The organism is Marinomonas colpomeniae, from assembly GCF_014803385.1.
Lineage (GTDB): Bacteria > Pseudomonadota > Gammaproteobacteria > Pseudomonadales > Marinomonadaceae > Marinomonas > Marinomonas colpomeniae.
In genome coordinates this window covers 690,824-731,695 of sequence record NZ_JACYFC010000002.1, presented here as the reverse complement: position 1 = coordinate 731,695, position 40,872 = coordinate 690,824, and the positions used below count along the sequence as shown (strand labels likewise).

36 protein-coding genes (1 of these 36 running past the window's edge) are annotated in these 40,872 nt (G+C 37.9%); 6 read left to right on the top strand and 30 right to left on the bottom strand.

The features are described from left to right. From IF202_RS17465 to IF202_RS08530, 21 genes are all read right to left on the bottom strand, one after another. Nucleotides 1-986: N-acetylneuraminate synthase family protein (locus IF202_RS17465; RefSeq protein ID WP_235963376.1), on the bottom strand; the 986-nt coding region annotated here is incomplete at its 3' end. A 409-nt stretch (nt 987-1,395) separates the two neighbouring features. Continuing rightward, a complete protein-coding gene (locus IF202_RS08625) occupies nt 1,396-2,238 on the bottom strand; it encodes a phytanoyl-CoA dioxygenase family protein (protein ID WP_191594464.1) in 843 nt (280 codons plus the stop codon). Between the two features lie 416 nt (nt 2,239-2,654). Continuing rightward, entirely contained in the window at nt 2,655-3,443 is a 789-nt protein-coding gene (locus IF202_RS08620) for a hypothetical protein (RefSeq protein WP_191594463.1), read from the bottom strand. Nucleotides 3,444-3,682: 239 nt separating this feature from the next. After that, nucleotides 3,683-4,495, bottom strand: coding sequence for a class I SAM-dependent methyltransferase (locus tag IF202_RS08615; protein WP_191594462.1), 813 nt, complete (start codon nt 4,493-4,495; stop codon nt 3,683-3,685). Between the two features lie 254 nt (nt 4,496-4,749). Further along, nucleotides 4,750-6,414, bottom strand: coding sequence for an ABC transporter ATP-binding protein (locus tag IF202_RS17690; RefSeq protein WP_191594461.1), 1,665 nt, complete (start codon nt 6,412-6,414; stop codon nt 4,750-4,752). Between the two features lie 82 nt (nt 6,415-6,496). Then, nucleotides 6,497-8,068: a phosphotransferase gene (locus tag IF202_RS17685; protein WP_191594460.1), complete on the bottom strand. Its 1,572-nt coding sequence runs from the start codon at nt 8,066-8,068 to the stop codon at nt 6,497-6,499. A gap of 71 nt (nt 8,069-8,139) precedes the next feature. Continuing rightward, nucleotides 8,140-8,487 (bottom strand): cupin domain-containing protein, encoded by a 348-nt coding sequence (locus IF202_RS08600; protein WP_191594459.1) that lies wholly within the window; start codon nt 8,485-8,487, stop codon nt 8,140-8,142. A gap of 9 nt (nt 8,488-8,496) precedes the next feature. After that, on the bottom strand, nt 8,497-9,642 hold the full coding sequence (locus IF202_RS08595; protein ID WP_191594458.1) for a hypothetical protein: 1,146 nt from the start codon (nt 9,640-9,642) through the stop codon (nt 8,497-8,499). Then, complete coding sequence (locus tag IF202_RS08590; protein ID WP_191594457.1) at nt 9,639-10,163, bottom strand: HAD hydrolase family protein; 525 nt, start codon at nt 10,161-10,163, stop codon at nt 9,639-9,641. Before IF202_RS08590 ends, IF202_RS08595 begins: the two co-directional genes overlap by 4 nt. Before the next feature lie 82 nt (nt 10,164-10,245). Beyond that, complete coding sequence (locus IF202_RS08585; protein ID WP_235963374.1) at nt 10,246-11,718, bottom strand: phosphomannomutase; 1,473 nt, start codon at nt 11,716-11,718, stop codon at nt 10,246-10,248. A gap of 3 nt (nt 11,719-11,721) precedes the next feature. Further along, the gene (locus IF202_RS08580; RefSeq protein WP_235963372.1) at nt 11,722-13,119 is read right to left on the bottom strand and encodes a mannose-1-phosphate guanylyltransferase/mannose-6-phosphate isomerase; all 1,398 of its coding nucleotides are present in this window, start codon (nt 13,117-13,119) and stop codon (nt 11,722-11,724) included. Between the two features lie 34 nt (nt 13,120-13,153). Next, complete coding sequence (locus IF202_RS08575; RefSeq protein ID WP_191594455.1) at nt 13,154-14,332, bottom strand: nucleotide sugar dehydrogenase; 1,179 nt, start codon at nt 14,330-14,332, stop codon at nt 13,154-13,156. Then, complete coding sequence (locus IF202_RS08570; protein WP_191594454.1) at nt 14,325-14,672, bottom strand: MarR family EPS-associated transcriptional regulator; 348 nt, start codon at nt 14,670-14,672, stop codon at nt 14,325-14,327. The genes IF202_RS08575 and IF202_RS08570 overlap by 8 nt, the downstream gene beginning before the upstream one ends. Nucleotides 14,673-14,821: 149 nt before the next feature. Continuing rightward, nucleotides 14,822-15,760: a Wzz/FepE/Etk N-terminal domain-containing protein gene (locus IF202_RS08565; protein WP_191594453.1), complete on the bottom strand. Its 939-nt coding sequence runs from the start codon at nt 15,758-15,760 to the stop codon at nt 14,822-14,824. A gap of 626 nt (nt 15,761-16,386) precedes the next feature. Beyond that, the gene (locus IF202_RS08560; RefSeq protein WP_191594452.1) at nt 16,387-16,707 is read right to left on the bottom strand and encodes a cupin domain-containing protein; all 321 of its coding nucleotides are present in this window, start codon (nt 16,705-16,707) and stop codon (nt 16,387-16,389) included. Nucleotides 16,708-17,034: 327 nt separating this feature from the next. After that, on the bottom strand, nt 17,035-17,763 hold the full coding sequence (locus IF202_RS08555; RefSeq protein ID WP_191594451.1) for a glutamine amidotransferase-related protein: 729 nt from the start codon (nt 17,761-17,763) through the stop codon (nt 17,035-17,037). A 40-nt stretch (nt 17,764-17,803) separates the two neighbouring features. Beyond that, nucleotides 17,804-18,613: an ABC transporter permease subunit gene (locus IF202_RS08550; protein ID WP_206705428.1), complete on the bottom strand. Its 810-nt coding sequence runs from the start codon at nt 18,611-18,613 to the stop codon at nt 17,804-17,806. Further along, nucleotides 18,610-19,521, bottom strand: a complete 912-nt coding sequence (locus tag IF202_RS08545) for an ABC transporter permease subunit (RefSeq protein ID WP_235963415.1) — start codon at nt 19,519-19,521, stop codon at nt 18,610-18,612. Before IF202_RS08545 ends, IF202_RS08550 begins: the two co-directional genes overlap by 4 nt. A 32-nt stretch (nt 19,522-19,553) precedes the next feature. Next, complete coding sequence (locus IF202_RS08540; RefSeq protein ID WP_191594449.1) at nt 19,554-20,708, bottom strand: ABC transporter ATP-binding protein; 1,155 nt, start codon at nt 20,706-20,708, stop codon at nt 19,554-19,556. A 132-nt stretch (nt 20,709-20,840) separates the two neighbouring features. Beyond that, entirely contained in the window at nt 20,841-21,950 is a 1,110-nt protein-coding gene (locus IF202_RS08535) for a polyamine ABC transporter substrate-binding protein (RefSeq protein WP_235963370.1), read from the bottom strand. 145 nt (nt 21,951-22,095) lie between these two features. Further along, nucleotides 22,096-23,430, bottom strand: a complete 1,335-nt coding sequence (locus tag IF202_RS08530) for a glutamine synthetase family protein (protein ID WP_235963368.1) — start codon at nt 23,428-23,430, stop codon at nt 22,096-22,098. Between the two features lie 214 nt (nt 23,431-23,644). Here IF202_RS08530 and IF202_RS08525 point away from each other — a divergent pair, with 214 nt between their 5' ends. Together IF202_RS08525 and IF202_RS08520 are read left to right on the top strand one after the other, a co-directional pair. Next, nucleotides 23,645-24,355, top strand: a complete 711-nt coding sequence (locus IF202_RS08525) for a GntR family transcriptional regulator (protein WP_191594448.1) — start codon at nt 23,645-23,647, stop codon at nt 24,353-24,355. 171 nt (nt 24,356-24,526) lie between these two features. Beyond that, nucleotides 24,527-25,345, top strand: coding sequence for a response regulator transcription factor (locus tag IF202_RS08520; RefSeq protein WP_191594447.1), 819 nt, complete (start codon nt 24,527-24,529; stop codon nt 25,343-25,345). A 126-nt stretch (nt 25,346-25,471) separates the two neighbouring features. Here IF202_RS08520 and IF202_RS08515 read toward each other — a convergent pair whose 3' ends face one another. The 3 genes from IF202_RS08515 to IF202_RS08505 all read right to left on the bottom strand — a co-directional run bounded on the left by IF202_RS08515 (nt 25,472) and on the right by IF202_RS08505 (nt 29,461). Then, on the bottom strand, nt 25,472-26,767 hold the full coding sequence (locus IF202_RS08515; protein WP_206705427.1) for an NAD(P)/FAD-dependent oxidoreductase: 1,296 nt from the start codon (nt 26,765-26,767) through the stop codon (nt 25,472-25,474). A gap of 191 nt (nt 26,768-26,958) precedes the next feature. Further along, the gene (locus IF202_RS08510; protein WP_191594446.1) at nt 26,959-28,446 is read right to left on the bottom strand and encodes an aldehyde dehydrogenase; all 1,488 of its coding nucleotides are present in this window, start codon (nt 28,444-28,446) and stop codon (nt 26,959-26,961) included. Between the two features lie 121 nt (nt 28,447-28,567). Further along, the gene (locus tag IF202_RS08505) at nt 28,568-29,461 is read right to left on the bottom strand and encodes a LysR family transcriptional regulator (RefSeq protein ID WP_191594445.1); all 894 of its coding nucleotides are present in this window, start codon (nt 29,459-29,461) and stop codon (nt 28,568-28,570) included. A 105-nt stretch (nt 29,462-29,566) separates the two neighbouring features. On the opposite strand from IF202_RS08505, the gene aguB reads away from it, so the two are divergent. Both aguB and aguA read left to right on the top strand, forming a co-directional pair. After that, entirely contained in the window at nt 29,567-30,451 is an 885-nt protein-coding gene (aguB, locus tag IF202_RS08500; RefSeq protein WP_191594444.1) for an N-carbamoylputrescine amidase, read from the top strand. Between the two features lie 121 nt (nt 30,452-30,572). Continuing rightward, entirely contained in the window at nt 30,573-31,664 is a 1,092-nt protein-coding gene (gene aguA / locus IF202_RS08495; RefSeq protein WP_191594443.1) for an agmatine deiminase, read from the top strand. Nucleotides 31,665-31,666: 2 nt separating this feature from the next. On the opposite strand, the gene glmS is transcribed toward aguA, so the two are convergent. The 3 genes from glmS to IF202_RS08480 form a co-directional block, all read right to left on the bottom strand. After that, on the bottom strand, nt 31,667-33,493 hold the full coding sequence (gene glmS, locus IF202_RS08490) for a glutamine--fructose-6-phosphate transaminase (isomerizing) (RefSeq protein ID WP_191594442.1): 1,827 nt from the start codon (nt 33,491-33,493) through the stop codon (nt 31,667-31,669). A 108-nt stretch (nt 33,494-33,601) separates the two neighbouring features. After that, nucleotides 33,602-34,963 carry a bifunctional UDP-N-acetylglucosamine diphosphorylase/glucosamine-1-phosphate N-acetyltransferase GlmU gene (gene glmU, locus IF202_RS08485; RefSeq protein WP_191594441.1) on the bottom strand — a complete coding sequence of 454 codons (1,362 nt, stop codon included), beginning with the start codon at nt 34,961-34,963 and terminating at the stop codon, nt 33,602-33,604. A 185-nt stretch (nt 34,964-35,148) separates the two neighbouring features. Further along, nucleotides 35,149-36,066 carry a LysR family transcriptional regulator gene (locus IF202_RS08480; RefSeq protein ID WP_191594440.1) on the bottom strand — a complete coding sequence of 306 codons (918 nt, stop codon included), beginning with the start codon at nt 36,064-36,066 and terminating at the stop codon, nt 35,149-35,151. A 191-nt stretch (nt 36,067-36,257) separates the two neighbouring features. On the opposite strand from IF202_RS08480, the gene IF202_RS08475 reads away from it, so the two are divergent. Continuing rightward, nucleotides 36,258-36,851: an FMN-dependent NADH-azoreductase gene (locus tag IF202_RS08475; RefSeq protein WP_191594439.1), complete on the top strand. Its 594-nt coding sequence runs from the start codon at nt 36,258-36,260 to the stop codon at nt 36,849-36,851. 97 nt (nt 36,852-36,948) lie between these two features. On the opposite strand, the gene IF202_RS08470 is transcribed toward IF202_RS08475, so the two are convergent. Further along, the gene (locus IF202_RS08470) at nt 36,949-39,111 is read right to left on the bottom strand and encodes a Tex family protein (RefSeq protein ID WP_191594438.1); all 2,163 of its coding nucleotides are present in this window, start codon (nt 39,109-39,111) and stop codon (nt 36,949-36,951) included. Between the two features lie 320 nt (nt 39,112-39,431). On the opposite strand from IF202_RS08470, the gene IF202_RS08465 reads away from it, so the two are divergent. After that, on the top strand, nt 39,432-39,830 hold the full coding sequence (locus IF202_RS08465) for an H-NS histone family protein (protein WP_191594437.1): 399 nt from the start codon (nt 39,432-39,434) through the stop codon (nt 39,828-39,830). Nucleotides 39,831-39,941: 111 nt separating this feature from the next. Here the strand turns inward: IF202_RS08465 and trmB are convergent, their stop codons facing one another. Beyond that, on the bottom strand, nt 39,942-40,649 hold the full coding sequence (trmB, locus tag IF202_RS08460; protein WP_191594436.1) for a tRNA (guanosine(46)-N7)-methyltransferase TrmB: 708 nt from the start codon (nt 40,647-40,649) through the stop codon (nt 39,942-39,944). A 98-nt stretch (nt 40,650-40,747) separates the two neighbouring features. Beyond that, nucleotides 40,748-40,872, bottom strand: partial view of a DUF423 domain-containing protein gene (locus tag IF202_RS08455; RefSeq protein WP_191594435.1) — the end only. The gene runs 292 nt beyond the window's last position; only the last 125 of its 417 coding nucleotides appear in the window; its start codon lies off the right edge, out of view; it ends in the stop codon at nt 40,748-40,750.

Sequence of the window (40,872 nt, the reverse complement as noted above, 5' to 3'; positions counted from 1 at the left end):
CATGCACCTAATGTTACTGCAGCTATAGTTACAGCCCATCCTCGCTCATGACCTGAATAACCAACCAAACCGTTTGTTTTCGCTTTTAGGGTTGGTAAATATTTTAAATTTACATCTTTAAATGGTGTAGGGTACGTTGAGTTACAATGTAATAGAATAAACGCTGCCTTTTTCCTTTGTAAGAAATCAATTGTTGAATTTATTTCATCTTCTGTAGACATTCCTGTAGAGCAAATCATAGGTTTACCAGTTGCGGCTACAGCTTCTAGTAATTGGTAGTTAGTAAAATCTGCTGACGCAACTTTATACGCAGTTAGTCCATAATTTTCTAGTTTAATGAGTGATTCAAGATCCCAAGGAGTACATAAAGGAGTAACTCCCTTAGTTCTACAGTAGTCAAAAATTTCGAAAAGCTCTTCATCCTTTAATTGGAATTTGGCTAATAAATCAAGTGTATATTCAGCCCCTAGATCTTCACCTGAAGAACGATTTTTTCCATATAAAGATGACATGGTCCGCATCTGGAACTTCACACAATCAACATTTGAGCTAACCGCCAAATCTACTAATTTCTTAGCTGTTTTAATACAACCTTGATGATTATTACCAATCTCAGCAATCAAATAAGAAGGGTCTTCAGTAGAAACCCTTCTCCCATTAATTTCAAGAAACTGAGTACCGTCTGAAGCAACAGCTATTAAATGTCCGCTCTTATCAATTAAGGGGATCGCGGTCTTAGTTTTCCCTAACAAATTTTCTACAAAGGAATTTTCACAATCCATTGATGCAGACAAGCAGTTTCGGTTACTAATAGTCAAGATAGGAGAGTCTAAATCAATATCTCCCTGCCTGACAACTGCTCGACGCAAATCACCATCTACAAAGCATCCACATAGCTTATTATGCTGATCGACTAGAAAAAGTATTTTAGTCTTACTCTTTTCTAATTTTATTAAAGCATCTTTTATAGTTGAAGATACCGACAATATATAAGAGTCTATTTTCCTGTGTAATATCACTTAACACCTACTTTTTAATTTTTTGTTTATCAAAAAAATAATGTCATTTAAAATATAGCATGACGTTAAAATGATCATCAGTCATTATGATTAAATCAACAGTCAACACAGTAAAATAAAAAACTATAATTTCGAAAAATCACTTTAGAAACTGAAACACTAATAAAATTTAAATCAACCTACATAATAAAAAATATACAACCTAAAACTCAGGCATTAAAAAAACCATTTCACCTTGTAATAAATGATAAAAAAATTATATGTAATAACAAAATCAAAAAACTAGTTTAAAGAAACTTTAACGCCTTATTTCCTTAATTAAAAGCAACATCATTTTTCTGAAATACGCATCAAACAGGTCTAGTTAATTTTAGTTTCACCGAGTTTTTGCCTTTGTTTTTATATCAGTACCTAAAACTCTACTATAATCGTCTTTAAAAAGTTTAGCTAAATTAAAACAAGACCCAACAAACCACATTTTACTAAAGGGCTTGGCCTTACCATACCTGAAAGCTCCTCCAATCGGATGTGAATGCCCACGCATAACCATTCTTTCACCGTCTGGACCAACTATACCGCCACGATGAAAACCGTCTGAATCGAAGATAATAAGATCTCCAGCCTCACCTTCAATCGTGACCGGATTAATAATTTCACTTTCAGGTATATCATTAGGTAGTTTCTCCAGAGACGTTCCCGTCGCTAAAGCATAGTTCGCTCGATAATGTCCTTCATTGTGAGTACCTGGGGAGTATTCAAAGGCACCATCGTTTTTAGTAACATCTTTTAGATATATAAAAAATTTTAATGATTGAACTCGATCAAAGTGCCATGGAAGAATCGGTACTTCGCAAGGTTTTTCATGAGTTAAAAATATGTCATCGTTTAATTTAAATTCAAATGGTGAGTAATACGAAGTGAGTATATCATTCATAAAAGACGAACCAAAAACGCCTTTAGTAACAGGAAAATCGCTATCTTTCAGGTTTTCTCTTTTAACCCTTATAACCATTCCATCTTCGTTGGTCGGGTGTTTATGCTTAACCCCTCCTCCAGATATATCAGAGCCTGAAATATCAATAAATTCGCGCTGCAACCCTTCCAGCTCTTCGCTATTTAAGTATGAAGGCACTATCGCTATACCGTATTTTTTAAGTTTCAAAAGAATATTCTTTACATCTACATCTACATCTACATCTACAATTAACGTATCAAACATTTTAGCCTCCATTGAAATCATTTAAATTATATAATGTCCTAATAATATCAATATATTAATTGAATAAATATGAAATAAATTGAAAAACTAGCCCAACTTAGAGCTTAACAATAGTCCTCACAAAAAGAGCGCTAATCAGCTTACGCCTCATCAGTCTTATCGCGGATATTTCGTATATACGCAATCTAGCAATGCAATCAATACCTTCCAAATACCATATAAGCATCAGTTGAATTAAGCTCAAAAGCAGTCCGGAAAAGTTCTGATATACTATTGACTTAAGGTGAGATATTTGGGGAATGCATTAAAAGGATGTTATTTATCATATAATACTACCTACTGTTAAACAGTTAAAAAGAATTCAATCAAAATCGTCCATTTCAGAACTATTAACACCTATAGTGATATGAATAAAATCACTTGAAATATAACATTATTTTTCTTACTATTTTACTAATCAGATTATTATCCACATCTAATCTATCAACAGAATCTCTTAGTAAAGAAAAACCATCTCCTTTTTTCATAAGCTCTTTCACGGGGATTTTATTAGCGTCTAAATGTTGCTTTGTAGCATAAGGAGGACGAACAGAGTAATCATAAATATTATCGTATAACCTTGAAAAAATCAGAGCATTATTGTAATTTGAAATAAACCACAGATCATCAAAAGCATATTCCCGCTCTTTAAGCCTTTGTGGGGCATAAAAAAAACTAGGATCTAGATTTTTGAAAATAATAGGTTTTGTGAATAGCAAATCAAATCTTAAAAAAACAACCCAATCATATTTGATTCCAGTCATTTCACTATATTCTTTCATCAACTCGACACTTTTTTTTGAACTATACCAGCGGCTTTTTGTGCGAGCAGCCAATATTTTTAGATACTCATAAGGCTTTTCCTGAGTATCTAAAATAGGCTTGTAAGAGTCTATATGTTTTAAGTTATAGTTTTCAAGACCTCCTTCTGAAAAATCAATTTGTGGTTCGAAAATTTTAACCTTAGGTGCATAAAGCTTTGTTAATAACTCTTCAAAGTCTGTCGACCAAGAATGCATAAATACATCAACATCATTCCCCTTAAATATATAATCAAAATAATTATTTCGAGAAATTTCTGGGTCATTCCACCCTCCGAGACCATCCCTTCCACTTTTTCCGCCTACATGGCCAAAAAAACATACAGCAATTTTGGTAGCACTCATTATTGATATTACCTCACAGATCATTTTTCATTAAAAACTAGACCATTATTTAAAATAGTCAATTATGCCCCCAATTCCGTAATAACAGCAGAGTTTTCTTGGTATGAAAAACAGAATAAACCATCTCCTACTTATCTCGAAAAAAATATTACAACCTTTCAATTAACGTTTTTTTAACTAGTTTAGTCATTACACTTTTCAGGAAAAGTATAAGTGTTTAATTAATTGTATCTTTTTACTTATTTTACTACTTCATGGTAAAGACTTTGTTTTTCTCTATTTGGCATAGTATCAAACTTGCTCATTCTATTATTTTTAGAGCAGTTAAAAGTGCTTGGATTACATTTCCTGAAGCCTGATTTTTCAAGAAATTGATTTAGTTTTCGATGAGTCCATGTTGAGATATGACCTCCTGACAACAACCTATCTTTTGGCACATGAGACACTACCCAAGAACCAAAATCTTCAGTAGATAATAAATTGGCTTGATTTAAAACCTGCTCTCTAGCTATTATCGGTGGCCCTCTATAAAAATCTTTTTGCTTACCATTCAACTCACTTTCTAAATAAGGAACAGTTTGATAGTTAGCAAACCAATGCAGCGCTAAATTTTCTACATTTGAGTCAACGCCAGCCTCTTCCCATTCAGGTCTTCCTTTGAACCCAATTTCGTTAAAAATTGACATATCATTTTCTAAAATAGCTTGATGGAACAACTCAAAATTTGGAGCGACAATACGGAAAATACCGCCGGGTTTTAAAACTCTATACACTTCAAAAAAAAGATGTGTAGCGACTTCATCGGTAACATGTTCAATAAAATGACTAGTATATACGGCATCTAAAGAGCCATCTTTAAAAGGAAGTACTGTAGTTTCATCTAAAAACTCTCCATCCAAGGAATCAATTCCTTGCCAAAACCATTCACACCAATTAGCACCGCTGCCTAAATTAATTCCTTCAACATGAAGATTAACGCTTTTAATTTTTCCATAACGATTTATTTTTTTATACATATGATAAATTTTTTTTACCAGAGGGATAGCTTTCATTATAAAAACTCCATATATATTATTATATTTTCAGAGGGCAAATAAAAATCGGAATGTAAATTTACTTTACTCGTCATTAGAGCCAACTAATTTATTAAAAGGCTGACTGCGATTGATTTTTCACTCAATATAACACTATTAGCTTAGCTGTACACCAATAGAAAATACTGCTCTCTACCAGTGATACTTTATATTTTTTAGAAACTAAAGGTGTTTTTTAAATACTAGAACTGATTTTTTATCATCATCCATTTTTATAGAGTGATTTTTTCTTCACATTTATCTATTGTAGAAAGTCGATGAGCAATCACAATTAAAGTTTTATTTTTAGAAATTTCATATATTTCATCCATTATCAAGCTTTCAGTCCCATAATCTAAACCACTAGTTGCTTCGTCTAATACCAATATCTCTGGATCACTATAAATAGCTCGCGCAATACCTATTCTCTGTTTTTGCCCACCACTTAGCTTAACACCACCATCACCAACCATAGTTTCTAAACCGCTCTCAGTTTCAAGGAAATCATATATATTAGAAAGTTTCAAAACTTCGATTATTCTTTCCCGATTATACTCTCTGCCAAAAGCAATATTCTCAGCAACAGTAGCATCATACAAATAAATTTCCTGTGGTATATAACCAAATTTATTTCTCCATGACTTCATATTACTTTCATTAATTATGGTACCGTCCACAATTAAATTACCCTGTTCAGGTATAAGAAGCCCCATAAGAATATCTGCGAAAGTACTTTTACCAGCACCACTTTTCCCTACTATTGCTATTTTAGAGCCTTTATTGATCGCTACATTTAATTTAGAAAACAAAAAATCTTCAGTCCCTTTATATCTAAATGAGACATCAATCAATTTCAATTCATCATCAAAAACTACAGTTTCATTAACAAAAAGTTTTTCTGTTTTAATAGAAAAACACTCACTAATTTGATCAATTGTATTTTTAAAATATTGAAAATTATTATAAGAACTTATTATTCTATTTAAAGAAGGTAACGCCCTATAAAAAGCTGCAGCATATACCCCCAGCGTAGCTATAAGATTATTAGTTGATGTAAAGTTAACTAAATAGTAAGTAATCAAAACTATACTAATAAGACCTAAAGTTTCTAAGATAAATCTTGGGGATTCATTTATTAATTGAAATAATGAATTAACTTGATATAAGCCATTACTATTCTTTTCAAATCCTTCTATACCTACTCCCTCAGCCCCAACCAACTTAATAAACTTAAAACCATTCAAGGTCTCATCGACACACCGATGTAACCCCCTACCATATTTTTCTCTTTTAGCAGAAATAATAGTTACTTTCTCTTTGACTAAAAATGTGACTATAATAAACATCAATCCAAAAATTAATCCAAGACCAAGAGCCAACTTCCAATCTATATATATAATTAGGCTAACAAGAAATAACAACACAAATAATTCTGCTACCATATCTATCATTGATTTAATAATAACCTGGACATGCAATGATTCTTGAAGTAATGTTTTTTTAAAATCACTTGAGTTTCTAAATACAAAATCAGAATAATCCAAATAAGTATAATGATTAAAAAGCTTAAACATTACAATGTGACGAATTTTATTGAACAACCTTAGAGAAAGATAATTCGAAGACACATTTAAAATAAGTCGAAATACATAAAAACTCACAATAACTATTGATAAGTATGAAATAAAAACCTGATACGTTTCAATATTTAAGAACTCGACCACATAAGTAACATATTTGTTTTCTGGTATTTTCTGGCTCATTGCGGTTGAAATATAAGGAATAATAAGTGAAAGCCCAATAAATTCAACCAACGCGACCAATAAATTAAGAAAAAAAATAAAAACTGTTATTTTTTTATGCCCAATTATATCAAATAACTTTATTATTTCTCTCACAAAAAAACCTTAAATTTTTTCAATGTATCTATCAGAATAAATACATTGCATTAAAAAAATAACATATAACTACACTTTATTTTCAATCATCATCTACTAGATCGAATAACATACTTTTCCCTAAATAAAAAAGTAACATACTATAAGGATAATGATGGAGCGAAGCTATATTGAGATAAATAAGCGCGGTCATAAGCCTTACTTTTTTATAATCATAGCCTTTTTCTTCAATCCACATTTTGAAATAAACTTCACAATCAACAAGACTTTGTTTTCTTAAAAAGTCAAAGTGAATAGTATTTAATTTATGATCAACTTCAAAAAAATTTTTATTTATAAGTTCATGAGAAATTAACATTCCATGATTTAACTTCCCAAAATCATAATAAATATCACCATAATCCATATTACCGCCGAAATCCTGCCTCCAATCGAGTAATGTGAAAGGCGTTTTACCATCATCATTAATAAGTATATTCTCAAAGTGCAAATCACCATGGAACCGTACAGGAACTGATTTTTCAACGTAACTCCAATCTACTTTATCAAGGAGATACGATATTCTAGGTATTTTCTTGCCATTTATTATCTCCTCGCTATCGATTTGTTCAAAGTTTATAAAATACTGCTTTACTCTTTTATAAGTCTTTTCTTTATAAAAATCATGACAAACAGACTCAAAATTAACCTCTTCAATTTCATCTAATTTAGCAGGTTCCCAAAAAGACTCCATCCAATCAAGAAAATATTTAAAAGTAGCTACAGAAGGTTTTTTTGAAAATGTTTCTCCTTCAACTTTTTTATACATATACATATTTTTTGTAGAGTCATAGAGTTCAGGAATATAATTCTTAATACTAGCTGCCCTTAACACTCTATTTTTTATAAAACTTTCATCTATTGAAAATTTTATAACCCTATCGTTCAAAAACCATATTGCTTCATCTTCTTTTTCAAGAATATTGACATCTAAATCGGAACTAAAGTAGTCCCGTGTTTTGTTTAATGCAGAAATATTTCCAGTATCAAACCAAGTGAATTTTATTGGTTCAATACCTTCATTTATTAAAGTTCTAAGTCCGAAGCTCTCTCCTATCTCTATAGAGCCTTGATTAACTCCTGCTCTCATAGCTTGCCAAAAGAATTCATAATCATGAATACCCGCTAAGCCGATATAAGCCTTAACATCACCTTCAGCACCTTTTGGACAAATTTCCACAACATTTCTTTTATCGATACGTATACTTCTATATTGTGCATTGTCATCTGTATGTGCATATCCCATCCAGTTATGCTCTGGTGGCTTAATATCTTCAAGGACTAGAGTATCATTCGATATAAAAATGAACGGCAGCTGTAAATAGGCTTCACATTTAAGGAGGGTATAACCCAGACCAGATCCGTCCCCCTCATATATATCAACATCCACGAAAATAAACTTCCTATTAGGATAAGCTAGTGTTAAATAACTTCTAACTGTATCGGCCTTGTATCCTAAAGGTATAACAAACTCTACATTTTCTGGAAATTTTTCTATTAAATATGATATTGCAGGTTTATGAGCTATCGATATTAATGCTTTGTTTATATTTTTTGACAGTCCTTTCAACCTACTCCCTAAGCCCGCCGTTGGAATTACAACTCTATATTTCACCTAACCCCCGAAAACATCAACATTATATTAAAAATGATATATATAGATATAAAACCGTAGTTAAATATACCCTATACTCTTTTGTACCTATCCTGTAATCGTACTACATCTTCAAGTTCTGGAGTTGACGCTTCAAGATAAACACTATCTTCAAGAGCCTCCATTCTATGTATCTTAAAAGGATACAGTGTCATTGAATCATTAGGCTTCATTATAACTTCCTCTAATTCTTCTTCCTTATCACCAATATAAACCTTTAAACACCCTGTCAAAAGATATACAGTTTCTGTTTTTACTTCATGGTACTGTAAACTACAAGCATGACCTTTATGCATAGTTAATCTTTTAAACATATAGTTTTGATTTTTTTCTAAAAGTTCTTCTTTGCCCCAAGGCTTTTCTATTACAACAACGTCCATTGAACACCTCTATATCATTCTAAATGACTGAATATATCTCATCATAGATTGCTTAATCAAAGTTTTTAAATAATTTTCTAAATTGATATTTTTACTCAACAAATCAATAGATACATTTTCTCTCATGGTTTTTATTTTAGAATTTGAGAATATATAATGACCACAGATAATTGCTTTATCTATATCTGAAGCACTACTATTTTCTAACATCCATTTTTTCCATTTATTCGAAGCGATTGCAATCTCTACAAACAAGTCAAATTCCTTTTTATAACCAAATGCATTCAAAACATATAACAACCCTTTCGTTTCAACAACACCAAACTCAGGAGCCACATTTGAAGCATGAATACCAATAACTGGCCTTAAAGACAAAGCTTCATTACTTAGATAATCAGTATTATGCTCTTTGAGCATCACACCATATTTATTACATATACCAATTGTCTTCTTTATATGATCTAGTGATAAATTACTCCTTGTAGAAATATCATCCTTGAATATACCTACATTTTTATATTCCATTACTTTTGTACCCGTTTGAGCAACGACAAAAGTTGGTTTTATAATTTTGTTTTTTTCACAAAATTTTTGAGTTTCATTAAGAAAGTATTCAAACTGCTCAAGATCTTGACCATACCCGTTTTGCTCTTCTGTCCCTAATTCGAACTGTATTTCTTTCCCATTTCTTTTAGAAAATTCATATGTATGCCCATATAACTCAAATAATCTGCTAAGAATTTTATCCACAGTCAAATTTTCGTCTTGCACTGGAATACTTGGATCTAAATGTAAAAAATCAAAGTCAGCAAGAATATCACTTTCAAAAGATTTTTTAGCTGATGCCATTGAATCTGATACATTTAGATTATTGCTGCTTTCAACAATACTTTGATATGGTCCACCATGGTCTCTGGCTAAAAAAACCTTATCAGCCCCCCAACTCCTCACATAAGATGAGAACTCTTCTGTTGTGAAGTTTTCTACATAGCCACCGCCAAAATCTGATGAGTCAATCTGCCTTCTACTAGCAATCAAAACTTGAGGGATATCATACTGTTTAGATAACTCTATAGTGGCATCTATACAGTTTTTACTCATTGGCCCACTACATAATAATGTTGATTTTTTTTGTTTTACAAATTCCCTTATCATACAGTCCACTCTCCACTTAGCTTAATTTGGTTGTCAGGCAATTCATTTGGATTATATGGCCTGAAAAATTTCTCGAGAATATGTAAGCTTGCTTCTGCAACAGCCCTATCCCCTCCTTTTCTCTTAGTGACATAATCAGCAACTTTTTTCACGTATTCATCTCCATTTTTTGGGGCAATACTATAGAGAACCTCTTTAAATACATAATGATCAAAAATCCCATCCCCCATATAAATCACTTCTTCAGGGTTCCAACGCTCCTTTATCCAGTCTATCCTCTTAATAGTACTAACTAGATCTAAGCTTTGCCTCATATCATCAACAATTCTTTTTTTTGATATATCAAACCCTCTATGGTCACCAGTAACAAAATGAATATCCAAATGAGGACTAAGAAGAGATAAGGCATCACTATCATCAGCCCCAAACACTTTCATAACTTTTCCATCTAAAGAGTAATGAAACTGACCATCTGTCATAACACCATCAACATCCAATATAAAGACTCTCGGTTTTACCATAATTTCATTACCTTTTTATAATCATCCTCAAAAAAACATAAAATTAATCAAAAATATCATGTGGTTTATGTTCTATAAAAAACTAAAAGCTCCCTATATGAGATAGAACAACATCAACCATTTCAGAAGCTAATAATTTTCTTTTTGCTTCTACATAACACCTTAATTCCGGTGCATTTCCTGAAAATCTTAGATGAACGATATCACCACTATTTAATGTCATACGAAGACCATCAGTTTCATCTATAGATACAACCTCCAGCGCTTCGCCTTCTCTTGCAATTACAACTAATAACTCAGTTTGCTTAACTTTATTGTCTCTTAACTCAATAATAATCTGTCGGCTTATTTCGGTTGGAATATTTTGAATACGGCCACTGGCCGTATATCTTTTTAAATATTCGGTTGTGAATTGACTAATTGGACGCTTTTTTTGATGTGACATGGCCAATACAATAAGCGCCGGTAAAATAGAATCTCGCGTTGGTAATGCATGTAAGGTTTGGCTGTTTATTTCAAAACCCGAACCAACTAAAAATCCACCATTTGCTTCATAACCAACAATTTTTGCATCAGGCGTTTCTGACAATAATTTATCCATACCTGCAATGACATACGGCGAGCCAATTTTTGTTCGAAGTGTCTTGCACTCTTTATCTTGTAATTCAAGAATAGTGTTCACATTAACTGGCGCTGCCACATGCGTCGCTTCTAAATAATCTGCACACACAACACCCAAAACATCTCCACGTAACCACTCTCCCTTTTCATCTGCCACTAAAGGGCGATCACCATCCCCATCAGTAGAGATAATCGCATCTAGTTTATATGCAGCAACCCAATCTAATCCCTTTTGTATATCTTCTTCCGACACCGCTTCTGTATCTATTGGCACAAACGTTTCAGTCCGCTCTAACGAGACGACATCTGCCCCGAAATGAGCTAATAACTCTTTGATTACATCACGTGCTACACTCGAATGTTCATACACACCAATGCGCTTTCCTTGTAACATACTCTCAGGAAAAAGGGAGGTATAACGCTTTTTAAATAATTCAATCGCTGAAAAACTTACAGAGGGAAGTTGAACGAGCTTGTCCAAAAAATTATAAGGAATAGAGACCTCGCCATTCATAATAGCAACTTCATTCGCTTTACTTATTTCGCCATCAGGTCGATAAAATTTAATACCATTACGATCAAAAGGGATATGGCTCCCAGTAATCATAACTGTTGGTATACTATTTTGCATACCATAAAATGCCAATGCAGGTGTCGGTAGCGCTCCACAATAAGTCGCTTTAGCCCCATGAGACTCAATGGCAAATAGAACCGATTTTGCTATCTCTGGGCTACTTGGACGTAAATCAATACCAACGGCAACGTGGGTTGTATTCGGGCAAACTTCTTGCAGAAACGACGTCACAAACGCAAAACAAAGCTCTGGCGTTAAATCCACCACCAAACCACGAACACCGCTGGTGCCGAAAGCAACACCAAACTCATCGCTCAATGCTTTAACGCTTACCATTTCAACGCAGGGTGTTTTTATCATGAGTTAGCGCCCATATCGATCACTAAAACGAACGATATCGTCTTCGCCTAGGTAGCTACCAGATTGTACTTCTACTAGCTCTAATTGAATTTTCCCTGGATTTTCTAAAGCGTGAACTACACCTACAGGGATATAAGTAGATTCGTTCTCGGTTAACAATATTTCTCGATCACCATTTTGCACTTTTGCAGTACCTGAAACCACCACCCAATGCTCTGCGCGGTGATGATGCATTTGCACACTGAGCTTTTCACCTGGTTTGACCATGATACGCTTCACCTGATGACGATCACCTAAGTCAACAGTTTGATAGGTTCCCCAAGGCCGATGAACAGTAGTATGATACATATGCTCTTCACGACCTTCTGCTTGAATACGCTTTACGATTTTTTTCACGTTTTGCGCATTTTCTTTATCCATAACGAGAATGGCATCTGCCGTTTCAACTATCACAAGATTACTCACTCCAACAGCAGCAACCAAACGAGTTTCAGAACGGATGAAACAGTTTGAAGAACCTTCTGACATAACATCACCTAGCAAGACATTATTATCCTCGTCTTTATCGGCATAATCATATAACGCATCCCAGGCACCAATATCACTCCAATCACCAGCATAAGGTACAACCTTTGCGTTCAGTGTTGACTCCATGACAGCGTAATCGATTGACTCAGATGGGCAGTTAGAAAACGACTCGGCATCAACACGAATAAAATCCATATCCTGTGTACGCTGCTCATAAGCAAGGCTGACAGCGTTAGAAATATCAGCACGATGCGTAGCAAGTTCTTTAAGATAGGTTTTTGCATTAAATAGGAACATGCCACTATTCCACAAATAATCACCAGATTCTAAATAAGTTTGCGCGGTGTTCACATCTGGCTTCTCAACAAACTCAATAACAGAAAAATCTTCACCACCACGAATATAACCATAACCAGTTTCAGGACGAGTTGGTTCGATGCCAAAAGTAACTAAAGCATTACCTTTAGCAAGCTCAACAGCTTTTTCAATAGCTAATTCAAACGCGTTAATATCACGAATTACGTGATCAGCAGGCAGAACCAATAACAACACGTCATCTTGCTGTTTACATTGAGCTTCTAGTGCCGCCAGAGCGATCGCTGGCGCTGTGTTACGGCCGTTTGGTTCAAGCACAATACTGGCGTTCTTTAAACCAATCTCTTGCAGCTGTTGAGCAATTAAAAAACGATGGTCTTCATTACAAACAATAATGGGAGCGCTTACATCTAAAGCACTAGTTCTGTTCGCTGTTTGTTGCAATAAACTGTATTGAGCATCTGTCAATGGAAGACACTGTTTAGGGAAGTGCTCACGAGATAATGGCCATAGACGACTGCCTACACCACCAGACAATATAACGGGAATAATTTTCAAAACAGATCCTTTCATTTCAAAATAAAGTCAAATATTAATCTTTACCAAACAAATCACGCGTATAGACCTTAGTCGCCACATCATCCAAATCACCTGTTATACGATTCGCTATAATTACGTCAGAAACCTGTTTAAACGCCTCTAGGTTATGATAGACACGCGAATGGAAAAATTCATTTTCATTCAATTCAGGCTCATAAATCACAACCTCAATTCCCTTCGATTTTATCCTCTTCATTATCCCCTGAATGGCTGAGGACCTAAAATTATCACTACCGGCTTTCATCATTAAACGATAAATACCAACAACAGTAGGGTTACGCTTAATAACAGAGTCTGCAATAAAGTCTTTACGTGTTGCGTTGGAATCTACAATCGCTCTAATTAAGTTATTTGGTACATCTTGATAATTTGCTAGCAACTGCTTGGTATCTTTTGGAAGACAGTAACCACCATAGCCAAAGCTTGGATTGTTATAATGATTACCAATTCGAGGATCTAATCCAACACCTTCAATAACTTGCCTCGAGCTAAGCCCATGAGACTCACAATAGGAGTCTAATTCATTAAAGTAAGCAACACGCATCGCCAAATAAGTATTTGAAAAGAGTTTAACGGCCTCAGCTTCTGTCGAATCAGTAAATAAAACTTGAATATCTTGTTTTATTGCACCTTGACGCAATAAGCCAGCAAAAATACGAGCACGGCTCGAATCTTCCCCTACAATTATACGAGATGGATATAAGTTATCATGAAGAGCTTTACCTTCACGTAAAAACTCTGGAGAGAATAAGATATTTGAGGTTTGAAACTTTTCGTTTACGCTTTTTGTATAACCAACAGGAACCGTTGATTTAATTACCATAGCCGCGTTTGGATTAATCTCAAGAACATCTTTTATAACACTTTCAACAGATGCTGTATTAAAATTATTGGTATCTGGGTCGTAATCTGTAGGTGTTGCAATAATCACAAAATCTGTATTTTTGTAGGCGAAACTTTTATCTAACGTCGCAGTAAAATCGAGTGATTTATTAATCAAATAGTTTTTAATTTCTTCGTCTTGAATAGTCGATATTTTGTTGTTCAACATCTGGATTTTTTCAGGGATTATATCTATCGCAATAACTTCATTATGTTGCGCCAGTAACATTGCATTAGATAGGCCAACATACCCAGTCCCTGCGATAGCAATTTTATAGCGTTTATTCATGGTCATTTATCTCTTGCGTATTGATAAATGCTTCTTGGCGTAGAAGTTCAATTTCTTCTGTCAGAACCTCATGTTCCTTTATTTTTTTCAAAAGAAAACGATGAGTTAATGAAGCCTTTTCTTCTATTCCCTTTGGAGTCAAAAGATATAAATAACGGGCTTTATTAGGATTTTTTTTAAAGTTGCCAGCTTTCACTAAACCTTTTTCTATAAGTGCTTTCAAACAGAAATTAGCTTTACCCAAACTAATATCTAGGCGTTTTGCTAATTCACGCTGACTGACATCTGGATCTTGCTCAAGCACTTTTAAAATTCTGTAACGATACTCGTCTGTTAACATTTGCCCATCCTAATATCCACAAACTGATATATCCTTAACTAAACCAAATCTACGTTCAATGACTGAACAATCTTAAAACAGAAATATGAATTACGCAAATAGCATCACATACAGTAAGTTACTTCCAATAACTTCATCTATAAATTTTACTAAAAGACACTATCGTTCTTTTTAGTGAAAAAGAACGATAGTGTCACAATAAAAACGCCCAAAATCATACCTAAAAACATTGAAAGCATTATAATAAGTGTTCGTTTCTGATTTACTGGCTCTGCCATATCAGGCCTAAATGGTGGGGAAATTACACTTAAAGAAAATTCGTTTTGAACCTCTGCAAACATAAGATTATCTGCCTGCTCACCCATTAAGCTGTAATAGACCTCTTTCATTCTAACATCAGGTGTTTTGGCTATTTTCCCTTGGAGGTAAGCTATGTTTGCCTGAATATTAGAAACTGCTTTTTGCTTAATCTCTAAATTCAACATTATTATTAACCTATCAAGCCATTGTTTCGCCATAATAGGGGACACATTAACTATTGATAAGGTAACAATGTCACTGCCTCTTTTTCCTACGACAGTCAATTGGTCTTTAAATTTGCCATACAAAATATTGCTAGAAGGAACCGAAGAGAATTGGCCATTGCTAAGCCATTGCTTAGATTTAACATCATATAAAGCAGGATCTATTTCCAAGTGCTGTTCAGATTCATTCCATTTTTTCCCAGCCATTAAAGGAACAGCTAAATCATAGCTCTGGATAAAATTATCTATGAAAGGCCTAGATTGTAAAATTGCTAATGGAAGCTCTTTTTGATCATAACTTTTTGCAGGCCTACTTATATCAGCCAAAGCCCCTGAATAAACCAAGGATCTTGCGCCAGTCATAATAACTGTAGCTTCAGATTTATATACTGGCATAGGGGCTGGCTTTAACAAAACATACAACAAACCGCTAATTGTAAAAAGTAATGTAGTTATTACAATCACCCATTTCCCTTTCCAAAGCACTTGCAACAATCCTAAAAGATCAATTTCGCCGTCGTATCGTTTACTTGCCATTTGCGGCGTATTATTTTTAGTCATCATATAACAGTCAAAATGAGTCAAAGAGATCACGCTCAAGCGAGTCCTTTCAGCCCTTTTTTCTTTCCTTATTTGTATTCATTTAATAAAATTTATGCCAATTATCCATTTCATTAGAACAAAGATCATATATACATCTTAATTCTTCTATTGCCTGGCTGTTTACAAAAAACATCACTGAAATCAGTCGCCTAACAATGCCTGTGTTGAGAAGCTCTTAATTGATTATAATACACCAAGATAGTCTTCTGCGAGTAAACCACAAAGTGCTTTTTCAAACATATAAAAAACGTTAAAACCACCACCCCTAGGCTTTAGCCTTTTACGAAAACCAAAGCGAGAATATTATTAGTGTTAATTTGATTGAATAAGGATATATCTGAAGGATTGAGGCAGTGTAGCCAGATACTACACAAGGATGCAGATTAGAACACATCATACTACCAGGCTAGTACCACAACTCATTTATGACAAAGTCTATTAATTTAGAAGTAAGTTCACCTTGCCATAATGCCAAGATGAACTGAGGTCGAATGATGATATTTTCATTTACAGTGCTGCTTCGCCATCATTAATACGATATTTATAATTGACTTTGGATTTATTCGCATTGTAATAGATTAAAATACTTATAAGAAATCTTTACGCACTGGAGTGAAGTTATCGATTAGCACGCCTTTTTCAATACAAACACAGCCATGCATGATGTTTGGCACTTTGTAGATAGTATCGCCTTCAACAACCGTTTGCGTTTCGTCACCAACCGTAAATTCAAACTTGCCAGACTTAACATAAGTCAATTGCTCATGCGGATGCTTGTGCATCGCAGCCAATGTACCTGTTTCAAAATGCACTTCGACTGTCATAATATTGTCCGAATAAGACATCACTTTACGAGAAAGGCCACCACCTAAATCTTCTAACTCAACATCACGATTGAAAGTAAACATAAACTACCCTTTATATTCCTGTTTTTGATGCCTCACTATAAAGTCATACAAATGCCACAGCAACTTTCTTTTTGTATTTCTCTGTTCGTAGAGGTCTTCAAAACTATGGCTTTAGAGGGTGATGATTTTTAGAATATTATATTTTGACTATTATCTGGCAGACATGAAAAGGCACTCTAAATAGAGACATCCAATTTATGTGTAGTTAATGCAGACATTGATCGCGATTCATGTTTTTTTAAACAACAGGACGCAAGGAATTCGAAAGGAAAGGAATAGATTACTGGCGAGGCATAATACGACAGTAACCTATTCTAAAATCATAAGTTACACTTTCCTAGCTTGATGAGCTGATTCCATGAAATCAGCAATCCAAGCTATTACTTCAGGTGAATCAAGCTTTTCTTGTGCAACCGTTTCATAACCCTCTTCTGCTACCTCTAAAGAGAAGCTGACATCTTTTAATGTGTCCAGCAATACAGTTTCATAGGCTTTATCGAACTCAGGGTGGCCCTGAAAGGTTACAACATGCTGATCGTAAACTAGACCAGCATTTTCACAGAAATCGGAGTGAGCGAACACCCTAGCGCGAGCAGGCTTGATAACAACTTGGTCCTGATGCATAACACAAATAGAAAATGACGTGAGGTTCTCAGGAAAAGAAGAAATGCCTTTAATAGTGTCGTACTTATGAACACCAACACCCCAACCACCGTCATACTTATCAACTTTACCGCCTAACGCATCGGCAATAATTTGGTGACCAAAGCAGATTCCAACTAATGGCTGCTTTTTCGCATCTATCTCGCGAATCAACTCATTAAGCTGTAACATCCAAGGCAAGCCTTCATAAACGTTAGATCGAGACCCTGTAATTAACCAAGCGTCGCAAACATCTGCGTTTGCAGGGAATATACCGTCTCGAACATCAAACGTTTCAAACTCAAACGAGGCATTTTCCTCTTTAAGTTGCGCGATAAACATTTCAGCATACGAACCAAAACGCGGTAGCAAATCATCTGGTGTCGTTCCAGTCGCCAAAAGCCCTATTTTCATTAAAATCACCTTTTCAATCTGAGACTGACTTTTTAAATTTTTAAGACGTGTATTTATTCTGTTTACGCATAATAACAATGGCAGCAACCACTGCGACAGCAACCACTAAAATCATTAGAGTGGCTAACGCATTTATCTCTGGCGTAACACCTAAACGAACCTTGGAAAAAATAACCATAGGTAAAGTGCTGTTGCCCGGTCCAGAAACAAAACTGGCAATAACCAAGTCATCAAGTGACAGGGTAAAAGACAGTAACCAACCAGAAATTAGTGCTGGTGCAATCAATGGCAAAGTAATTAAGAAAAACAAAGTCGAAGGTTTAGCCCCTAAGTCCATTGCTGCTTCTTCTAACGTTTCATCCAACGAGGCCAATCGTGATTGCACCACTACAGCAACATAAGCCAAACAGAAGGTTGTGTGGGCAATAATAATGGTTCCCTCACCTCGTCCCGCAGGCCAGCCGAACATAGATTCCATTGCAACAAATAACAAAAGCAATGACAAACCGGTAATAACATCGGGCATAACTAATGGCGCTGTTACCCAGCCAGACAAAAGCGTTTTCCCACGAAATCTCCCCATACGGCTTAATACAAAGCCCGCCATGGTGCCTAAAATAACCGCCAACGTGGCACTTATTGCAGCGACTTTAAAGCTCAGTAACGCCGCATTAATAATTTGCTCATTCTGAAATAGAGAAACATACCATTTGATAGACCATCCGCTCCACACAGTCACCAGCTTAGATTCATTAAAGCTATAGATGATAAGCGAAATAATCGGAGCATAAAGAAAGATAAAGCCAAATAAAGCAGAACCACTCAGCCAAAAAGATTGACGTTTTATCATGCTTCCTCCTGCTTGTTACGACTACGCATAAACATAATAGGTCCAACCAATACGATTAACATAAGAATCGCCACCGCTGATGCCATAGGCCAATCACGGTTTAAGAAGAATTCATCCCAAAGCACGCGACCAATCATTAATGTATCTGATCCACCAAGCAAAGCAGGAATAACAAACTCTCCCACAGCAGGAATAAACACCAACAAACAACCGGCAATAATACCTGGCATAGCTAAAGGTAAAGTCACTAAGAAGAAGGATTGATACGGCTTAGCTCCCAAGTCTTCAGCCGCTTCTAGCAAGGTTAAGTCCATTTTTTCTAATGTGGTATAAAGCGGCAAAATCATAAAAGGTAAATAGGTATAAACGATACCGATGTACACGGCAAAATCAGTTTGCAGCATAACCAGAGGTTCATCAATTATCCCCATTCCCATTAAAAACTCATTGATTACGCCGTTCTTTTTCAGGAATCCCATCCACGCATAAACCCGCAATAAGAAAGAAGTCCAAAATGGCAAAATAACAAGAGCAAGCAATATGTTGCGCATATTCGCAGAGCTTCTAGCTATCATATAGGCAATTGGGAAGCCCAATAGCAAAGCAAAGAAGGTCGATATGGACGCGATGCGGATTGAGCTTAAATAAGCATCCAGGTAAAAACGACTCTCGAACAAGAAAAGATAATTACCCAGCGTGATTTTAAACGTCGCATAGGCTTCATCAGGGTTCCATTCTAGTAACGAAGAATATGGCGGAATAGCAATAGCCGTTTCAGCCAAGGAAATTTTAAAAACAACTAGGAATGGAATAAAAAAGAATACCCCTAACCACAAAGTAGGCACTAGAATGACCAGCGCTCTCCCCCAGTTAATGTTCTTTATACTTTGTAGCCATCGTACTAACATCGTACGATTTTCAGTAGAGGAAGTGAGGTTACTCATGACGTCAGTACCACACTGCTGCCCGCATCCCAAGATAGGAATACAGGTTCATCCCAGGTTAATCTATCACTGATATCACGGGTCGCATTTTGCATAGTAACACGCACTTCTTTACCGCTCTTCAATGCTATTTTATAAATAGATTGACTGCCCATATAGGCATAATCCGTAATAATACCATCGGTTGTATTAGCGTCCGCGTCAGGCTTTTCACGGCTAATACGAATTTTTTCAGGTCGAACGGCCACAGAGACTACTTGGCTTGGTGCGCAGCTAATAGCATGATTAACTTTTAAAAGGCCATCAATTTCAGCAGATTGAATCGTGGTACAGTCTCGCTCTTCACCTATTACCGTGCCTTCAAAAAGATTAACATTACCAATAAATTCGGCCACAAAACGGCTATTAGGGTATTCATAAACTTGATGAGGTTCAGCAATTTGAGTAATACCACCTTGATCCATAACACCGATTCGAGTCGCCAATGTCATAGCTTCTTCTTGGTCGTGCGTCACAACCACAAAGGTAATGCCTAATTCGTCTTGAAGGTTAATCAATTCGAACTGTGTTTCCTCTCGTAATTTTTTATCTAATGCACCTAATGGCTCATCAAGTAACAATAATTTAGGACGTTTTACTAAAGCCCTAGCCAAAGCAACTCGCTGACGCTGACCGCCCGATAGCATGTGTGGCTTGCGTTTGCTCAAATGACCTAATTGAACCATGTCTAGTATTTCGGCAACACGCAGTGCGACTTCTTTGGATTTAACGCCTTCACGACGTAAACCAAATGCGACATTGGCTTCTACGGTTAAATGTGGAAACAACGCATAGGATTGAAACATCATATTGACAGGTCGGTCCCATGGCTGAATATCAGTCATGTCGACACCATCAATTAAAATTCGTCCAGAAGTAGGTTTTTCAAAGCCTGCTAACATACGTAGCAAGGTGCTTTTCCCTGAGCCGGAACCGCCCAATAAACAGAATAATTCGTTCTGGTAAATATCCAGTGATACTGAGTTAACGGCAGTAAAATCACCAAATTTTTTCGTTATTTGATCAATTTGTACAAAAGGCTTAGCGCCTGCTTCTCGCCAAGATGGCACAATAATCGACTTTTCTTGATTAAATTCTGAGGACGAGGACATATTCTACCTTTTTACTGTAAACGCTAGACTAGAGAGCCGATTCACTAAAAAATTCAAACTCTTACTCATTGGGTAATAAAATATAAACAGATTCACTGGAGGTAAATACCTCCAGTGAAAAGCAGCTAATTTCTAACGTGCACGTCCTGTTTTGATGTTTGTCCAAGCTCGAGTCAATGAGCGATCAAACTTAGGGCTATGAGCCACTTGAACATAAAGCTTATCTTTAACCGCTTGCGTTGGGTAAATGCCTTCATTTTCAGCTACTTCAGGATCCAACAAAGGCTCCGCTGCTGTATTTGGTACTGCGTAATAAACATAATTAGACAAGTCTGCAGCAACGTTAGCACGCAAAATATAATCAATATATTTCAATGCCGCTTCAGGATGCTGAGCACCTTTAGGGATGGCCATTAGATCAAACCAGATCTGAGTACCTTCTTTTGGCACAACATATTCTATGTTTACACCTTGATCTGCCTCTGCAGCACGATCTTGAGCTTGTAAAATATCGCCGTTATAACCTAGCGCCACACAAATTTCACCATTGGCTAAATCAGAAATATATTGGCTTGAATGGAAATATTTAAAATGAGGCTGAACAGCGGCTAATACAGATGTACTCGCTTTTAATGCTGCTAGATCTTCAGAGTTAGGATCTTCACCCATGTAATTATTCACAATTCCCATCACTTCTGTAGGGGAATCCAATATAGCGATACCACAATCAGCAAGCTTCGCTGCAATCTCAGGCTTAAATAACATGTCTAAAGAATCAATTTTAATATCGCCAAGACGCTCTTTGATCATATCAACGTTATAGCCAATACCAGTTGTTCCCCAAGCATAAGGAATGTTGTGTTTATTACCTGGGTCATTCTGAATCACTTGACCTGCTAGCTGCTGATCAAGGTTTCCATAGTTAGATAATTTACTTTTATCAATTTCTTCATAAACGCCCGCTTTGATTTGACGCTCAATGAAGGAGTTTGAAGGGAAAACCAAATCATAACCTGATGAACCTGCCATTAACTTAGCTTCCAACGCCTCGTTACTGTCATAAACATCATAATTCACTTTAATGCCTGTTTCTTTTTCAAAGTTTTCAACAGCATCTGGAGCAACATAGTCAGACCAGTTATAAATATTAAGCACTTTGTCTTCAGCGATAACACTGCCAGAAACCAATGTAGCGCACATGAGAGATAACAACTTCTTATTCATTTTAGTGTTTACTTTCATTTTCGGTTTTCCTATTTAGTCGTTTCTTTTGTATACGATATTTGTAATCAACTCACTCTCTAAGGAGTAATTTTTTAACGCTTTATTATTCTCTATTTTTTACGTTTCCGGTATGACGAGCATAACCGAATCGACGTAAAAACCTTTATAGATAAGCCTCGTACTCCACATTGGAAATACGGCTTTGAATCCGTTCTTGCTCTTGCTCTTTCGCTGCACTAAAGACACGAACAAAAGCTTCACCGAAGTACTCATGCATGAAGCTGCTGTCTTTAAATACTTGCGTTGCGTGCTCCCAACGATTTGGAAGTATCGGGAAGTTTTCACTGACCGAGTAAGCGTCTCCTTCTATTGCAGCGATAGGATCTAATTTACGAATAATCCCATCCAATGCAGCACCTAGCACAGTAGCCAATACTAAGTATGGATTTGCATCCGCTCCAGCAACACGATGCTCAATACGACGAGCAACGGTTGGACTTTCAGGAATCCGTACAGCAACCGTGCGATTTTCATAACCCCAGCTTGCAAAAGTCGGTGCATGTGCACCATTTTCAAAGCGACGATACGAGTTAAGATGCGGTGCAAAAACCAACATACTGTCAGCCATGTTATCCAGTAATCCTGCTACGGCATGTTTTAACAAAGGTGTTCCATCATCGCCACCATTATCAAAGACATTTACTCCATTTTCGTCTAATAAGCTAAAGTGCACATGAAAACCATTACCACTCTTCTGAGCATAAGGCTTGGCCATAAATGTGGTGCCATATTCATAATTTCGAGCAACGCCTTTAACCAAACGTTTGAACATATTAGCGTGGTCAGCAGCCAATAAAGCATCATCAACATGCTTCATATTAATTTCAAACTGACCGGGACCTAACTCTGAAATAATAGTGTCTGCTGGTATTCCTTGAACTTCACACGCGGCACGTACATCCGCAAAGAAATTAGATAAACCATCCATTTCTTCAATAGAATAACAATCTGTATCAGTCAAACGACGGCCGTTACCTTCTGTCATCAAAGGCTCTTTTGGACGTCGATTTGCTTCAGACTCACCATCTAATAAATAAAATTCAAGTTCTGTAGCAACAACTGGCGTGTAACCAAGTTCTTTAAAACGTTCTACTATATTAGCTAATAGTTGGCGAGGATCCGGATAAAAAGGGGTACCGTCCATGTTGTACATCATCGCCAAAATTTGGTCACGTGGCGTCTCAGACCAAGGGACAGGGATAGGTGAAGAATGCACTGGCATACAAACACCATCACTGTCTCCAGTTTCAAAAACCAAACCGTTTTCTAAAACGTCATCTCCCCAGTGGTCAAAGCCAATGACGGATTGAGGTAGTTTTACGCCGTCCTTCATTACCGCTTTTAGACCTGAGGCAGGAATACGCTTTCCTCGTAAGTTACCATTTAAATCTGTTATAAAAAGATCAAACTCTTTATCGCCCATTACCTGACCTGGCATAACTTACTCTCTTTTAATTATGTAGATTGCTATCTTGCATTGTGAAATTAACAATATAAGTTTGCATTTTGTGATCACAAAAAACAAAATTATATTGTTTCCCTTTAAACTCTAACGATATGATCAAGTTTATATCAAACACTACTTAATACGATTTTTTTCAGTAAAAGTAATTTCCATCTTTCTACAATATTTATGTAAAAAGGATAAAAAATTGAACACCCCGTTACCATTAGATATTACATTAACTGACAGAAAAGACGGTGTAACTATCACCGAGTGGGTATACGCCGTTTTAAGGCATGCGGTTATGTGTGGACAGATTCTTCCTGGCAGAAGCCTAACACTTAGAGAGTTAGCCAAAGTGTTAGGTGTGAGCCCTATGCCAATTCGTGAAGCACTTAAAAAACTCAGCTCAGAGCATGCCTTAGAAGTAAAAGAAAACCGTCGAATTATTGTACCAACAATGACAGCAATGAAATTTAATGAATTATGTGAAACCCGTATAACACTAGAGACTCATGCTGCAATTCGGGCACTACCTTATATAAATAGCACCATTTTGGAGCGACTAGAATCAATAGACAAAGACATAGATATCGCAAGGGATAAAGACGATATGGAGTCTACGATCACCCATAATCATGCCTTCCATAGGCTACTCTATACCGCCAACCCGCACCAAGTTAGCCTACATTTAATCGAAAGTTTATGGCTGCAACTAGGTCCTTTTTTACGTCTGTCTACCGAGCGAATTAAAGAAAACTACACCATAGACAGACACCAAGAAGCCTTACAAGCCATTCGTCATAAAGACGCACTTGCTTTGCAATTAGCTATTTCTTCGGACATTCGTGAAGGCTTTGCTTTTATTGGTACACCTGAAATATTGCATCACTTCATACAGGAATCAGCCAAGTATTAAGCCAAAAATAAATGAAAAATAAATGAAAAATAAATGAAAAATAATCATAAAAAATAAATACAGAGACAAACACTGGTAGTTTTGTGATCACAATATTTACTATTCTATAATTTTACCTTATCGTTAGAAGCATTGAACCAATACACTGTTACTCGAACCGAGGCTTTCTCCATGCTGCCAAGCAAATCTACTTATGAAGGTATTTCTTCAGAGACCTTAAAAGAGCTGGCTGTCTTAGTGAATCATTTGCGCGTACCAAGCTTTTCATTGGTGCTGGAGAACTTTATAAGAGGCCTCTGTCACTTCGATACACTCATCATAGTGACTTATAAAAAGTCTTTTAAACCGATTATCCTGCACCCTAAAGACAGATCCGAACATAGCCCTACATTGAACCTATATCTCAATACTGCGTACATGCTGGATCCACTATTCAATAGTATTCAACAAGGCTCGACGTCTGGTGTGGGTCGACTTATCGATATCGCACCAGATTCTTTTAAAGACACTGAGTACTATCAAACCTGCTACAGCAAGTTTGATTTAATTGACGAAATCAACATATCAGTCCCTTTAGATGAAAATACAACCTACGTTATCTCTTTGGGTCGAAAGTCCCATATGGGGTCAATTAAGCGCAGCGAAATGAAAAAACTAAAAGAGATATTCCCATTACTGGAAGCACTTATTAAACAGTTTTGGCTCGCCCAGTCTCGCGGACATGTAGAGTATCAACCGTCGAACGGCCCGATTAAACACGCATTAAAAACTTTCGCGAGCGGCGTACTCACCCATAGAGAACAAGAAGTTCTTGGCCTTATTTTACGAGGCCATTCCTCTAAAGCGATTGCTGAAGAGCTAGGTATTAGTGCAGGCACAGTAAAAGTCCACAGAAAAAACATTCATACTCGCTTAGACACATCGACTCAATCCGAAATTTTCACCTTATTCTTAGATCACTTAGAAGCACTAGACCAAGCTATTGAGTAAAATCAAAATCCTAGCAAAAACTACGCTTTCTTAGAGAGCGCACCAAACCTTCCAGCAATAAAAAAGGCCTCTCTTTTTTTACAAAGAAAGGCCTTTCAATAATCAAACTCGCCATCTACACAATGACTAAATACCCAGTTTATCTCTTAATGCATAATACGCAGCACCAATCGCAGTGTAAGGTACACGCAATGCTCTTCCACCTGGGAATGGATATTGTGGCAAACCAGCAAACACATCAAATCGCTTAGTATTTCCCTGTATAGCTTCACACAACACTTTCCCCATTAGATGAGTACTCGTTACTCCGTGACCACTGTAACCTTGCGAATAATACACATTCGTTCCAATACGACCTACTTGTGGCAGACGCATTAAAGTTAATAGGAAGTTCCCTGTCCAAGCATGATCAATCTTCACATCTTTAAGCATAGGGAAGGTTTTTAGCATTTTAGGAACAATTAGAGCTTCAACCTTTTCAGGCTCGCGCGCACCATAGGTTGTACCGCCACCATAAATCAGACGACCATCGCCAGAAAGGCGGTAATAATCGAGTAAGTAGTTACAATCTTCCACGCACACATCATTTGGCAGAATGGCTTTTTGCTGCTCTTCACTTAGTGGCTCAGTTGCAATAATTTGCGTTCCACACGGCATAGAGTTCTTTTCTACTTCAGGAATAATACCTGTAATATAAGCATTACCAGCAACAATAACGTGCTTGGCCGTCACTACACCTTTTTCAGTCGTAACCTTAGCTAACTCACCTTCGACTTTGGCTTCTTTTACACTGGTAACTGGAGACGCTTCGTAGATAACGCCACCTAACGATTCAAATGCAGCCGCTTCACCCAAGACTAAATTTAATGGATGAACATGACCATTCAGACGATCCAATAACCCACCAGCATAACGATCACTGCCGATGTATTCTTGAATACCTTCAGCAGACAAAAGTTCTAGCTGATCATGACCATGAGATTCCCAAAGCGCTTTCTTAGCTTTCAGTTCTTCTAGTTGCTTAGTATTGCACGCAGCAAATATGCCACCTTCTTTTAGATCACAATCGATCTTGTATTTAGCCACTCGTTCACGAATAACAGCCTGACCTTCAAAGGCCATTGACGCCATCTGCTCGCCAACATAATCGCCATAATGACGTTTAATAAAATCGATATCACGACTATAGCTGTTTACCAATTGACCGCCATTTCGACCAGATGCGCCAAAACCAATGCGACTGCCTTCTATCACAATGACTTTATAGCCAGCTTCAGCCAAATGTAGGGCTGACGATATACCTGTAAAACCAGCACCAACGATACAAACATCACATTGATGTTCGCCAACCAGTTCAGGACGAAGCTTAGTATCATTCGCAGACGCGGCATAATACGAATTAGTATGAGAAGGAATTGACATAAACAACCTCATCAAATACACCTAATTTAAAGGTGCCATTGATCATAAAAAAGGCAAACTCTCAGTTTACCCAGCATTTCGAATATCACTTTGTATTCAAGTAAGTATTTTAAAAACTTACCCCCTTATAGCGATATACCCATAAGGGGGTAGGAATTCAAAACGCCGCTACCTAGCCCTTTAATTCTAAGCTAGAGGCGAATCCAAACATTCTTCAATTCTGTGTATTTTTCCATTGCATGCAAGGATTTATCACGGCCATTGCCAGACGCTTTCACACCACCAAACGGTACAGTTGTATCACCATCCCCCCAAGTGTTAACCCATACCATGCCACTTTCTAATTGACGACTTACTCGATGCGCCCGTGACAAATTACTGGTCCAGATTGAAGCACCTAAGCCGTATACAGAGTCATTGGCCAATGCAATACCTTCTTCTTCTGTATCGAATGTAGATACAGCAAGAACGGGGCCAAATATCTCTTCACGCACAAACTCCATACTGTTATTAGCATCAGCCAAAATAGTAGGATTGACGAAAAAACCTTGCCCTTCTTTGTATTCAGGTACGCCACCTAACAATAAACTAGCGCCTTCTTTCTGTGCACTTTTAACGAAGCGTGCCATGACATCCATTTGGTTTTTATCCACCAAAGGCCCCATGTTTGTCTTAGGATTTAGCGGATCACCTGGAACATAGGCTTGAGACGCTTTAATCAATTCTGCCATAAAGACATCTTTAATACTGCTTTGTACATACAAGCGAGAACAGGCAATACAGACTTCACCTTGGTTGGTAAAAATAGCCGACGCAGCGCCTTTTGCGGCTTGTACTATGTCTTCGTAATCATCGAATACCAAGCAAGGGGATTTGCCACCCGCTTCAATCCAAACTCGCTTCAAGTTAGATTGACCAGAATATTCCATCAACATACCAGCAACGCGAGTCGAACCCGTAAATGCGATGACCTGCACATCGTTATGCAACGCCAATGCTTTACCAGCGGTATGACCAAAGCCTGGTAATACGTTAAAGACGCCATCAGGCATACCTGCTTGCGTCGCCAATTCGGCTAAACGCAAAACACTTAAAGGAGACTTTTCTGACGGTTTCAAAATAACACTGTTACCTGCCGCCAACGCCGGTGCTATTTTCCAAGAAGCCATCATTAACGGATAATTCCATGGAGTAACCGCAGCAACAACACCGATTGGTTCATGGCTGATTAATGCCAAATTTGGCCCACCAGTAGGTGCAATTTCACCGTATAACTTATCAATGCCTTCCGCCGTCCAGCGAATACAATCGATTGAATCTGGAATATCGATATTAACCATTTCACTAATAGATTTACCCATATCTAAGGTATCTAAAACGGCAAATTCATCTTGGTGTTCTGTAATTAAATCAGCCCACTTAAGCATGATGTTTTTTCTATCACGAGGGGACATTCGTGACCAAGCACCACTTTTAAACGCTTTTTTTGCTGCAGCGACAGCAACATCCACATCGACAGAGTCAGTACTTGCCACCTTAGCTAATAAAGTTTCTGTGGAAGGGTTAATACAATCAAATGTCTCACCACTAATCGACGCGACAAATTTACCGTTAATGTAAGCTTTGTCTGGAATGGTTATCGAAGCCGCTAATGCCTGCCAATCTTCGTAGTTTTTCATATTATGTCCCTAGGGCAATTCACCCTTATCAGAAATCAGTTTTACCATGCCTCCCAAACTATAAAATGCGAATAAAAAAAACAATATGCCTTAATAGGTAGAGCACTATTTGAAAGCTTTTTTAAGACTCACATTGCTGAATTTGTTTTATCAACCACTGCACACTTTCTTGACTGTCATATAGCTGATGTGAGAACAAACTAATGGATAATTGTGGAAAGTCATCTGGCAATTCAACGGTTCGAATCGGTAACATGGTCAGTAATTTTTCAGCAATATTGCGTGGCACACACATGAGGTAATCTGACTTGGCGGTCACCATGCCACCAATAGCATAACTTTGAACTATCATTGCGATATGTCTGGATTGATGTTGTTCCAACAACCACGCATCGATCAAATCTGCGCCAGAATTTGCTAATGGCAAATGAATTTGAGCTGTTTCTAAAAAAGTTCTCAGGTCTATTTTTTCGGGCAAATTACTGTCTTCTCGTACAATTGCCACATAAGAGTCTGTTAACCAGTGATGACGATGATAGTAACGTGGCATAGTATGTACATTATCAACACCGATAAACAGATCCAGTCGCCCTTCTTCAACACGTTCCAGCCGTAAATTTTCCGGTAAAATTTCAATACCAATACGAATATTTGGCGCTTCGTATTGCAACCGTTCGGCTAACTGAGGCAAGGCAAAAAATTCAAAATAATCGATTGCACCAATGTAAAAGGTTTTGGCCTCTTCTTTTGGTTTAAAAGGCTTAATTCGATTAAAGGCAAGGTCTAAAGTATTCAACCCTTTGCGTAAATCAGGAATTAAAGACAGCGCTGTTGGTGTTGGTTCCATGCCTTGTTTGGTTTTAATAAACAAAGGATCATCAAATCGTATACGCAATTTCGATAGGATATGACTCGCTGCAGATTGGCTTATATAAAGGGTTTTAGCGGCTTTTGATAAACTGCGTTCCCGCTCTAAAACCACCAGCAAACGTAACTGACTAATATCTATGTCCATAGGTTATTCATATTCTTCATATTGAAAGTTGAATATCACATTTCCATAATAACCCAAATAAAGGTACAACTAGCAAATCAAATAGATTCAACAGAGGCACTCACTATGAAAAAAGTCACCATCGCAGCCACTCAAATGGCATGTTCTTGGAATTTAGAAGACAACTTAGACAAAGCAGAACAGCTAGTGAGACAAGCCGCCGAACAAGGTGCGCAAATAATCTTGTTACAAGAGCTATTTGAAGCCCCTTATTTTTGCATTGAAATCAGTGAGTCTTTCCATCCAATGGCAACAACACTAGAAGAAAATGCCGCCTTCGCTCGTTTTTCGGCTTTAGCAAAAGAGCTAGAAGTTGTCTTACCTTTTAGCTGGTTCGAAAAAGCCGGCAACGTGCGTTACAACTCGGTCGCTATTATAGATGCTGACGGCAGCTTGCTAGGCACGTATCGTAAAACTCACATACCAGATAGTGACGGCTACCTAGAAAAATATTATTTCAGTCCGGGCGACACTGGCTTTAAAGTTTTTCAGACCCGTTATGCAAAAATCGGAGTAGGCATCTGTTGGGATCAATGGTTTCCTGAAACAGCACGTAGCATGGCACTACAAGGGGCGGAATTATTATTTTTCCCAACCGCTATTGGTAGTGAACCGAGCCAACCAGAACTCGATAGCCAGCCTCACTGGGAATGCGTTATGCGCGGTCATGCGGCGGCAAACCAAATTCCAGTTATTGCGTCTAACCGAATTGGCACTGAAAAAGCACAATTCCGTGACTTGTCTTTGACCTTCTATGGCAGCTCTTTCATCGCCGATCACACAGGTCAAATCGTTGAAAAAGCAGATCGAACGAGCCAAGGTGTTTTAGTGCACGAATTCGATTTAGACGAGATTACATTTCAGCGCCAAGCTTGGGGCTTGTACCGTGATCGCCGTCCAAATATGTACGACACTATTATGACCCTTGATGGTAAAACAGCGACTAAGTAACGTTGGCTAAGTAGACACTGAGTGCCGTTGACTAAGTCACTGTCATCTAAATTTAGGATGATTAAGCGTTAAACAATACGTTGTCACACGCACTGAAGACTGGTTAAGAAGGACAGATAGAATGAGTAAAGTACTAAATTCAACGCCACAAGCAGATGGCTTTCGCATGCCAGGAGAACACGAGCCACAAGAACAAGTTTGGATGGCTTGGCCAGTACGCAAAGACAACTGGCGTAATGATGCTCTTCCTGCTCAGCGCGAGTTTATCAATGTGGCGACAAGTATTGCTCAATCGACTCCTGTGACCTTTATTGTTGGTGCCGAACATTACCAGCAAGCTCGCCAAGCCATACCAGAGCACATTCGTGTTATTGAAATTGCGTCTAACGACAGCTGGATGCGAGATATTGGGGCCACTTACGTTATTAACGATCAAGGTGAACGTCGCGCTAATAATTGGCAATTTAATGCTTGGGGCGGAACGCTTGATGGCTTATATGATGATTGGCAATTAGATAATGAGGTTGCCAATAAAATGGCCACCGTGACAGAAGATGACACATACAATGCCCCTCTGATTCTTGAAGGCGGTTCTATTCATGTGGATGGTGAAGGTACGCTTTTCACAACAGAAGAATGTTTGCTGCACCCGAGTCGTAACCCAGATTTAAGCAAAGAGCAGATTAAAGCCTTATTGAAAGACTATCTCAATGTAGAGACTATTATTTGGCTAAAGGAAGGTCTGTACAATGATGAAACGAACGGACATGTAGACAACATAATGCATGTGGTCCGTCCCGGTGTGGTAGCGCTCACCTACTGTGATGATGAACATGATCCGCAATACGCCATCAGCCAAGCAGCGTATCAAACATTGAGTCAAAGCAAAGACGCTAAAGGCAGATCATTAGAGATAATTAAACTTCCGATGCCGGGGCCACTTTTTGTTTCCGAGCAAGAAGCTCAAAATCTTAATACAAGTCAATTTATGGAACGACAAGCTGGTGAACGCCTTGCGGCGTCTTATGCAAACTTTTTAGTCACCAACCAAACGGTTATCCTTCCTATGTTAGACGAAAGAACCGACGATCAAGCAAAAGTAATTTTACAAAAAGCTTTTCCTCAACACCAAATCATCGGCGTTTCTACTCGCAATATATTGTTAGGTGGTGGAAACATTCACTGTATTACACAGCAAGTTCCAAAAAAATAACGCTATTCTACTGTCACTGATTTTGCTAGATTCCGGGGCTGATCAACATCAGTCCCCTTCACCACGGCCACATAATAAGACAAAAGCTGTAATGGAATAGTGTGAACAATAGGTTCCAAAATACTGTCTACTTTTGGCACTTCAGTAAAGATAATATTTTCTTCATTATGAAGGTCTGTGTCTTTATCAGCAAAAACATAAAGCTCACCACCACGGGCCGCTACTTCCTGCAGGTTAGACTTTAGCTTATCTAGCATGTCGTTATGGGGAACAAGAGCAATAATAGGCATATCTTCGTCTACTAACGCCAACGGCCCATGTTTCAATTCTCCTGCTGGATAGGCTTCAGCATGTATATAGGAAATTTCTTTAAGCTTTAATGAGCCTTCTAATGCAATTGGATACATGGTGCCACGACCCAAAAACAAGGCATTATTTTTGTTCGCAAATCGATCAGCCACTTTTTTGATGTGTGCATCTTGCTCTAACGCAGAATTTACATAAGCAGGCAAAGAGCGCATAGCTTGTACTAATTCTTTTTCTTTCTCAGCAGACAAACCATTTTCCACTGCGATAGCAACACTGGTAATTAATAATGCCGTTAGCTGAGTAGTGAAAGCTTTTGTTGAAGCAACACCAATTTCAGGACCCGCATTAGTTAGTAAAGTAAGCGCTGACTCACGTACAAGCGTACTGGATGGAACGTTACAGATTGCTAAGGTTGTTAAATAGCCAAGTTCTTTGGCCATGCGTAACGCGGCTAATGTATCGGCTGTTTCACCAGACTGAGACAAGGTTAAAAATAAGGTTTTCTTCGGAACAGCCACTTTTCGGTAGCGATATTCACTGGCCACTTCGACACTACACGGCAAGCCAGCAAGATCTTCTATCCAGTATTTTGCCACTAGGCCAGCATGGTAGCTGGTACCACAGGCAACGATATGAACGTTTTCAATTTCTTTTAGAAAAGCAGAATCTGCACCAAAACAGCCGGTTAATACTTTGCTTTCGCTAATGCGACCTTCTAGACAAGCACTGATTACTTTTGGTTGTTCGTAGATTTCTTTCATCATGTAATGACGAAATTCACCTTTGTCTGTTGCATCGATACTGTGATTAAAAACATTTACAGGACGATCTTGTATTTCACCTTTAGCATCGTAAATAGTGACATGATCACGAGTCACATCAACTACGTCACCTTCTTCTAAAAAAATAAATTGGTCTGTAACGTGTAATAAGGCAAGCTGGTCTGATGCAACGAAGTTTTCTTCAATACCAACACCAACCACTAATGGGCTGCCTTTACGTGCTGCTATAAAACGTTCGTTGTCATCTTTCTGCACAACACCAATAGCAAATGCGCCTTCTAATTTAGTCAGGCTCGCTTGAACGGCTTTAAGTAAACTAGGCTGAGTTTTCAAAGCATCATGTATAAGGTGAACAATAACTTCTGTGTCAGTTTCTGACTTAAAATCATAGCCTTTGGCTTTTAATTCTCGGCGAAGGGGTTCGTGATTTTCAATAATACCATTGTGAACCAAAGCAAGATCACCACCAGAAAAGTGCGGGTGGGCATTGGCTTCTGTTGGTTTACCATGTGTTGCCCAACGGGTATGAGCAATACCAATTTTTCCATCTAAAGGCTGAGCTTCAAACTTGTCTTTTAGTGCCTGAACTTTACCAACTGCACGATGGAAAAAAACGCCTTCTTCGTTGTTAATCGCAATACCAGAAGAATCGTAACCTCGATATTCAAGACGGCTTAATCCTTCAATTAAAATTTTCGATACATTACGACGTGCAATCGCGCCTACTATTCCGCACATGGTGAATCCTTTTCTACTGACTCTGAATACTTTCTTATCAGAGTAATGATAAATATGATTTAAATGACAAACTTATGTTTACCAAAAACGTTGGAGCGTATTGTTTAATTATTTTTTAACAGGCCTTGGCCAATTGTCTTTATTTGTTTGACGTGCTCTAGCAAACGCTAATTGTTTCTCATCAACGTCTTTAGTAATCGTTGAACCTGCGGCAATTGTTGCACCTTCTTCTACTTTAATAGGTGCAACCAGAGAGGTGTTAGAGCCAATAAAAACGTTATCGGCTACTTGTGTCAGATGTTTATTTACACCGTCATAATTACAAGTAACCGTACCAGCACCAACATTTACATTAGCGCCCATTTCTGTGTCGCCAATGTAACTTAAATGATTCACTTTACTGCCTTCACCAATAATCGCTTTTTTGGTTTCAACGAAGTTTCCTATCTTGGCTTTATTTGCCAATTGAGTGCCTGGTCGCAAGCGTGCAAATGGTCCGATATCGCAGGCTTCTCCTACTTGGCTATCATCAATCAATGTATTGCTCTTGATAATGGTATTATCTCCAACCGTACAATTTTTAAGGTGGCAGTTTGGACCAATTTCAACACCGTCACCCAACACAACCCTGCCTTCAAAAACGCAGTTCACATCAATAATGACATCTTGGCCAGTTATCAATTCACCACGAACATCAATACGCGATGGATCAAGTAGGCTTACGCCGTTTTGCATCAAATGAATTGCTTGTTGCTGCTGCAGTTCACGCTCCAATGCTGCAAGCTGAACACGGTCATTCACACCAGCGACCTCTGCTTCATTTTCTGGATTAACGGTTACAATATCGACACCGTCACGAGCCGCCATAGCGATAATATCTGTCAGGTAATATTCACCCTGAGCGTTATTATTTGTTAAATCAGCAAGCCAAGTCTGTAGATGATTGTTTGGCGCTAACAAAATACCAGTGTTCACTTCGTTGATTTGAAGTTGGCTTTCTGACGCGTCTTTTTGCTCTACAATGGCAATAACTTTGTTTTGTTCATTTCGTACGATTCGGCCATAGCCTGTTGGATTATCTAGACAGATAGTTAACAAAACCAAGCTATTAGGCGTGGATTGCGCTGTCATTTTTTCAAGTGTTGTTACCCGAATAAGCGGCACATCACCGTAAAGGGTTAAGGTCGCACCATTGGCTTGTAAAAAAGGCGCCACTCTCCGTAAGGCATCACCTGTTCCTTGAGGATCGTTCTGCCAAACAACATTCGTTTCGAAGTTTTGGCAATTTGCTTCTACCTGTTCGCCTTGATGGCCAACCACAAGATGTAATTTTGCACCTGTAATCGAGCTCGCCGTCGAAAGCACCCGATTGACCATGGGAGCACCGCCAATTTTATGAAGCACTTTTGAAAAAGCAGATTTCATTCGGCTGCCTTTTCCGGCAGCTAGAATTACAATGTCCTGGGTCATGAAACGTCCTTTGGAAACTAAAAACTATAAATAAACAGATGTTGAAGCTATTAAATCGTTTTACTAAAATTGTCACAACCTAAATTGTCACAAATAAAATGACAAAAATTAAATAAACCCCATAAGCCTATGATTTATAAAATATCTATGTACAGGAAACAAAAAAATTGTCAGAAAGAAGTCTCCTAAAAATGGCTAAGAGAAGTCTGTTTAGGACACATATTACATTCAGTCTGCAGCAACTCAACCAGCAACCTTGTCGCCGGTCCAGTACGCTGGCCTTTACCGAAAATGGCATAAAGATGAAAGCTTCGCTCGCCACCCGAAATCAGGTCTAGTTTTTTTAATTTTCCGACCTTTAACTCACTTTCAATATCGGCCCTCGGCAACCAAGCAAACCCTATTCCACTGACTACAATTTCAAGTGCTGACTGTACACTGGAAACTGTCCAGCGCCTCTCTGTTCCTAACCAACCGGCATCGACCGAGCTTTCTACGGCAGAATCTCTAATAACTAATTGCAGCTCACGACTTAAGCGCTCGTTATTGATAGGAGCACCTTCTTGAAACAAAGCGTGATTAGGAGACGCCACCGCCATCAGCTCTACATTAACAATAGGATCCGCTAAATAACCTTTTGGTACTAACGAGGTTAACACCAGATCGGGACTGCCCAATTTTAACGCCTCAAGACCACCACTTAATACCACTTCTTTAAGCTGCACCTGAGTGCCTTGGCTTTGTGGCTCAAAAGCATTTAATGCTCTCAATAAAGCAGGCGTTGGAAACACCTGGTCAACGACAAGCTCTAGCTCAGGCTCCCAACCCTGCCCAAGTGTATGTGCTAACTCTTCTAGCTCTACCGCTTCTTTTATTAAATGTCGTGAGCGACGTAACAACACCTCACCTCTTTCTGTGAGCTTGGCTTTTCGTCCTTCAATAATCAGTAAAGGGTAACCCAGTTGTTCTTGGAGTTTGGCAACGGTATAGCTCACAGAAGATTGACTCTTATGCAGCGCCTCCGCCGCTTGGGCAAAACCGCCTTTATCAACAACCGACTGCAATACTCGCCATTGCTCTAATGTCACTCTTGGTGCTTTCACGGTTTTCTCTCTTTAAATTAAACAGTAAATAATGCCAACCACTAACAAAGTATCGTATTTTTCGATAGATATCTTCTAAAAATACCGCTTTTTAATCAATTTTTTTGACCTTATGATAATCCCATTACTAAAGATCTAAGCCAGACAATCGAACCGATTAGGTTCAATACACAATTATGGAGAAAACAGATATGGCAACTTTATTACGTATTGATTCAAGTGCTTCAGGCGAGAACTCAAAATCCCGTCAATTAGCAAATGAATTTGTTGAAAAGTGGATAGCGAAAAACCCTAATGGCCAAGTCGTTTCTCGTGATGTGGATGCAAACCCGCTCCCACATTTCACAAACGAAACATTAGGCGCTCTATTTACCCCAGAAGAAAACCGCTCAAAAGCACAAAAAGAAATTTTTGCTATTGGTGATGAGCTGATTGATGAAATTGAAGCAGCTGATGTTATAACGGTTTCTGCACCTATGTATAACTTTGGCATTCCTTCAACATTGAAGTCTTATTTTGACTACATTGCTCGTGCTGGTCGTACATTTAAATACACCGAAACAGGCCCAGTTGGATTATTAAAAAAAGATGCTTATGTGTTTGCAAGCAGTGGAAGTTTTTTGGCAGAAACCCCAATGGACCATCAAGTCCCTCACATTCAAACATTTTTAAGCTTTGTTGGTATATTTGTGAAAGGGACCTTTATTGCAGGTGGTCAAGCAATGGGCGAAGCAGGTGACACATCATTTAATGAAGCAAAAGCAAAAGTTTCAGCAGCAGCATAGAAAGCTAACTAGATAAGCCCCCTTTTTCTTATATTAAGAAAACCGACGGAACTACTTCTCTCGGTTTTCTTCTTTTTTAAAATTAATAAACTATTCGTTAAAGGCCATTAGCTTTTAATGCGATTCTCTTACGCTGCACATCTATCTCAATCACCGTTACCTTGACCACTTGACCAACACGTACCAAGTCTCTTGGGTCTTTGACAAATCGATCCGCCAGCTGAGAAATATGAATCAAACCATCTTGATGTACCCCAAGGTCAACAAAAGCACCAAAAGCAGCCACATTTGTCACTACGCCCTCTAATGTCATACCTTCACGTACGTCTTCTAGTTTTTGCACACTCTGATCAAAAGACGCATAACGGAACTCAGGCCGCGGGTCACGACCAGGTTTAGCAAGTTCATTTAAAATATCAGAGTAGGTAAAGTCACCTGCCTGAGAAAAATTAGGCGCTAATAATAAAAGCTCTTGTAAAGCACGACTATTATTCAATAAATTTTGAGCTTTGAGCTTTAAGCGCTCAGCCATATTTTGTACAAGTGGATAAGATTCTGGATGGACACCTGATTGATCTAGAGGTTCTGTACCATTTAAAATTCTGAGAAAGCCGGCACATTGTTCAAAACATTTATCGCCAATGCCTTTTATTTTTAATAATTCAGCACGAGACTCTATTCGGCCTTTTTGTTGTCGATAATCCACAATATTCTGCGCCAGTCGATTAGTTAAGCCAGATACATAAGACAACAAAGAAACTGACGCTAAATTAATATCAACACCAACGCTGTTCACACAATCTTCTACGACATTTCCTAACGACTTTGTTAATTGAGACACCTTTACATCGTGCTGGTACTGGCCGACACCAATAGCTTGCGGGTCAATTTTTACTAGCTCCGCCAATGGATCTTGAAAACGCCGAGCAATAGAAACTGCACCTCGTATCGTGACATCTAAATCAGGAAACTCCTGTATTGCAATAGGTGATGCTGAATATACAGAGGCACCAGCCTCACTTACGACCGTTACACGACAGTCAAAGTTCGCTTCAGTAATTAATTCGTTTACTAACTTCTCCGTCTCTCTTGATGCGGTACCATTACCAATAGCTACCCAACTAATTTGATGCTTGGTAATGAATTTAGACAATACAGTATTAGCCTCTTGAATACGGCTCTGTGGCCCATGAGGGTAAATAACGCCATGATCAAGTACGTTACCTTGCTCATCAATCACTGCTAACTTAACACCATTACGAAAGCCTGGGTCAACACCAAGCACCCTATACGCTCCTGCGGGAGCCGCCATTAATAAATCTTGAAGGTTATCAGCGAAAACTTGGATAGCACCTTCTTCTGCTCGGTCTTTTAATTGTACAAGAACATCTGCTTCTAATTTTGCTAGCAGCTTATTTTCCCATGCGATATTTAAATATCGCCATTGAACTGTAGTCATGCTTTGAGTTCTTTGTACACTCGAATCAAGTAATTGATTAAGGTGAGGAAAAATTAATTCTCTCGGGTATCCATTCTCTCCCTTCAAAGAGACATTAAGTTTTAATATAGATTCTTTTTTTCCTCTAAATAAAGCTAATAATCTATGAGGTGGCACCTTATTAATGCGCTCTTGATAATCGAAGTAATCTCTAAACTTTTCACCTTGGTCTTTTTTCCCCCGTAAGACTCGACTTAACAAAATACCATTTTTAAGTAATTCTACTCGACCTTTTTTTAGAATATCACTGTCATTCGAAATTGCCTCACTCAGAATTTCGATAACACCCTCTAACGCGACTTCAGGCAAAATCTTTAGATTGCTTTTCTGACACCAAGCCTGAATAGCAGATAAGCTGTCTGAACGTTCTCCTGACCAAATCGATACCGACAAAGGTTGTAACCCTTGAGACTTAGCTTCATCAGCTTTGCTTTTTCGTGTTTTTTTAAATGGTGCGTATAAATCTTCCAATTCATTTTTAGAGGTAGCCACTTCGATCTTTTGTATGACAGATTTAGAGACTCCAGGAATTTCTGATAATAAAAGTAGAATACTCTGTCGGCGCTTATTAAATTCAACTAGATATTGCCACCGATCAAAAAAAGATCGTAAATCCATATCACTCATTCCACCTGTATTTTCTTTTCTGTATCTTGCAATAAAAGGAACAGTTGACCCTTCTTCAAATAATTGAATAATGTTATCCGTGTATTTTTTTAAAATAGAAAACTCGACACTTAAAATTTTTGATATGGAATTCATTTATTATCCTATTGTTTACACTTTTATAGCGGTTAAAATACATCATTTGATTAGCATATTTTGTTTTTTTTTATTAAACTCCAAATACAAAATGGACACTCAAAAACATACTAAATGTACTGATAGAAATACAACGATATTTAATATAAGAATTAGCACTCTGCTTAAATTAAAAAGTCTGATATTACAGAACCATATATAAATAGACCTTTTAATTTTTTAGCCACAATTCTAACACTTATCACTGGACGTAAAAGATGAACCTATCACAGTACAGAACAACCTTTAATCCGTTCTGAGCAGATAACTAGGAGAAACAAATGAGCTTATTATTAGAATTAGCAGGCAATAAAGCAAAAGCACGCGCAGCAGCAAAAGAGCTGAACGTTGCTCAACTTGAAAACCTGATAGCTGGCTTCAACAACGCCCTTGAAAAAGCGAAAGAAGAAGAAGCAGCACAAGCAGAACAACAAGCGCTTAAATCTGCACGTGCAGAAGAAATTGCTACATTGATTGCAAAAAGCGGCTTAACAATGGAAGAAATAGCTCTATTGAGCACTCCAAAAGCTGGTGCAACCAAAGGAAAAACAGTTGAGCCTAAATACCGACTAACAGTTAATGGCGAAACTCATGAATGGACTGGCCGTGGCCGCACACCAAAAGTATTCCAGAAATACTTTGATGCTGGCAACAGTCGTAAGAGTGTAGAAATTAAATAGTTTTGATTTAATCAAATTCTATAATAAAAAAGCGACTCCTGAGTCGCTTTTTTATTATCTAAATCTAGAGGATTTAAATTTATTCATTAGTAAATAAACATAAATACTCTATTATGCTTTTGTATAAATCAAATCCCAAACGCCATGCCCTAGACGCTCACCTCGTTGTTCGAATTTTGTCAGTGGACGCCATTCTGGACGTGGATGATATTTACCAACTCCAGCAGCGTTGGCATAGCCAACTTGTTCTTCCATTACTTCCATCATATGCTCCGCATAAGGTTGCCAATCTGTTGCCATATGAAAGTAACCGTCTTCTTTTAAGACATTAGCCACTTGTTGAGCAAATAAAGCCTGAACAATACGACGCTTGTTATGTTTCTTCTTATGCCAAGGATCTGGAAAGAACAATTGGAAAGCACTCGCTGTTTTCTGAGGAAGGCAATTTGCCATAACTTCAATCGCATCGTCACAATACACTCGAATATTTGTTACACCTTCCTCTTTTGCCAACATCATTAACTTAGCAACACCTGGCGGATGAACTTCAATACCAATAAAATCTTTTTCTGGTGCAGCCTTTGCCATTTCGACTAAAGATGCCCCCATGCCAAAACCAACTTCAAGTACTACGTCTGACTTTCGACCAAATACAACTTCATAGTCAATTCGTCCATCAGCAAGGTCTAAACCATATTCTAACCAATTCGCTTCATAGTTCTTTTGCTGACCTTCAGTCATGCGTCCACCACGTACAACAAAGCTACGAATGGTGCGTTTTTTAATAGGTTCTTGAGTTTCTACATTTTGCTCTGGCATGTTTTTTATCGCTTAGTTTATTCTGTGTAAATCAATCATAAATTTTGGCCGCTATCCTACCCGAAAAACCATAGCCTGTCCTGCTTTGTTCCGTTAATTCAGTTTTGGCTATTATTCACTTTCTTAAACCGCCACAACCTTATAGCTAAACCACTCCAAGCCAGCAGATAACATACACCGCCCAACGGCGTAATCGCACCTAAAAAGGTATAACCTGTTAAAG

What these genes read in the sequence shown, in the direction of transcription:
- IF202_RS08575 (WP_191594455.1), bottom strand. Translation starts at nt 14,332, where the DNA reads ATGAATAAACGCTATAAAATTGCTATCGCAGGGACTGGGTATGTTGGC.
- glmU (WP_191594441.1), bottom strand. Translation starts at nt 34,963, where the DNA reads ATGACCCAGGACATTGTAATTCTAGCTGCCGGAAAAGGCAGCCGAATG.
- IF202_RS08465 (WP_191594437.1), top strand. Translation starts at nt 39,432, where the DNA reads ATGAGCTTATTATTAGAATTAGCAGGCAATAAAGCAAAAGCACGCGCA.
- IF202_RS08520 (WP_191594447.1), top strand. Translation starts at nt 24,527, where the DNA reads ATGCTGCCAAGCAAATCTACTTATGAAGGTATTTCTTCAGAGACCTTA.
- IF202_RS08620 (WP_191594463.1), bottom strand. Translation starts at nt 3,443, where the DNA reads ATGAGTGCTACCAAAATTGCTGTATGTTTTTTTGGCCATGTAGGCGGA.
- IF202_RS08600 (WP_191594459.1), bottom strand. Translation starts at nt 8,487, where the DNA reads ATGGACGTTGTTGTAATAGAAAAGCCTTGGGGCAAAGAAGAACTTTTA.
- IF202_RS08535 (WP_235963370.1), bottom strand. Translation starts at nt 21,950, where the DNA reads ATGAAAGTAAACACTAAAATGAATAAGAAGTTGTTATCTCTCATGTGC.
- IF202_RS08510 (WP_191594446.1), bottom strand. Translation starts at nt 28,446, where the DNA reads ATGAAAAACTACGAAGATTGGCAGGCATTAGCGGCTTCGATAACCATT.
- IF202_RS08505 (WP_191594445.1), bottom strand. Translation starts at nt 29,461, where the DNA reads ATGGACATAGATATTAGTCAGTTACGTTTGCTGGTGGTTTTAGAGCGG.
- IF202_RS08590 (WP_191594457.1), bottom strand. Translation starts at nt 10,163, where the DNA reads ATGGTAAAACCGAGAGTCTTTATATTGGATGTTGATGGTGTTATGACA.
- IF202_RS08565 (WP_191594453.1), bottom strand. Translation starts at nt 15,760, where the DNA reads ATGATGACTAAAAATAATACGCCGCAAATGGCAAGTAAACGATACGAC.
- IF202_RS08570 (WP_191594454.1), bottom strand. Translation starts at nt 14,672, where the DNA reads ATGTTAACAGACGAGTATCGTTACAGAATTTTAAAAGTGCTTGAGCAA.
- glmS (WP_191594442.1), bottom strand. Translation starts at nt 33,493, where the DNA reads ATGTGCGGAATAGTAGGCGCGATTGCACGTCGTAATGTATCGAAAATT.
- IF202_RS08540 (WP_191594449.1), bottom strand. Translation starts at nt 20,708, where the DNA reads ATGTCCTCGTCCTCAGAATTTAATCAAGAAAAGTCGATTATTGTGCCA.
- aguB (WP_191594444.1), top strand. Translation starts at nt 29,567, where the DNA reads ATGAAAAAAGTCACCATCGCAGCCACTCAAATGGCATGTTCTTGGAAT.
- IF202_RS08555 (WP_191594451.1), bottom strand. Translation starts at nt 17,763, where the DNA reads ATGAAAATAGGGCTTTTGGCGACTGGAACGACACCAGATGATTTGCTA.
- IF202_RS08625 (WP_191594464.1), bottom strand. Translation starts at nt 2,238, where the DNA reads ATGTTTGATACGTTAATTGTAGATGTAGATGTAGATGTAGATGTAAAG.
- trmB (WP_191594436.1), bottom strand. Translation starts at nt 40,649, where the DNA reads ATGCCAGAGCAAAATGTAGAAACTCAAGAACCTATTAAAAAACGCACC.
- IF202_RS08560 (WP_191594452.1), bottom strand. Translation starts at nt 16,707, where the DNA reads ATGTTTACTTTCAATCGTGATGTTGAGTTAGAAGATTTAGGTGGTGGC.
- IF202_RS08615 (WP_191594462.1), bottom strand. Translation starts at nt 4,495, where the DNA reads ATGAAAGCTATCCCTCTGGTAAAAAAAATTTATCATATGTATAAAAAA.
- IF202_RS08545 (WP_235963415.1), bottom strand. Translation starts at nt 19,521, where the DNA reads ATGTTAGTACGATGGCTACAAAGTATAAAGAACATTAACTGGGGGAGA.
- IF202_RS08470 (WP_191594438.1), bottom strand. Translation starts at nt 39,111, where the DNA reads ATGAATTCCATATCAAAAATTTTAAGTGTCGAGTTTTCTATTTTAAAA.
- IF202_RS08585 (WP_235963374.1), bottom strand. Translation starts at nt 11,718, where the DNA reads ATGATAAAAACACCCTGCGTTGAAATGGTAAGCGTTAAAGCATTGAGC.
- aguA (WP_191594443.1), top strand. Translation starts at nt 30,573, where the DNA reads ATGAGTAAAGTACTAAATTCAACGCCACAAGCAGATGGCTTTCGCATG.
- IF202_RS08515 (WP_206705427.1), bottom strand. Translation starts at nt 26,767, where the DNA reads ATGTCAATTCCTTCTCATACTAATTCGTATTATGCCGCGTCTGCGAAT.
- IF202_RS08550 (WP_206705428.1), bottom strand. Translation starts at nt 18,613, where the DNA reads ATGATAAAACGTCAATCTTTTTGGCTGAGTGGTTCTGCTTTATTTGGC.
- IF202_RS08530 (WP_235963368.1), bottom strand. Translation starts at nt 23,430, where the DNA reads ATGCCAGGTCAGGTAATGGGCGATAAAGAGTTTGATCTTTTTATAACA.
- IF202_RS08595 (WP_191594458.1), bottom strand. Translation starts at nt 9,642, where the DNA reads ATGATAAGGGAATTTGTAAAACAAAAAAAATCAACATTATTATGTAGT.
- IF202_RS08475 (WP_191594439.1), top strand. Translation starts at nt 36,258, where the DNA reads ATGGCAACTTTATTACGTATTGATTCAAGTGCTTCAGGCGAGAACTCA.